This window comes from Neobacillus sp. NRS-1170 (assembly GCF_050468025.1).
Map to the genome: position 1 here is coordinate 1 of NZ_JBITPF010000102.1, position 55,867 is coordinate 55,867.

The following is a 55,867-nucleotide window of genomic DNA, read 5'->3' on the forward strand; positions in this document are numbered from 1 at the left end:
CTGCCAAGCGCACAAAAGAAAACCCTTTTAAAAAGAGTTTTCCATGAGAAGTATCACCTTCACCCTTTCAGGTGAAATGTTTAGTCTAGTTATCACTTATTAATGGGATTCATGTAATTTATTATCATATTTATTTTGAAGTAAAAGCATACAAATTTCCATCAAACGCACCCACTACGAGTGTATTACCCGAAATGGCCGGAGAGGAAGCTACCGGTGCTCCAATGTTGAATTTCCATGTCGGTTCTCCAGTATTCCGGTTCAATCCGTAAAGGAAACCGTCATTGGAACCGATAAATACCGTATTCCCGCTTACCGCCGCAGAAGATACAATTCCTCCTTGCGTTTCAAACTTCCACTTCTTTTCGCCCGTATTGGCGTCGAATGCAGCGACTTGTCCATCAGGGAATCCCATATACACCATTCCTTTTGAAATCGCTGGTGAAGAAGGGGTTATCTGGCGTGGAATATATTTTCCAACGCCTTCAAGTGAATCAGGGCTCTGGTAAGTCCAATTCGTCGTTCCATCCATTGCCTTAACAGAAGCTAGGATACCTGTTCTGAACCCTACATAAATATTACCATTGTCCAATGCTGCGGCAGAGTGAGACCAGCTGGACAGGCTCGGACGTTTCTTCCAGATGAGATTTCCTGTTTTCGCATCCATTGCATAGAGGTAACTACTGCCGGCAATCGTATAGAGTTTCCCGTTTTCCACTACCGGTGAGGCTGCAATGAATTGGTCGTTTTCCATCCGCTTATCCCATAACGTTTCCCCTGTTTCACCATTCAGGGCAATCATGAAACTGCCATTACGGGTGCTATACCCCTGGTAAACGATACCGTCAGCAACCGTTGGAGAAGAGTACATGCGGCCGCGCTGAATACCGTCCTGTTCCATCCCAATCTTTTTCTCCCATAATAATGTTCCGGATTCATTATTTACCGCATAAATGGTTCCCCTTACGGATGAAGCATAGACAATCCCATTAGAGACAGCAGGGGAAACCTGAACTTGAGCATTTGTTTTTAATTGCCAACGTTGCTTTCCCGTAGCCAGGTCAATTGACAAAATGCTGTTCTCATCTACATCGTTCTCATTCCTTGTTCCAATATATACAGAGCCATCCACGATAGATGGAGATGAAGTAATAATGGAACCAGAAGTTTGGTAGCTCCAGGCCAAATTTAAGTTTGTCGAAAGTACATCTGGGGATTCACCAGTATGTTTATCATTACCTTTAAACATCGACCAATCGGAACCGCCCTTAGGGATCACAGGAGTGTATTTCTCCGAAATTTGGAATGTAGACTTCTTCTCCCAGCTATGACCTTCCGTGTCTGTCGCACGAACTTCCAATTGATGCTCACCAGGTTGTTCTTTTGCAGCATCCCAAGCTGAGGACCATGTGAATTCACTGCTTTGTTTTGACTTTTTCCATGGACCATTATCAATACGGAATTCCACTTTTTCTATGGTACTTGTTGAATTAAAAACATTGAACTGCACTTTTGTTTTACTGTCAGAAATCTCGCTTCCTGGTGCCGGATGAATAACCGTCAGGCTGTCTTTGATCCCGAACATTTTAAATTCCGTTTCGATTTTGTCTTCCTTCATATGAATAAGACGATACCCCGATGGCGTAAAATCGTTTGTATTGGAATTGGTGGAACTGGTGACGATATGTTTCGCACCAGGGATTACTTCACCGGACACATCGTTGATATGAGTATGTCCACTCAACAACAGCTTCGTGTTGTACTTGGCGAGAACATCCAGGAAATCCTTCGTTCCATTAACAGGAGTATCAGGCGCATTTAGTTGGATATGCGCTACCGCTACTACTTGTTTATCTTTGGCATTCATCTCCAGATCCTGCTTTAGCCATTCCAACTGCTCAGGCTGGGTGAAGCCCAGATGGTTTTCTAGAATAACAAAATGCTTGTTGCCATAATCAAACGAATACCACTCAGGTCCAAAATATTCACGATACCGTTCAACGCGTGATTTGTAATCCGGGCCTGACGTAACGTCATGGTTCCCTGGAGCTGGATAGAACGGCAATTCAGAAGTGGCCGTAGCAGCGGTGTAGTCCTTAAATTCTTCATCGGTTGCATAGTAAGTCAAGTCACCATTAACCAGCACGAAATCAGCGGAGCCTTTCAGTTTGTTCAGCTGTGCCACTTCATTCATAAATTTTTCGCGATTGTTGATCGTGCTGTCTTTAACATGTACATCGGCCAAGTTGGCAAAGGTAAATTTCTCTTTACTCGTTTCCGGGGAAGCGAGCAAGTTGAAATCCTGAACCCTTTTTTCATCGGCTTTCAGGTCTTTCAAGTCCCTGTAAAACATAGGTGTCATGTTAGCGTCCGTTGGAGCCTTGTACCCGCTCGGGACAGTGATGAAAACGATATCGGACAACCTTCTTTCAGGATTGATATCCAAAGAATAATATCCGTTTTCATCTGTCTTGGTTATTTGAGTCCCGTCAGAAACACTGACATTCGGAATCCCATTTTCCCCCCCATCCTGGACTCCATTGCCATTCTTGTCCACATACACCGTTCCTGTAACGGTGGCATAGCCATTATCCGCGAGTGCGGGCTTGATGAAAACGGATAAAGCCAAACCAGCCATGCCAACAGCGACGAACGGCTGCATTTTCTTTCTTAATTTCGAAAACTTCTGTTGCATCCTTCATTTCTCCTTTACCTGTTTACTCCCCTAAGTGTCATCTATATATGGGTGGTTCCTGGATAATCTGTTTGGCCGTTATGCATTCCCCCTTTCAGTCATTCGTCCACAAAGTGCTCATCCAATGAAACGCTGTACGTACCAAACAAAGCCAAATAAACTGATTGCGGCTGAAGCCGTACCCTGTATCATGATGCCCCACCTGTTTCTGCGAACCAACAGAATGATAGGGAACATGATTAGAAGAATCATGGTTTGTCCCCCCTCTACTCCCAGGTTAAAACAGAGGATTGATAAGAGTGTTCGAAGTGAAAAATCTCCCGTTATTTCCAGTCCACCCGAAAACCCCAAACCATGTATGAGTCCGAAGCCAAATACAATCCACAGCCTGTAACGACCGGAAGGAAAAAATAGATATTCAAAGGCTACGAACACAATACTAAGAGCAATCAAAGGCTCCACGATGTCAGGTGAGACCGAAACCAAATGCAAGGCACTAAGTCCAAGGCTTACACTGTGTGACAAGGTAAAGACGGTAACCACTTTCATTACATCTTTTAACGTTTTGGAACATAAAAGCAAAGCAATCACAAACAAGATATGGTCTAAGCCGATAAGTATATGGTGGAAGCCCAGCTGTACAAAGCTTTTTACTTGTCCCCAAATAGTCCCCTTACCCAATTCGAATGTTCTTTCATTAGCGGTTAATATAAATTCGCCTGTTTCAGTTCCGAGCTTATAATGAGCAATGTTTCGGTGCAAGCGGTCATTGTCATCGAAGAAAATATTATAATGAATTTCAACTGTTTTCTTGGACACATCCTGAATAGGAAAATCGATTCCTATCCTTGCGTAGCTCAACTCTCCTTCTTGTCTAAGTCCAATATCAGAAATTTTTCCGTGTTTTTTAACTCCGTCTGCAAAAACCTCAAGATTTCGAGACAAATAGTCTTCAATTAACGATTTGTTCCTGCTTAGGGAATCCGACAGCTCATCCTCCTTCATTTCCGGAAGATTACCCAGTTCTACTACCCTCCCCAATTCAAAAATATCTACTGATAGTTCATAATGAAGGACACCAGCCCTCGTCGTAATGTTTGACTTACCCTGACTGTTATCTGTATGGGCATCAACAGAACTTGGAATCTGACTTAAGCTAAATAGGATGAAAAAGATTGCAGCAAACAAGGTTGTTACGGATGATCTCATGTTGTTACTCCTTTTCTAGATATTCAAATGCTGGTAGCAACTATTATTTTTTTATAGTTATCAAACGTGAATTCAATCACTGTGTATGCATCTATACAGTAGAAAAATAGTATTTTTTCTACTGTTGTTTCCTTTTGTTACCTATGTACATCGCTGACTACTGCTTGGATTGACGGTACTAAATTTACAGCTTGGATAACAGGCTACTCAAATAGTTTAAATATAGATTTTGATAAACCTCATTTCCGCTCCTTTCCATGTTTGTTCACATACACTTTAATGCATGAATGTAAAGAGGAAACTGAGAGATTGTAAAGTGTTTGTTAATGGGGATAAATTAGTAAATTTGATTTTATTCCTTTTGATTTTTCAATTGGTCATTTTCATAATATGAAACTAGCTAGTGCTTTTTAAGAGATTGTTTAGAGTGGTCAGCTGCATAAAAAAGGGATAAATCCATCACTTAGATTTATCCCTAAAAATATGTGCCCCACTATATTCTTTCATGCTCTACATCTTTCCCAGTTAACCAAGCCTAGAAAGAATGGTTACAATTACCTATTCCCTTTAAGTGTGATTTTATTTGCTTCTCTTAAAACTTCTTGTAAGCGATCAGGGAAGTTTGTGAACATACCTGTTACTCCCCAATCAAGTAGTTTACGCATATCTGATTTTTCATTGACAGTATATGGATGGATAAGTAATCCATGTTCACGTACTTTTTGAACGTATGCTTCATCAATCGTGTTGAAGTTCATGCCAAGTCCAATGCTATAAGTTTTATATACTTCCAACTCAGCGTCAGTAATGGTTGCTGGCCCATCGTACCATAATAATTGTACAAGAGGGATATAAGGGTTTAAACTATGAACCTTCTTTAAGCTTTCAGGACTGAAAGATTGAATGATTACTTTGTTGGAAGGAACATTTGGACCTGTTAACTTGTACTCGTCAAGGATTTCTAATAACTTTTCTTCCATGCCAGGATACACTTCAGGTGATTTTGTTTCAATATAGTAGCGGGCACCTTTACCGAATTTTTCAATCACTTCTTCAAGAGTAGGAACCTTCAGTCCGACATATTCATCTTTTGCGTACTGTGGATATGTTTCATTGAACCAGGAACCGGTATCAAGCTGCTTAATTTCTTTTAACGTATAGTTTTTGACAAGCCCTGTCCCATTTGTTGTACGATCTAAAGTTTCATCATGCATGGCAATCAGTTCGCCATCTTTTGTCATTTGAAGGTCGACTTCTATGTAATCGCCTTTCATTTGTTGTCCTAACTCATAGGATAGAAGAGTATGCTCTGGGGCATGACCGGATGCACCGCGGTGGGCAACATTTAAAATTTTGTTCGGTGTAAGAGATGGATTAATTTGTTCAGCCGCTTGCGCGTGACCAACAACTCCCGAACAAATTCCTACTAGTGCAGCTGACATCAATACATTGCGTAAAAGTCCTTTCATGAAACCATTTCCCCTTTCTCATTTGAAATCATAAATAGAATAATTGATAGATTTTAAGATTAGATAAATCATCAGTAAAAATATGGTTAATTTTCCGTAAAATGCTTGTTTACTAATATAATATGAAAAGTTTAGGAGTTCTAACTCGAATGTTAGTGGTTGTTAGTTGAAGCCCTTTCTCATCGAGAATTGAAGTTAACCCACTCAAGGAATAGATCCAGCTGCCATTTTTGGCGGCTTTCTTCTTGTGCTAACGGTAGCAGGTTGAAGTAGAAAAGTAACAAACTAACAGGTAGATAACTTCCTTAAAAGGAGTAAGAAAACCGTACGATTATGAAAATAGTGGCTATTGGGATTATATTGGTTGTTTGGGGTAGTATCATTTTAGGGTGGTTTATTAAAGAAGCTTATCAAAATTATAAAAATGAAAGTACAAAAACTAAAATTATCTATCTCTTATGGGTATTTTAGGTGTCGTATTAGATTTAAACAAAAGTTGTATAATAAAATAATACAATCCCTTCTTTTCTTCCACAATCTGTCCCTTTTATGGAATATTGCAAAAGAATCAGCCTCTCATAAAAGAATGAAAGGCTGATTGTATTTGACTTAACAGTCATTAACTTTTTATCGGCTTAGCTTCCCGGATCACCATATCTTTTTTTGCTGACTCCTCCATTCTTGCTGCAAGAGTTTGAATATAAGATTCTGTCAGTTTAGCAGGATAGTAGCCAAGCCGTTCCCGGACTAAGTTTTCAAGAACGAAGCATTTCCGAGTGAATTTTTCGTATTCACTAAAGGTGTATTCCTCTGCTTCTGTAAACTCACCTGCTCCTTCTTTCATCGCTCGAATAAAGATGTACCGTCGATGGTAAAGGTCCGATCGTTCCTTTCGAGCAAATTTTAAAAGGAACAGCAGTTCAACGGTTGAAAGACACATAAGCTCAGGGGTGCTCTTGTTCAAATCAGAAAGAGAAGGCTGCGAAGAAGGTAAAAGGTTTTTCCTCTTTCCATTTTCCTGTACATCCTCATATTTCAGCTTCATCGTACAAAAATAGCAATAGTAATTATACTTATCAAGAAATTTAACTGGGCTTCCACAGTAGGCGCATGTTTTCATCCAGTATCATCCTTTCCTCTTATGGTAAGTATAGCAGTACCATAAAAATAATCGGTCCTATTATTTCCAATTAATTTAAGACCCTCGAAAGGGGTTATGTCGCAAAGAATTTAGGTTGCATTAGCAACCATCAAGCAGGTTCGATACCTGCTTTCATCAAGAAAAAAATGAATGTTTTTTACCTCCATCCGTGAGCTTCACCGGCTAGAACATAGCCGTTGTTGTTTGACTAATAAAGATCAATTCCGTGTTTTATTTAGTTTATCAAACTATTTCTATTACTTCTGTACGAATAATGTTTTCAATTGCCAAGTCACATTCATTGACTCTATCTAATTTGTAGTGATCTTTACTATCAAGGTTTTTAGTAACCATTTTTTCTGCATGCTCTTCATTTTCAGCAACTACTATCGATACCCTTTGAAAGCCTTTTGCAAAATAAACAACTTGAAAAACTTTCATACTTTTTCCACTCCTTTTATTAGAAATCTTTGGTTTAAGTTTGACATGTTCGATGTATCCTTTCACCGGCTGACCTGTCAGCCGGTGAAATTGGTGCTTGTGAATGTATGAATTACAATTCTTTTAGTTTTCGTCTATAAATTTTTCCTTTGTTTCTCCTAAAATATAATCTGCAGCTTTCTGTGCTTGAGCAGCTGCTTGTAAGACTAAACGGCTTTCCTTTTTCAATGCTCTTAACCATGAATGGATATAGCTAGCGCTATTTTCTAAAGTGCTGTTATCAATTCCGGCTACTCCGCACAACATCGCCGCACCCATTTCAGCGACTAATTCCTCTTTGGAATACACTTCATCCCCAAACGAAACTCCTTCTGTCGTGATTCCCGGTCGAGCTAAACGGCTTTGATGTCCGGTGCTGTGCGTCATTTCGTGAAACAAAGTGCAATAATATTCCTTTGAAACCTTAAAATCTTTTATCGGAGGGCAATTGATTCGATCCCATGTTGGATAATAAACTGCCTTACCTGTATGAAACGTGTAATCTGGAGAATCGATATATCCTTTAACAATTTCCTCCGCCTTTTCTATCGGGTCATGTTCAAAGGCTTCAATCCTTCTTTTACTCTCTAAGCCGGTACACTGTTTGTTAATTTCCCAAACTCGATAATAAAAGGGTTTAGCAAAAGTCTTTTTCTCCTTTGTTTCATCGTCCTCCGTCTCTTTCCAAAGCCAATAGACAATGATATGAGAATTTTTTAGTTCTTCTTTTTTGATTCGTCCACCAGCTTCTAAAATCTGTTTTTTGGAAGCATATTCTCCAGGTTCTACTAGAAAAATATTGATTCCTCGATACGGCTTTTGTGTTTTCCAGTTAACCGCGTTTGAATTGGTCCACGGCTGGCGCCACGGTACAACACCTTTTTCTAATTTTTCGATGATTTTTTCAGTAATGATTTCATAAACACTTTTTGTCATTTGCTTTTCCTCCTTGGATTTTCTAATAATTTTTGATTTTTTAAGATTTTCTTTATCCTTTTGACTTGCGAAGCGAGTAAGTTCCCCAAAGGGGGATGATTTTTCCCCTTTTGCAAGTAGAACGAAAAACACTCATAGACAATGGGTCAAGGGCGCTCTTCGCACAAAAAGTTTTTTGCTGTTACAAAAAAGTTTTTTGCCCCTTGACCGATTGACTAGCTTTCTTAGCTTCTAGCCGGAAAGGTTCGGGTGTCCTGCCGGCTGGAAGGTTAGCAAGCTTGCGCTGTTTTACGATTCGGAAGGCAAAAGGGAAAAATCAACAATAAAAGCAGCCATTCTTTCGGCTGCTCTCCTTTTTGTCTATTATTCTTTTAATCTTTCCATCTTTTTGATTTTCTTATTTTTCGGCTCGTTCGGTATGGCGGCGTTAGCCGTAAATGGAACAGGAACCTACGGAATGTAGGAGATAGCCGTAAAGACCGTGGTTATCGGTCCATTTAATGCCGAAGCGACACGTACGGAATGACAGAAAGGTGTCTTTTCCTTTCTGATCAGTCTGTAGTGCTGCCGCCCAAAGTCTTTCTGTATGCTTTTAACCTTAAATTTTAACGTCATGATTTCTGAAGAAAAATCGCAGCCTTAAGGCTGCAAGACTGATAAAAAAACGAAAAAAGGATGTAGACATATCTAAAATTTTTATAACATACCCATTGAATAATAGGAACAAATGTTCCTATAATGAATAAAAAGGGGGATTTTTTAATGAATAAAGATCATAAAGATCGTGGAATAAAGAAGTGCATGGTTTTTTCATGCCGGAATCCATAAAATTGTTAAAGGATCTATGGAAGGATGATCAAAAAACTCCTACTGCCACTGCTAGATGAAATGAAAATAGAAGAGATGGAACAGCTATTATCTAATAGCATGGAAACCAAATTACTTTTAGAAATTACTACATGGAGAGACGGATTTTTTACTTCACGTGTTGGATTTGTAATGAAAATTGATTCTTTAAATAAAAGAATTCAAATCCAAGATGAATTTGAATCCATCATTAATCTTGATTTCTTTTCCATAACCAATGTAAAGGTCAAATAAATACTTACCTTAAAAAGGTCAAACCTATAATTATTGCACTTCAATAGGAGGATTTTTTACATACATAGAAATAATTAGAGACAAGTCATTAAATCGAGGGGGATTTGAATGGAGTTTTCAGTTCTCAATACTTGGTTGCAATTATTCTTGTTGATTATGGGTGGATGTCTAATTTTATTCATCGCAATGTTATTTATTTCCAACAAACACATAAAGAATAGATTAAAGCAAATGGAAGAAATCGATAAAAATGAAGTTAATATAACGAATTAAACGCTGAATTTTTTCATTGTTTATGTTAGTTATGAATTTAGCACTTCCAGCAAAATGTGGAGAATGTATGCTCAAGCTGAGAAGGGCTTTTAAATGGGAGGAATAGAAACAAAGAAGATATCATCTACAATGAGTGGTTAATTATTTCAACACTTTATCATTTCAAATCTTTAAACGGAATTTTAGAGAGTTAAGGCGTAATAAATGTCGTTCTAAAAATCTTAAATGATTAAACCTATTCCTAATAAAAACAGGATAGTCATTTATACTATCCAGCACATCTTAGTTGTCAGAAGTTTTTGTTAAAATTCTTCATCCTTTATTTTCCACATGAATTAACGAAAGATGTTAAGTCTATCACCACAAAGACATGTACTTCTGTCCCTGGTTTCAGCCCCACTTATGCCAAATATAAGGACGGCAACTCATGGATACCCTCCGCTATTTACTATTATAGAAAACGGTTACATTTTTTAGAGTTATTGCCAAAAAGTTCTTGAAAAATCAGGTATTTAGACTTCACTTTATACACAATCAATAACCTTGTAATTTTTGTGTGCTACAACAGGTCTGTTTCCTTCAAACTCCACTTCCGTTTTATTATTGGTTATATTTACAATGACCGAATTTTCATTGACATTCTCCACGATTCCTTTAATTCCATTCTTAAAAAGGATATAATCTCCCAATTTTGCTATCTTTTGTGCCTTGAATATCATCTTTTTTCCCTTCAATCTAAAACGTTTTTTTCTTAGATTTAATACTTTTGTTGTTGTTTAATTTTATCTTATGGAGATGGTTTAAAATATTGTATGCAAAAAATTATTGATGAGCTTTATTCGCTAATAAAATTAATTCATCGAGGCTTTTAATTATGATTTCTTTTTTAGAAGGAGGAAAATCCGAAATGTTTTCAATAATTTTCCTTCTTTTTAGTTCCATTTGCTTCAAATTGTCTGTATCAATTCCATTTAGATTACAATTACTTTCTTTCCTCATCTCTATACAAAACTCCTATTCTTTTAAAAATATATAATACTATCTTACAATTTTTAGATTATTATGTTATCTTTCCTTTATTTGGCCTAAATCATGGAAACTACTCTTAATTATTTAAATAAAAGCCAACCGTCTTCTTGAGAATTGATTGCCGGCTTTAACTAGAGGAATTTCTTGGTTTATATACCATATCATATCTTGTTTACACTTTAATTAATGAAAAATAAAAGATTGATAACAGAGACTTAAATTAAAAAAATCATCTATAACAAGGCCTCATGATATTCCTGCTGATGAGACTACCTTATTTCGTTGGTTTAAATAGTTTTATAGGTTTGTATATAAATGGATTGGTTTTCTAGTCCGTTATTTTATATTTATGGGTACATATCTTTGTAATTTAGATGGAAAGGTTAGTTTTCACTTTCTTTTCAAACTACATATCACCAATCACTAGCCCTAAAGCCTTGAGCCCGTAGGGCTCAGAATTATGAAATTTATTCAATTAAATATAAAAACTTCTAATCTGTGACCAAGTTGTGACCAAAAATGTAGATAGGATTTCACCATGTTTACCACCATTCCAATTATTTTATATTTTTTAATAAATTACAGAAAATGTAAAAAATAACTTAATGATTACGGTAATAACGAGATAACTCGACAATCATAGCGCCCATTCTCTCATGTTTAGGGACAAGCAACTCCTCAATACCTTCTTCACTTAATGCCTCTGCAGTTACTTTTCCAACAGCAACTGCTAGTATCTTCTTACTAAAAGCTACCAAAAGATCTTCCACGAACCCCTTCTCCCTAGCGAAGTCAAAAAGTGAACGGACTTGAATAGCAGTAGTAAAACAAACGGCATTGATCTTTTCTTCGAACAGCTCTTGACATAACTTTGAAACTGTTTCTGTTTCCGGGGGAATGTGCTGATATGGAAGAATCATTGAAACATTTGCGCCTCTTTCTTCAAGAAAGGCAATTAAAGCTGGTGCTTTTTCACCATGGAGTTGAACCATTACCCTTTTTCCAAAAAAATCAAAGCTATCCAAAGATTTTATTAAACTCTGGGTTGTCCCATTTTCATCCACTGCCGCTGGCATTAGCCCTAGTTTTTTTAATGTAGAAAGTGTTTTATATCCCCTTGAAGCAATCTGGGATTGTTGAAGCATATAAAAAAACGCTTGTTTCATCCCCCGTTTTTCGGCAATATCCAACAAAGTCTGTGTTCCAATTCCTGTTGTAAAAATAGCCCAATCTGTCCCCTTCTGTATAATTTTCTTAAGATCCTGTTCTACTACTTCTTCGGCTAATAATACAGTGCCTTGAAGTGAACGGACTATAGGAACTCCTCCCTGTTTTTCAATAAGTCTACTAATTTCTTCTGTATTACGCGATGCACCTAAAACAATCCGTTTCCCCATTAACCCTTTTACCATATTAAGACCCTCTTTCTATTTCATTTGTATGATTAAAAATATGATTAGACAACTAACAGAGTGTTTCTAATAGCATTATTGTTGGGCTTAAATTTAATAAGAAATAAGACTCTCTTAACCTCCTAAACGTGTCATTCCCTTGGATATATGCCTGCCCACCGGAATAAAGCATTTCTGCATGTACTACTTCAGGGGTTAACTTGGCTATATCAAGTCGGGTTAATAATATTTCCTTCCCTATAGTGTTTAAATCCACATAGCGAGCATATTCATATGTTCTGGTTCGTACAATCTGTAATTTTTTAATCAATTCTGTGTGCTGAGTTTTAAAATGCTGATTTACTTCTTTATTTTTCAGATGACTTTTTACAATTGATTCAATAGCAGCCTGTGAAACTCCTATTCCTAAAGGTATTTGGTAGAGTGCTAATATTGGACGGACTTTTGGTATAAATTCGTCTGCTTCTTCGGAGATAATCCATTTATCGGGGATAAACACATTATCAAAGAAACAGGCGTATGTTGCACTACCATTTAATCCTATATAATTTGTTTTACTTTCTAAAATTAATCCTTCTACATTCACTGGAAGCGAACAAATGATTCGTTGTTTTTCATTTAGAGATGCTAGGATAACAAACCAGTGATCATGATCCAAATTAGACACGTTAGGTAAGCTACCACTTATCATGTATCCCCCATCTGTCTTTTCCGCTTTGAGTCGGATCCTTTCCATTCCGGCGTAATATTTAATTGCGTTTGATAATCCAGTTCCAGTTAGGACGTCACCTGATTCAAAAAATGGTAGTAAGTGGTTGTTGATATATGGGTTGTTACTCAACCTGAAAGACGCCAAAGCAGCTAAATGACACCATAATGTAAATGCTGACGTCATGCAAAACTTTGCCGTTTCTTCTATTATATATAGCTCTCCACAGCGGACATCTTCCATCTGTAAAAAATTCGAACTAAAAAAACCCGCTTTACCCACTGCATTTAAAAATTCTTTCGGATAATAAGACTTCTCATCAATTTGTCTGATATTTGGTTTAAGATGGTCATTAATTATTTGATTAAATACAACATTTTCTATTTTTTTATCCATATTGCAACTCCTAAAAAATAGTTTATGGAAAGGTATCTTCTCCATATTATCGGATTTTAAATTTTTATGACCGTCCAATGAGCTGCTTTTTTCACCATCCATTTGTGAAAACTGGATAGCCTTTTAAGACTATCCAGCCCATCATTACCTTCCTGAATTTAAGAATTTTTTCTTACCCAGGATAACTTAATCCATTTTCAATCTTTCCTTCTCCTGTTTGCAAAACCCTTCGACTGTAGACTTACTCCAATAGGGTGTACCAGAAAGTTCAACATCTGCTTTCGGTATTTTTCCTCGACTGTAATACACATTTAATTTACGTTTATCATAATTCAAGCCATGTTCCGATAAGAAATCAGCAAACTGCTTTTGATTAAAACAATGATCCTGCGTTTCTCTAAGAATGGAATTGGTAGGATTTTGAATTAAATACGTGTCCTCTCTAAAGAACTGATTCATTAATTCTAACGCTAATTCAAGCCATTCATTATCTAAATGGCGATACAATAATCCGATATTAAAACTTTCCTGTTCAGGTGCTTCAAAAAACCAGGCTAATTTTAAAAAAACAGCTTCAACGTCTGTTAATCCTTTCATTGCTTCTTCCATTAATAAAATGTTCTTATAAGCCTTTAAGTTACCTTTAAATTTCGGGAACGTTTCAATGATTCGTTTAGTTGAGCGTTTTTCCCCTTTATACTAAGCGTGTAGTGTTAATTAATCCGCATTGGGGAGGAATTATAATGCTTAACTATCTTTTTATTGAATTAAGAAATTGTCTGACAACCAAGTCATCCGATAAAATCGCCGAATTCGTACGTATCGAATCCAAGTCTACTAAGATCCGCAGATAATATATATTCACAAAAAAAGCCCCTAAAAGGGCTTTTTATTATGGGTATTTCCAGCATCTTGAGACTGGGACGCGTCCGAATCCGTGCGTTACATCCCGATTTTTTCCGGTTGTAGCGAGTTATTTTTTTTGGCAAATTTACACCACAAGCAATAAAACTAGCAGAATCAACGGGTGTAAAGCTAATTAATTGTGATGGATTGATTGATTTTATTCAAAATGTAAACGGCGGTCCCTATTTAGTTTTTCCAAGTAAAGGAATACTTTCTTTTTTTCAAGGGGACTTGGAAGTATTTTTACGTTTACCATTTCCCCCTTTTCCTCCAAATTCCCTATTCCCTTTATAGTATCTCCTTTGTTTCTCTTGTACCTTTACTTTAGACTTATTGGAATATCTAAGCGCCTCGGATGTTAGCTCCACAGGAATATCCCTCTGTTCCTTCGACAACAATTTCAAGGCAATTGAAACTAACGCTATCGAATCGTATTGTTCGAGTAATTCGCTTGCTGCTTGTTTAAACTGTTTGTATTCCTCCTCTTCAACCAATTGAATCATCTTTTCTATTGTGGCTCTCTGTAAAGACTCCCTTGCCTCTGCTACAGTCGGAATTGATTTACGTTGGATCTTTCCTTTCGATGCTTTTTCAATACTATGAATCTGTCCGATTTCCCTCGGTGTAGCAAATGTAATAGCTAACCCCGTCTTACCTGCTCGCCCCGTTCTGCCGATTCGGTGAACATAACTTTCCGGGTCTTGAGGAATGTCAAAATTGTAGACATGGGTAACCCCCGATACATCAATTCCTCTCGCAGCCACATCGGTCGCAACTAAAATATCAATGTTTCCCTCACGAAATTTATTCATCACCATATCTCGTTGTCGTTGATTTAAATCTCCATGCAACCCATCAGCAAGATACCCTCTTTTATTCAATGCATCACTTAATTCATCCACGCGTCTTTTTGTTCTTCCAAAAATTACGGCTAATTCTGGGTTATCCACGTCTAGCAAACGGCAAAGAACTTCAAATTTATCTCGTTCAATAACCTCATAAAATATTTGCTTTACCGATGGAGAAGTAACTTCCTTCGCTTTTATCTTTACTAACTCCGGATCATTCATAAACCTTTCCGCAAGATTTTGAATCGGTTTGGGCATTGTTGCAGAGAACAGCAAAGTTTGTTTTTCTTCCGGAGTCTCTTTGAGGATTCGTTCGATATCCTCCAGAAAGCCCATATCTAACATTTCATCAGCTTCATCCAATACCACCACTAAGACGCTTTAGCGTTTTACGTTGAATGTGGTCCAAAAGTCTTCCAGGTGTTCCCGTAATAATATGAGGACCCTTTTTTAATGCCTTGATTTGGCGATTTATTGACTGTCCTCCATAAATAGGAAGAGAAGAAATGCCCATGTATTTCGCCAGCCGATTGATCTCTTCTGAAACCTGAATAGCTAATTCTCTTGTAGGCGCAATTGCAATCGTCTGAACATATTGTTTACTCGTATCCACTTTCTCCAAGATTGGTATGCCAAAGGCAGCCGTCTTTCCTGTACCTGTTTGTGCTTGACCAATAATGTCCTTTCCCGTCAAAGCTATGGGAATGGCTTTTTCTTGAATAGGAGATGCCTCTTCAAATCCCATATCCGTAATCGCTCTTTGAATAGGGGCACTAATACCCATTTCATGAAATGTTGTCATACTTCAAAAACCCCTTCTATGTGTTTACTATTTTTTATATTGAACTAAACTACTAGATGAAATGCACATATGTATTAATTTTTACATGCTAATTAGGAATGTAAAGGCATCCACCCTCGCTTACAAAGAATTTCTTCTTAATAGCATGTAGAGTTGCTCTAGTCATAACAAATGCCAAGTACTCTATGGTTTTTCTATTTCCAAACATTCCAAACAAACAGTGATCCCCATCCCTTTCGTAATAAAACAAAAACTCCTTCCTACAATAGGAATAAAGTTCAAAAAAACATTTATTTTATTACAGCTTAGATTTCTATCTTCTTAAGTAAGTTCGTTAGATGGGGTTTACTGCTTTACTGCTTGGGTAAACATTCAAACTATTTTTATCCAGTCGGGAGCTTCATTTTATCCATGATGGTTGAAATATAATGTCTTACCATTCCATAGATGATCCTAGTTTTGCATGGTAATAAATGGATGAAAAAAAAGAGCAGTTATCAACTACTAACTACTCTTCTATCAGGGTTCCTTATTCTTTATGCTAATGATCTAGTTAGATGTAGGTCTCTTCCTTGGGTTAAACCAATCCTTCAACTTGTTTTTCAAGTAATCCTTTAAAAAAATACGTTTTTTTCTCTTTTTATCACGATTTTTCATGGAAAATCATCACTCCAATTTACTGAATAGAGTGGTTCCCCTTATTATACCTCAGAAAAAGATTCAAAGGAATTTCCCTGTAGACAATACAGACGAACTTATTTAACTGCATCTTTTAATTCCTTGCCAGGTTTAAAAGCTGGAATCTTAGAAGCAGGAATCTGAATTTCTTCCCCTGTTTGTGGGTTACGGCCTGTTTGAGCTACGCGCTCACGTACTTCGAATGTCCCGAATCCAATTAACTGGATTTTCTCCTCCTTAGCAAGTGCACTAGAGATGGTTTCAATCAACGCACCCACAGCTTTTGTGGCATCATTCTTGGTTAGCTCCGCTTGAGTCGCAACAGTATTTACTAATTCTGTTTTATTCATATTCAAACACCTCGTCTTTTTATTAATCGCTGTTTATGTAGAGATTACAGCATATCATATATGTCATATATTTCCTAAAAATCTTTCTCATAATAAAATTAGATAAAGGGAAAAGAAATCCTTTTTTTTAAAGAGATTATTACATAGATTTAATTGGAAGATTGTGTTTAAGTGCCAAGTAAATATCTTTCTTTCGCGAAAAAAAGCTAGCTTCTTTTTTTCACTCTAGAGATTGGGTTTATTTCCAATTCCGACAGAAGGGTCCAGTTCATTGCAGTTTGCCACCTTTGGTACAAACCAGTATGACTTTTTTGCTTATTAAATTTTAAAGAATTGGTAAGAGAAAAAGAAAATCTTTCACATCTGGAGAAAATTTCTTGAAAGTATTAATACAGAAAATAAGATTCGTATGTTCTTTCCGAATATAAAAAGTTGGATGAAATTACAGGAAAATTTGGATACGTGTTGCTTTGGAATAAAGTTTGATCAAAAATATCTCACAAACCAGCATTTTACGATAATTAAAAAGAATCCATTTAGAAATAATATTAATCAAAATGGATTCTTTTTCAGCAGATCTAAGTTTCGATTTTATGAAAAAGTTTGATTATTTAGTATTGTATTGCTCAACAATCGCGCGATTATTTTCAATCAAATAATTAGTGAAAAGCCGGAACCGACGAAACGAAAGAAATTCTTAGGACTGTTTTAAATGTGAAAGGGAGATTCCTCTTGGGGAATCTCCTTTTTTTACAGTAATAAAGTAAATCATCATTCCATAATATCTATTGGGAGGTGGTGAATTTGAACGAGTATCAAAGACTTGAAAAAATCATTAAAATTGCAGATGGAATTTCATCTCAAGTTACGGACAAAGATTATGATAATGATATTTATAAACTAAAAAGGGCTTTAGATTTAACTTCCCGGGCATTAGGAATGTTTGCTAAAATGGAAAAGCAAAAACTCGATGGTGAGATTGTTATACCTAGTTTGACATATATTGAAGCAAGATTGTGTACCGCAATATATTATGTGATGAATCCTACAAAAGATGGTAAAGTGATTGATTCACCAAAACCATCGAAGAACAGCGAATAGCATCCTTCGGGATGTTTTTTATTTTGGTTTGAAATAAAAATATTAACTTCACCCGTTCCGTGCATGTCCCCAGTCGATGACAGGCTGGCTGCATTTCATAAGAATTTCCTTGTGAAAGGGATTAGGATAACGAACTCATACTCCGGCGAAGTCATCGAAAAAAAATTTAGATTCGTGTTTGCCAAATCAAAATAACTCGCTACAATGAAGGACTGTAAAGAAGAATTTTTTTGGGGGATATAGGGAGTAAGCTTCGAACTATTCAGTTTATTTAAGTAGGAGGTGAGAGTTGAAAATATTTCCAGATGGGTTTTTAAAAACGGTTGCCTTTTGGACAAAGAGTGGATATAATCTCTTTACCTCTATTAAATGGGCACATTTTCCAAAGAAAGGAGGCTGCAGTTATGATGGATTGGGCATTACTCATCGCATCAGTGGGTGGGACCACTTTTTCGGGAATGCTTTGGTACTACGCGTACCAGGAACGGCATAAACGAAACAATCCGCCAAGCCGAAAAGGCAAGTCGGACCGTCACTTAGGGTAAATCAAACTTTTTTCTTTTTTGGAGACCATAGTTGGGAAAATAATACCGTTCCTAAAAAAAGTCTATTAATAAGCGGCAGCAAGGAAAATCTGTTCTACCTTTGTCCTGTCAACGGTGGTAGTTTCACCATCGATTTTGTATTCTACGGAATCAATCGAAACGGTCCAACCTATATACTGATGCATCGATTTTTCGAATTCCCATAAACAAAGATGCTCCAAAGCAAAAAACACCAGGCCTTTTTCCGTTTTATCAGACGCCTGACAGAAATATTGCTGTACCTTCTTTTCTCCATTTTCTGTATAGTTGATGGTGATTTCAACTTCTTTAACGGCTGACTTTAAAGAATTCCTCCTGCAGATTCTAAATGGAATCCTCGATCGCGGCTAGGACTTCCTCGTTTGCTTAATAAGACTCATCCTTCCAATCGATTGAAATTCTTGGTTCATCGGAAACTATTGCTTCTGTCGCCCTGACACTTACAATCTTATACAATTCAACATCGCTGCTATAAATCTCCTGAAATTCTTCCACAATCCAAATGACAAGGTCAATATCGATTTCAGCAAATTCCACCGCATTTCCATGTTCAGCTTCATCATATCCATAACCGATTTCGTCGTTTTGAAAAAAACGTTTTTTTTATATGTTCCTCTTTTCTTTTTGGATTCCGAAGTGAATCCGTTCCCTAAAAGGGGATGAATTTTCCCCTTTTGCAAGTAGAACGAAAAATACGCATAGGCAATGGGTCAAGAGTGCTCTTCGCACAAAAACTTTTTTGCTGTTGCGCTAGTCGCCTTTAAGCAAAAAAGTTTTTTTACCCCTTGTCCGATTGACTAGCTTTCTTAGCTTCTAGCCGGAAAGGTCTGTTGCCCTACCGGCTGAATTAGATGAAGCTTTGAGTAAATTCACCCGAATGTCACGAATTTGTCACTTTTTTATAAAAGAGATGTAAAGAAATGATGGACATCAATAAATAAAAGGATGAATGCGTTTGCCAAGGGTTTTTGAATATACATTCATGTGATTTAAATCACAGTCTATGTATAATGTTTCCTATAATAAACCCTATGAAAACAGTAATAACTACAAAGGAGTGTTTCTTTTGTTAGACCAAAAAAGGATTGACCTTGTAAAATCAACTGTCCCGGTTTTGGAGCAACACGGAGAAAAAATTACGACCCGATTTTATCAATTAATGTTTGGGGCACATCCTGAATTACTTAATATATTCAATCATGCAAACCAAAAGCAAGGAAGACAGCAAAGAGCACTTGCAAGTGCTGTATATGCAGCAGCCATGTACATTGATAAACTTGAATCAATCCTTCCAGTAGTTAACCAGATTGCCCAAAAACAACGCAGTTTGGGGACCAAACCGGAACATTACCCGATCGTAGGGAAATATCTAATCCTGGCAATCAAGGATGTACTTGGTGATTCTGCAACGGACGAAATAATTGATGCTTGGACTCAAGCCTATGGAGTAATTGCGGATGCCTTTATAGGTGTTGAGACAGAAATGTACAACGAGGCAGCCAATCAGAAAGGAGGCTGGGATGGATTCCGTCACTTCATCGTCGACCGCAAAGTAGAAGAAAGTGACGTCATTACATCTTTTTACCTTATACCTGAAAATCACAAAGAAATCGCTGGCTTTCAACCTGGTCAATATATCAGCATTAAGCTGGAAATCCCTGGTGAGGAATTTACCCATATTCGTCAATACAGCCTTTCTGATGCACCGGGAAAGGGCTATTATCGAATTAGCGTAAAGCGGCGAAGTTGGCACTGATATTCCAGATGGCAAGGTGTCAAATTATCTCCATGACCATGTCAATGAGGGAGATGTGCTTAAGATAAGTGCCCCAGCTGGAGACTTTAACCTTGGTTTAAAAAAGAAATCACCTGTTTTGCTGTTGAGCGGCGGCGTTGGACTTACTCCGATGATGAGTATGTTAAAAACAGTAGTTGAGATTCAGCCGGAACGAGAGGTTACATTTATTCATGCCGCACAAAATAGCAGTGTTCACGCGTTAAGAGATGAAGTTGAGTTGATTGAAGAAAGGAAAAACGTAAAATTCTTTGTATTTTATGATTCACTAACAGAAGAAGACCGTAAAAATCATAACTTTGACTTTGAAGGATATGTATCTAAAAATTGGCTGAAGGACAATGTGGTCTTTCAAGATGCGGACTTCTATTTCTGTGGTCCCACTCCATTCATGAAAGCAATCTACCGTTCCTTAAAAGAATTGGGAGTAAAAGAAGAGAGAATCCATTTTGAATTCTTCTTGGAGCACTATGTTCGAAGGGTGGACCTAGTGGCAGACTCTTCTAGCGTATAAACCCAGGGTCTCAGTTTCATTCCCTTCTAACTTACATAATTCTTTTGCATTTATTTGAATAATAAAAAGGGAAACCAGTGATCATTAACATTGGCTTCCATGGTTTAATCAGTTTGGGATTAGCTAGAATCATAGGAAGTATGCGGGCGGCGTGACCAGTGAGTATCTAGGAATGCGGGAGGTCTTCATCTATACGGCCGGCGTGTCTTTTCTTACGTTTATTGTTTTTTGCTTTTATTTTTGCAAAGGAATTAAAGGTAATTCAGAAGGTATCGGTCTAAAAGATAAATGGAGGTCAGAAGGAATCGAATCCCCTTCCCCTCCAATTTAAAAAACTCGAAAAACGAACACCCTTTTGTGAATGTTCATTTTTCGAATTATCGTTTAAAAAGTGGCATTGTTTTTAAATTCATTAGATTTTAATGGTCACTTTAGCATTTTTCTTAAGCACATCTACTTGTTTAGCGAGCTGTTCTTGTCGTTTTTGTTGTTCAAGTTGTTGCTTGATTTGTGGTTTTACTTTTTCTAGCTTTGGAAGTTTTTGCTCACTGGCACTTCCTTGCTGGGCTAATTGGTCATAATAGGCTTGAATCTCTTTATCTGTTACTTTTTCTACTGGTATTTCTTTCTCCATGTACTTCATGATTTGAATATTCCTAGCTATTTTGGTTTTTAGCGTCGTCATACCCAAACCAGCTTGTTTCAAAGCCTCTTCAAATTTGTGTTCATCTTTATACGGCTTTTTTATTTCGGCAAGTTGTTTTCCAACATCGTCTTTTGATGCATGATACCCTTTTTTATCTGCTTCTTGAAGGATCAACGTTTGTCCCACTAAGGTATCGATGGTTTGTTCTTTTATTTGTTTTGCTTGTTTTTCAGAAGTAGGATCTTCTCCCATTTGTTGCATTTGCATTTGTTGAGAGGATAAGACCATATTATAGTCACTACCTGAAACCTTTTCACCATTGATAATTGCAACGGTTTTCTTATCCTCAATTTTTTGCTTATTTAGCTTCTGCTGTATTTCTTTCATCTGTTTCTCTTGATCTAGTTGCTTGGTTTGAGCAGTTTCAGTTTGTTGTCCACTTTTTTGGAGTTGTTTCCCTTCCTCATTTGAACCACAAGCTGTTAACGTGAAAGCCATGATCCCAATAATAAGAGGATAAATTATTTTCTTCATGATCCCTCTCCTTTCGTGACCTAGAATTACGATTCTCCATTCAAAAAGATCATCTTTTAAGCATTATAAAAGAGATTGATATAAAAAGAAACCGAAAAGGTCCACTCTTTAATCTAGTTAATTTATAAAAGAAAACACAAATAATCAAATGGGTACATCATGTGCGTCTTTTTATATTATCATGCAAACAAAAAGTGCAACCTGCGATCGGTACAATAGCCATAAGAACAATAAAACGATTCAGAAATCTAATTTTTGCAACTTAAATTACTTCTAATTCTCCTTTGCTCACCCAAATTTCGAGTTGAATTGACTCCGATAATCCCCACTCTATAACTTTTTCTTATGTTTATGATCCCCTGTTTTATGGATATCTTTGATTGTTTAAGACTTTTGATCTTTTTATTTTAGGGTTGTAGTTATTATTGCGGTTAAGAAAAAATCCTCTATTTGGATAAATAGAGGATCTTTTAAACTCTTTATTCTTTTCGGCCAAAAAGCGATTTAGCAGCATAAAGTAATTTGAAACTTTTTTAGATAGTTGGATTAGCAGCCAAAACAGGTTATACCAGTAACTGGTATAACCTGTTTTTCGTCAATATTGACCTTATTTGCAGCTCATGTCTTGAGAAGATTAAGTTGTGGTAGCGTCGTCAGTGAAAAAGCGACAGGTACGATCTGAAAGAAAGGGCTCTCGTTCTTTCTTTTAGCCCTTGGTTCGTCTATTTATATAATTTTTTGTAATGTTTTAGGGGGTTTTGTCAGATGTATTCCAATCACTTAAAATTTTTCGCATAATAATAATTGCGAGGAAACTACAATTTATCGAATTAAACAGTTAAAGAGAATCAGGGGAATGTATGATGGTTATCGAGATGAAGGAACTAGAGGACCGGATCAATCAGATGAGAAAGATGTTGATCCTAATTGCGGGGAACACTGGATTAAATAGCAATGACACCCTTTGTTACAGTCAGAAATTGGACGAGCTCATCACGATGTATCAAAAAAGTAAAAATCAGCAACATACAGAAGTTTGATTAAAAGTCCTGTATTTTCACAACTGAATACGGGAATTTTTTTTAATTTTCTTTTGATGGTTACATAGTAAAAGTTCCAAGATGGTACCAAACCATCCTTTATTACGTTACATGTTGCGTAAAATGAATAAAATCCTCCAGAGCCTTTTGATTGTCTATCTGTTCAAAGTCGTATGGTTGCTCTAATGTAATCCCCCTGTCACTTGCAACTGAAATCAGTAAACCTAATTCATAATACATATTTTTCGTTAATAATCCTTTTTCAATGTTTTTCATCATTTCTTCATAAAAAGCAATTAAAAAATCAGTAGGTAACTTTTCATAAAAATCCATATTTACATCTCCTATTATTAAAAAATGTAGGAAAACCTATTGGACAAACAAGAATCACCTTCCTCCATTATAAATGAGTGATTGTAAAATGTTTGTCGATTTAACCGAATATTTATAATAATTAAATAATTTTATCCTTTATTAGTGCGAGGAAATAGCATAGCGCACATTTTCGGATTTTTTCAATTAAACCTCATGCCAGTCGGCATTTTTAGGGGTTCAATGTCCCCAAAAGGCCGCCAGCACTCTTTCAATTATTAGGAGCAAAGCGAAGCATGCGACACGATTCATGGCATAGCCGGGAATTTTCCATGCTCTTCAGTACACTTTTTAAAACAAAGAAACAATTGAGGGAGTTACCCCTCTTTCCACTCTGCCACTCCTTCCATGATGGATTCGATCCACTCGATGGCTTCTTGTTTGCTTCTGAACTCATCGGTTAGTCGTACAAACTGTGAAGTGACTTCGTCTTCCTGAAAGTATCTACCTACATAAAACCCTGTGCTTGATTTTGCTACCTTCAATCCGTGAAAACTTGCTTTCTTTCACAATCACTCCTTTTTTGTTTGACCTCAACGAATCTTTGCGAAAAGGGCTGTCAATGGGCTTGAAGTTTGTGATGTTTTTTAAACGCTCTTCTTAAAAAAGTTCACAAAGTTTGCGAAGTGCTAGCGTAGCACCCTTGACTGCCCTTATGGGCATACGATTACAATAAGGAGAACAAAGAAGGAGATTAATAGAGTCCGAGCGTATATTGCGATCCAACGGGCTCCCGTTGGCTGGGTTTGGGCAAGGAGCCCAAGGTATTAAAGGTTTTCGGCTCGTTTGGTACGGGCGGCCTGCCGTAAATGGAACAGGAACCTACAAAATGTAGGCGTTAGCCGTACAGACAGAGGTTATCGGGCCATTTAGTGCCAAAGCGACACATATAGAATGACAGAATGTGTACTTTGCATTCTGATCATTCTGTAGTGCTGCCGCCCGAAACAGGTTCTGTAAATTTTTGAACGAATTCTTTAAAGTCATGATTTCTAAAGAAAAAACACAGCCTTAAGGCTGTACGGATAACAAAAAAGAGAGTAAGGATTATAAGAATATGTAAAATTCTATTTATACACATGCCACCTATAGTAAGATCGAAATGTTTTTTTCATCCTCGAGTAATCTTTCTAAGGGTTGCGTCAGCATGCGTCAAGCAGGCTCGATGCCTGCGTCATATAATCAAGAAAAAACGGATGTTTTTTATCCATCCGTTAAGTTTCATCAGCTGGCCATCCAGCACGTATTCTTATAATCTAGCTCACATTGATTCTTCCTTTTAAAGCAAGGGGGCAAAGCCCCTTTGCTTACAATTTTGGTATTTTTATAGATAGCCTTTCTCTTTTAAACTGACATGCCTCCCGGTGTGGGTGACAATCACGGTCAAGAACTTCGATGCCTAAAATTCTCCCTGCTTCTGCAAGCCGCTTGGTGATGTCGATATCTTCCCGGCTTGGTGTGGGGTCTCCGCTCGGGTGCTGGTGGCTGACAATAATGGAGGCTGCATTATTGAGAATAGCGCACTTCATTACCTCTCTTGGATGAACGATACTAGCATTCAAGCTTCCAACATGAGCTCTATGTAACCCAACCACCTGATTCTTGGTATTGAGCATCATCACAAGAAGTACTTCACGGTCTTCATCCGCAATGTAAGAGGCCGCTAATTTCTGGGCATCTTCTGGTGAACGAACAGCATACTGTACAAACGGTTCAGAATATTCCTTAATTTCTTGTTTGATTCGAACGACTTCGAAGATTGACATGAATTCCATTTTTCAAAACTCCCTTTCATTTTTGGTTTTTTCTTTCATTTTTTCTTTTTGGATTCCGGAGCGAATCCGTTCCCCAAAAGGGGGATGATTTTTCCCCTTTTGCAAGTAGAACGAAAAACACGCATAGGCAATGGGTCAAGGGCGCTCTTCGCACAAAAAGTTTTTTGCTGTTGCGCTAGTCGCCTTTAAGCAAAAAAGTTTTTTGCCCCTTGACCGATTGACTAGTTTTTTTAGCTTCTAGCCGGAAAGGTTCGGGTGTCCTACCGGCTGGAAGGTTAGAAAGCTTGTGCTGTTTTACGCATCGGAAGGCAAAAGGGAAAAATCAAATCGAGTAGAGGGAAAATAAATGTATTATTTTCGCCCCTCTCACAACACCGTACGTACGGTTCGCGTATACGGCGTTTCAATTTATATCACAGTGTGTACTTTTAGATAATGTTCTAAAGCAGAGGGGACTCCCCTCTGCTTTAGTCTTTTGTTTGAAATTGCTTTTTTGGACGACTTTTGATAATCCTATGTATCGGTAGCCTTTTCGACAGTAGGTTAATCCTTTCGCTTCTTCCTCTGGAATCCCTAGCTGAATAAGAGATTTGATTTGTTTCTTCGCTACTTTCCATTGTTTCCAGATGATGACCCTAATTCTGGAGCGAAGCTTAGTGTCTATTCGTTCAGTCACCTTTTTCATGTTTGCCACTCTGAAGTAATTTACCCATCCAAATATAACTTGTTTCAGTTTCAATATTCGGTAGTCTAGTGGAACACTCCAGTTTCGTTTTGTCAGTTGTCGAAGCTTCCTTTGAAACTTCTGTACCGAACTTTGATGAGGTTTCACTTGGTATCTCTTGTTATTAACGTCGTAATAATACCCAAATCCTAAGAATTTTAATTCTTTTGGACGTGAGATTCTACTCTTTTCTACGTTGACTATCAGACCTAATTTTTCTTCTATAAATCTCACGATTGAATTCATTACTCGGTTGGCTGCTTTTTCACTTTTCACAAAGATAAGGGCATCATCAGCTTACCTCACAAACCTTAGTCCTCTTTTCTTTAGTTCCTTATCAAGTTCGTTTAACATAATATTACTCAATAGTGGACTAAGGTTTCCTCCTTGCGGAGTACCGACAGGTGTGTCTTCATATTTTCCATTCACCATGACTCCGCTAACTAAGTATTTTCTGATTAACGAGATGACATCTCCGTCTTTTATTGTGTTGGATATAATTCGCATGAGTTTATCGTGATGGACGGTATCGAAGAATCTTTCAAGGTCAATGTCGACTACCCAATAATGACCCTCATTCAGAAATTCCAGGCTTTTTATAATCGCCAGCTCACAACTTCTTTTTGGTCTGAAACCGTAACTGTATTCGCTGAACTGTTCTTCAAATATCGGACTGAGAGCCTGATGAATAGCTTGTTGAACGACTCTATCCACTACTGTTGGTATTCCCAATTTGCGCATCTTTCCGTTTTCTTTTGGGATTTCCACTCTTAAGGCAGCTTGTGGTTGGTATTTTCTTGTTCTGATGCGCTGGCGCAACTCATCTTTGTTCTCTTTCAGGTATTGCTTTAGTTCGTCGACTGTTACTCCATCCACACCACTGGCACCTTTGTTTCTATAGACACGTAGGTAGGCTTCATTCATATTTTGATTACTTAGAATTTGTTCTAAAAGTTTCACACTCGTTTCTCCTTTCCTCTCACGTAGTAAGTGATAGCCCCCTTTTGGTTATCCTTTGAGATACGCTCATACTTTTACCATTAACACATTCGGAGTTTTCGTCACTCACGCATTCGTGGTGTTGAAACACTATAAATTGTTCAGCCCTTCATGAATATATCATTACTATGGCTTCTGCTGACTTCTTGCGACTAACCTTTTTCGACTGTACTTCTGTACATCCGCAAGACCTCCCAGGGTAAGACAACTATCTTTCCTCTTTTACTCGCCTGATTTACTCTACAAAGTTACGCACATCTTTTGGACTTTAACTTGCTTAGGAGTCTAATCCCTTTGCAGAGCCTTAGTATCAGATTTCTGTTCGTCGAGCCAAGATTTTATTCCACGCTTCCTCCAGCCCTTACCTCACGATAAGTACCTTGCGCTTCCTTAGTGGTTGGCTGATGTGTACCCCCACAGTGGACTTTCACCACCTAGATAGTTGCCATGCCTGGCACACTAAGAAAAGCAGCCGTTTTGCTCTCCTTTTGTCTTTTATTCTTTTGAACTTTCATCTTTTGATTTTCCGGTTTTCGGTTCGTTCTGTATGGCGGTGTTAGCCGCAAATGGAACAGGAACCTACGGAATGTAGGCGTAAGCCCCACATTCCGGGGTTATCGGACCATTTAATGCCGAAGCGACACGTACGGAATGACAGAAAGTATGTTTTTCCTTTCTGATCAGTCCGTCGTGCAACCGCCCAAAGTCTTTCTGTATGGTTTTAATCAGATTTTAAAGTCCTTATTTCTGATGAAAAAGTCGCAGCCTATGGATGTAGGATCAGCAAAAACTGTAGGGGATGAATAGAATTAAAAATTTTAGTACCATCCTCCTTGAACAATTAGAACATTCGATCCCAAAAGAGATAGAAGAGTATTTTGTTTTGAATTTACTGTCTATTTTATTATTAACATCACCAGCTTGTAGTTTTGAAAAGACTCATACTGAACTTCTATTCTACTTAGTATAAAAGTTAGTGAACTTACTAAATCTGAGTTTAAGGAAGTTGGAATAGGTGGAAACGACAGTATGAAAAAAGGAGACTTTAAGAAATTTACTCTTCATTTTCAAATCTTCCTTTGAGATCTAGGGGTTGAATTTTAAATGTTCCTTACCATTATAAAACCATATTTCATCAAGGTTGCGATCAGTGCCCCTGTCCAAAGAGCAGTCAAGTGCCCTGAAACAGTTGCGTAACCAGGCTCCTCTTCGATTTGTGGTGCAATATCTCCAATGATGGCATAAATTTAAAGGGATAATCGAAGCAACAGATAAACCGGCAAAATATGGCTGACTATAAACATATAAAAGATGATGAGAAAGAAGGACGGTTACCATCCATACCACCATTGCCGCAGTAGTTTTATAAGAGTCTGAAAACATCTCTAAACCTCCCTAACTTTACAGCTAAAAAATAGAAGCGCCCGGGTGACCCAGGCGCTCTTTGTTTAATGTGCCAATATGATAATTATTATGAAAAAAGTACAAACACCCAAGGATTTTTCTTGAACTCTTCTTTGAAAATCCCATATACGGTTGTCTTGTTTCGGAAAAAAGCAACCATGATTGTAACTAATCCAACGAATACACCAAAGACACCATAATGTTGCACAAACTCCAACATTTGTTGAAAAAGATGAAAGATTTTTTTGCCTCCTAATTCGGAGGACAAAATGTTGAGAGAATTTCGCACTAGCCCCGACTTTCCTCCCTGCTAAACTTTAGGTCTCGCAGTGTCAAGCTCCTTTGTGACATCTTCGATTGATTTCCAACCATTCTGATGGAACCTTTGGGCAAATCAGTTCATTATCACGTTCCAATCTTTTTTAAAATATCATTGAGAATTTAGCTAGCCATATTATTAGCTAAGGATGCGTTATATATAGAGTAATGATCAAGATACATTGTTTGAGCTCCTGTAGGAAAAACAAACTTTAATGTATTGGTTCCAATTGTATAGCTGATAATTTCTTCCTTGTTACTTGTTTTAACATCTGTTTTCGGAGAACCAAAATAATTCTTGACATCCGCTATGGTTAAGGCTTTTAAACTAGGATCAAATGATCGAATCTCAAACAGTTGCTGCCCTTTATTATAAGCCACAACTACATGGTACTTACTATAAGTACTATACGTCCCTTTCGCTGCAGCAATATATTCTCTTTTATCTTCATTTCCCCAGATCTTTCTTACAATATTAATCGTGGTGCTTTTTAAATGAAAATCAGCGTTTATGATGGAACCTTCTTTTGCTTTAGTTGCGATATTTAAAAGTAATTTACTATTTGTAATATTCGTCGTCGTAGTATTTGAAATAGCTTTTGTTATTTGATTATTTAGATTACTGACATTTACAGGTGAAACTTTATTATTATTAACATTATATTTATGTTTCAAAGTTAAAATCCTGTATACACTCTTATTTATAGTATCTAGAGAAATACTATGATTTGTTACTGCTGAATAAATACTGTTGTAGACAGTGGCCACATTATCCATTCCATGACCAACTAAAATAATGTCGGCCCCAGCATTTACGGCCCTTACAGCTGCGTTTTTCAACGTATAGTGCTTTGCAATAGCACCCATTGTCATATCATCTGTAATGACCACACCTCCAAATCCATATTGTTTACGCAAAAGATCTGTAATAATGGTTTTTGACATAGATGCAGGATAATTAGGATCAATTTTTTGAACTAATATGTGCGCAACCATCACCATATCAGCATGATTTTTGAAAGCATTATTAAAAGGAACTAATTCAACATTTTTTAGTCTTGTTAGATCATTCCTCACTAATGGAAGTTCCAAATGAGAATCAACAGAAGTGTCTCCGTGTCCAGGGAAATGTTTCACAACCGGAATGATATTCCCAGAACTAATACCTTTCATCATACTAACTCCTAATTTTGAAACAATACTGGAATTTGATCCAAATGAACGGTCCCCGATAACAGTATTATTAGGATTAGTTTGGATGTCTAGAACAGGAGCGATATCTGTGTTAAATCCAAAGGATTGCAATTCTTTTGCGATTACATTACCGATATTATATGCGTAATTTGCATCATTTTTATTACCAATGATTCTTGCACTTGGTGTGTTTTGGATTGATGTTGGCATTCGGTGTACCCTGCCGCCTTCCTGGTCGACGGATATAAATAACGGTACTTTATTCTTGCTATTTGTAGTCTTAATGGCATTTGTTAAGTTTACTAATTGACCAGCATCCTTAACATTAGGTTGATAGAGGATTACCCCACCTACCTTGTATTTATTAATAAGGGTTTGTGTACTTGAATTAATGGTTACACCATCAAATCCTGCTATTATCATTTGTCCAATTTTATCATTTAAAGTCATTTTATTTAGTTGCTCTTGAATTGGATCTTTCCTTGGTGTTAAAGTCATCTTTTTGGTATCTTCCGTTTGACTAGTATTTTTCATCTTTTGTTTGTCAGTATTATTTGTATTTATATTGTTTTGTTTGTCAGTATTATTTGCATTTACATTGTTTTGTTTGTCAGTATTATTTGTATTTATATTCTTTGTATTATTTGAACAACCATTAATAAGTAATAATGAAATCACAATGAGCATCATTTTGAAAATCAACTTTTTCATAGTGTTTCTCCTTCAATTGTAATCTAACTAGAGAACTTCCCATTCAACTTTAATAGGCCCTAACATTGTCTCCACTAAAGTCGGTGAATGCTTTATCATACCTCGGTTAACGAGAACTGTAATGCTTCCAATATCGCATGGATGCATCACCACTGTCTTCCCGGATCGCCTACCATACTATTAACGGTACCCCTAGGGTAAAGTACTGAGTAGTGGTCCATTACCGGGTCCTGATTGTTATTTGAAGGCTGAGGAAATACTAACAAAATCTTGTATTCCGAACTTACAACATACCCTATAATTTCCTCACCATTACTTTTTACATCATATGCCGGAGTTCCATATGCTTTCTTGACCATAGATAGGGTTATTCTTTAGCTAATTACGACTTTAGTGTTGTATCTTATATTATCATAAATCCACTTTGCATCAGGAACAGCCAGCCGTACACAACCATGTGATGCCTTATGCCCTAACTTCATTGCTTCACTTTGTATCACATTTCCGTTCTTGTCCGTTGCAACTGAATGAAATAAAAACTCACCATGATTTTTCCATGAAACCCAGTATTTTGCTCCTTCTTTTTCTTGTGCATTATAAAAGCTTAGCCCTCTCTCCTTTTGAATATAAAAGGTTCCCTCGGGTGTAAAGGTATCTGAATTTTTGTCTAAACCGGTAGAGCATATCATGGTATAAATAATTTTATTTTCTTTCATAATGTATACTCGTTGTTTCTCTTTAGAAACTTTTATCCAAATTGGATCATTGGACCCTATTAAAGGATAAGCGCCTCCAGTAGGCATTAACCAGTTTACAGGTTCCGCCTTGTTATCATTTTTTAAATGTTGATTGATTTGTGCAGCTGATTTTTTATCTGACGGCAAATTAAGAATACTGCATCCATATAGCAAAATAAAAGTACCTAATAAAAGCACTAAACCTTTTAGGAATAAACGGGATAATACATTCATCTAATTCTCTTCTTTCTCAATTAAATAATAATTCTTTAAATATTAAAATATATCATTAACAAATAAAAGAGTCTTTTTTCGATTTCTTTTAATATTAGCCTTTTATACTTTGGGTGTTGCCTTTTCCTATTCCAACTTTCCCATATCCCATCAATGTCAGCATTACTATAACCATAAATAAAAAGAATACTGTTTTTTTAACAATTTGATCACCCTCACTTAAATTCTTGCATCACCACTGTCTTCCCGGATCGCCTGCCATAGTATTAACGGTACCCCTAGGGTAAAGTACGGAGTAGTGGTCCATTACCGGGTCCTGATTGTTATTTGAAGGCTGAGGAAATACTAACAAAATCTTGTATTCCGAACTTACAACATACCCTATAATTTCCTCACCATTACTTTTTGCATCATATGCCGGAGTTCCATATGCTTTCTTCACCATAGAAAGTGATAATTCATTTAATTCCTTATCAAAGGATCTCGCCTCGAAGATCTGCTCCCCTTTGTTGAAGCCAAATACCACATTGTATTTCGAAAATACAGCATAATTCCCTTTAGCTCTAGGTACCCAATCGACCTTATCCGGATTTCCAATCTTTTTCTCTGCTTCATCTATAACTGTAGTTTTAACAGGAAACTCAGAATTTACGATTTTACCCTGCTTTGCCAATTGCATAATACTTGCAAGAAGCTTTCTCTGAATGCTCTCATGAGATGATGAAGCAGCAGAATTGTTATTCGATGCTGACGCTTGGCTTGTATTGTCTTGTGTTGCAGTGTCTTGTGTTGCATTGTCTTGTGTTGTATTATCTTGTGTTGTATTATCTTGTGTTGCATTGCTTTGTGTTGCTTGATCTTGCGATGTTTTATCCACTGACGGAGTAGAATTAACATTAGAACTATTTGTACCGCTGTTGTTATTTGGGATAACCCCTGCACTGACTGATTTAATGGTGCTTGAGCAGCCTACCATAATTGTAAGAAATACAGCTAAAACAGCACATATTGCCGAACTTTTTTTGAATCGTGTAATCATAATAATTCTTCTTTTATTGGATTTACTTGCAAATCCTAATGCCCCGGTAATGCCCCTTTTTTCTGAGTATAATCTAAGCATATTGATCATAGTCTGACCGTATTTTTTGACTTCTTCTGTCTTTAAGGTGTTGAGGACAGCCGCATCACAAGCCAGCTCACAGTCTTGTTTTATCTGATTAAGTGAATACCAGATTAAGGGATTGAACCAATATATTGCTTTTACAAACATAAGCAAGGTGTTTACCGCTAAATCCTTGTTCCTAATATGAGCTAATTCATGGCTGAGAATAAACCTAAGCTCTTCCGGGTTTAATTTGTCTATAAGCTCCTCAGGAATTAAAATTTTAGGACGTATCACCCCGTATACTGCAGGAGATTTCGAGTAATTATTATAAATAATTTCCACCTTCGAATTTACTTTTAGCCTTGATTTTTCTGCTTCAAGAATTTCGATTAAGTCTTCTCTTTCACATCTTGAGCACTTTTTCAATTTAGCCATCATCAAGATATTTACGCACAGAATAAACAGTAAAGCTGATGAAACACCTATTATCCACAGCACAGCCGCAGTATCATAATTAAATATAGCCCCTTTAATACTAGGATCAGCTAATGCCTTACTATCTTCTTTAGGCGGTGTATTTCCGGTTTTAATAGTATTGTTTGATATTATGTTAGGAACATATTGCTCTGCTATAATATCAAGTTTCTTCTGCTCATTTGGAATAAAATTCAGCAAGCTTATATGACTTTGAATGCCTATTGGCAGAATTAGCCTAAGTACAAGCATAAACCAGATATAATAATGAAGCCTTGCGCTAAGCTTTTGTCTAAAAATTGCCTTAATGGCAAGTATCCCTAAGGCTAAAATACTGCCCATAAGTGACAGTAACAAGACTTCTTTAAATACTGCAGATAAAACCATGCTTCAACACCTGCCTTTTACTCATTCATTTTTTTATCAAGCAATCTTTGAAGTTCTTCTATTTCTTTTTCAGAAATCTTCTCATCTTTTATAAAATTGGCGAGCATAAGGTGGAGAGAACCATCAAATACCTTTTGGATAAACGACCTTGTTTCTTCTAGTATAACGTCTCTTTTATCTACCAAAGGATAGAACTCATACTGAGGCATCTCCTTATTCACACCTAAAGCTCCCTTTTTTACCAGTCTGCTTATTAATGAATGAATTGTTTTCGGACTCCATTCCGTATTAGAACTTAATGCCTCTATTATCTTCGCAGCAGTTAATGGAGCTTCTTCCCATAACACCTTCATTACTATCCACTCTGCATCAGATATTTTGCAATCTATTTTCTTCATCTTTCTTCCTCCATCCTACAAGCGTAATCCACATTTACAGATTACGCTTGTAGGATGGTATTGTCAATAGCTTTTTTGCCTACAAAAATACAAAAAGTATTCAGACAAAGCCTGCTGGGACGCGGGTTTATAGCGTGCTTAGCCGGAAAGGTCCGGGTGTCCTACCGGCTGGAAGCTTAGAAGGCTTGCGCTGTTTTACGATTCGGAAGGCAAAAAGGAAAAATCAACAATAAAAGCAGCCGTTTAGCTGCTCTCCTTTTGTCTTTTATTCATTTAATCTTTTAATTTTCCAGTTTCCTGCTCGTTTGGTACGGCGGTATGCCGTAAATGGAACAGGAACCTAGGGATGTAGGAGAAAGCCGTACAGACCGTGGTTATCGGTCCAATTAATGCCGATGCGACACGTACAGATGACAGAAAGGGTGTTCTTTACTTTCTGATCAGTCCGTAGTGCTGCCGTCCTAAATGAGTTATTTATGCTCTAGCTCTAGATCTTTAAGTTCTTATTTATGAAGAAAATCCGCGGCCTTAAGGCTGCCAGATTGATAAGCATTGAACTGACTTTAAAAATCTAAAAATTCACCATGCACATACCTTGAAAAGAACGAATGTTTTCCATAAGGGAATCAATTATTTATCCAATTCTAATAAAAAATACTGGAAAGTCTTTTAAGACTATCCAGCACATCCTATTTCTTTTGATACCTTGGAATTAAGTTAAAAGAGAAGTATATTTTACTGATCTTCTCCCCGATGCTTATTAAAAGACTGTTTGATCAGGTACATAACATCATCTATCTCCTTGAATGTGGAAATACATATCTCCACATCACCATTCCCCCATCTTCCTAAATTAGTAACATCTTTACATATTCCCTTTGGATCATGTATCTCATTAAAAGCCATATTTAAACTTAATCGTAATCTGCTTTTTTGTGGTACTACATCAACAAAATTTGTTGTTGTTTTATAAGCAATATACAGTTTTTTAAATTCTTCCCTTACTGAACTATCAAGGTTGCAAATCCTTTTTCTAAGCTCCTCAAACAGTTCTAACATATTCCCAGTTAAATCCGGAAAATCATTAATTGTATAAATTACATTCTCACTCTCATTAGGCCTTTTCTTATATTTTGCTACCACATCTTCAGACAGTTCTGGATAACTCCAAACTAAAATGGCCTGTTCAGCAAGTCTCTTACCTCTATTAATAATTTCTTGTTCATTCCAAACTTCAAGCTGACCTAACCCTTTATTTAATCGTAACGGGCTATCAGCAAAACCACCATCCATATCCCTTTTTGCTTTAAATGGTTTATCACTCAATTCGGAATTATATCTTGTCAACGTCAAATTCCCTAAAGTATGGATATGAATCCTTTGAACTTCTTCCCAATTTTCGCCGAGGTCTTTTCGCCACTCGGTAGATAAGTTTTTATTTTGTGGCATTATGTGTTCGATTGTATAGCTTTCTATATCAACAATTTCTTTCCGATTGTAATTTTCTAACTTTCTTAATAAGTAGTTTCGGTTCCTAAAGTTATAAACATCTTTCACCGTAAGCTCTCTAACAAATTCCTCGTTGTTTGGAAACCGCTTGTAAGAATCTTTTAAGCTCAAAACAACTTGGACACTTTCGAGATAATTTTCTTTGTTTACTTCTTTGCTTAATGTGGCAAATGTTTTATTTAGTGAGTTAGTTGGTACTCCACATATAGCTCTACGGAACACATAGGACTCAACCAATTTTAAAATGGCAGTAAACTCATTTTTAGTTATCTTTTGATTGGAATAATCATCATAGACTTCAAGAAGAAAAGGATAGGATACATCTACCTTTAACGTATTAACATCTTCTAAAATTTGATTAATTTCCTTATCCTTATCAGTTTGAAACATTAAATTTACAAAGTATTTAGAATACTTATATATGTCTTTCAATATCTCCTCAATGGATACTTCTTTCTGTTGAAGAACATATTCCTTAAAGTCAGAATAAACATTTCTTATATTTGGAATACGCCCTGTCTTTACCGTTAAATAATCACGCATAAATTTATCAAATAAGGAAGGATCGTTTATATGACCAAATCCCTTTTCCATTGGATACCAATAATTTTTATATAGGATTTCTTGTTCCTTTGGCTCCAGTTTCATTAAAACAAAATTACGGATTAAATCAGCTTGGGACAAATCAAGACCTGTAGAATTCAAACTTTCAAAAATGAGTTGTGGGTTATCATGATCTCTATCAAGAGATATATCTACAACGATTAGTTTTGATATACCCCGATAAAGCAAATTGAGATCAATACCACTTTTTTTAATACTGTCCAAAAAGAATTGGTAATTTTCATAAACTCTTTGGGAATATTCCTCTGGAACTTCTTTCTCATTTATTAGGTCGATAAGTGTTTCTTTATCTACTTGTGTCAATAAGAGCTTATAATAAAGCTCGTCTTCCTCATCATTATTAACTAAATAGTAATTCATAATTTTCCGTCTTGTTATATCAAAAGTTTGTCCACTGTCATTAATAGCTTTTCCTAAAGCAAGCAACAACAAAGTAAGAGTGGTCATACGTTGTTGCCCGTCAATGACAAGTAATTGCGGTACAGCAGAGATTTGATATAAGCTTTTTTCAATATAAACAATGGAACCAACAAAATGCCCTTTGTTATTTTCATCATTGGATGCTCTTACAATATCGTTCCAAAGTTGTTTGCATTGCTCAATGGTCCAGCTATATTTTCGTTGATAAATTGGGATAATAAATTGTTTCGTACCTTGGAGAAATTTTAAAAAATTCGTTTCAGATGCTTTCACTACTGTATCACCCTTCTATATCTAAAACTAACTACTAAGCCTATTGTAACAAACCTTTGGGATTATTTGGTGCTTATCTTCAAATGAATTAACCAAGTAATTCTTTTGCCTAGACAAAGGCAATGGCCCTGCCCTTCTACCCATTACCGTTCAAAAATCGAATACCTCCAGTTTATATTTTTTCCTTCAATAGTTTGTTATAATAAAGTGTTTTTAACATTATTGAGGGGGAACATTATTTTTATGTCAGTTGAAGTAGGCAGCAAGTTACAAGGTAAAGTAACAGGCATCACTAATTTTGGAGCATTCGTAGAATTACCGGATGGCTCAACAGGTCTTGTGCATATCAGTGAAGTCGCGGATAGCTATGTAAAAGATGTGAATGACCATCTCAAAGTAGGAGACCAGGTTGAAGTAAAAGTGATTAGTATGAAAGACGGAAAAACTTCCTTGTCCATCAAAAAAGCTATTGATAGACCCGAAGGACAAAACTCTTCTTATTCACAACGCCCACCACGCTCAGGAAGATTTGATAACCGTTCCAAAGACTTTCGTCCAAAGGGAAATTTCAAACCAAAGGAAAGTTTTGAAGATAAAATGGCTCGTTTTTTAAAGACTAGTGAAGAAAATTTGTCTACCATCAATCGTAACGTAGGAGCAAAACAGGGTGGTAGAGGCGGAAGACGTGGATAACTTGTTGCGTTTTTTAATGCTTCATTATATAGATAAAGGCAAGCCTGTAATTGGCTTGCCTTCTTTAATGTAACTCAAACCAATTTATCACAAAGCATTCAAAGTTATTAGGTGGTTATAGTTGTAACGTAAAATTTTCCAATTAAACTATCTGTATTTATAATTCCTAGAATTGATATTATACGAATTCTTTAAAACAACTGTCTTTCTTAAATGTGTCTTACATAGCGCACCCTTTTCATATTCTTTAACTAACTTATAAATGGAGTCCTTTTAATTTGCAAAAGAAATGTTATCAGCAATGAATGAAATCCATTACTTGGCCGATTTAAAGTGTATTTGGCATTTAATAAATGGTTCTTACGCAAATCTGGTGAATAAGTAAAAGTGTTTTTTTGAAGTCGATACTATTTTTCTAAAATAATTTTTTACCAGCGATATAATACTCGGTTCTTCAATAATGGGAAACTTGCACGGCCGTAGAGCATTCTTTTTATTGTCTTTAATCTGTAGCCCTTCTATCACACCATTGCTGTATTTGTAATGAATCGATAATAGGATTGCTTGCAGTTCTTTTTGTAAATAATATAGGAAACTTTTGATTTCAGGAATGGTATCCTTTTTTATGGATGAAATTAGCTTCTGAATACCCAAGGAGTCATAATTGTTTATACATTCACGAAAATATTGTACAAATGCATATATTTTTTGAGTATCAGGAAATCTAGTTAATGTATAATTAAGATCTTGTCGTCCTTCTTCAGTTAGCTTTTGATTCAATTTCCAATAAAGCGATATAGTCGATTGCCGATCATAGGATTTTTCTGGTGGCTTTTCTTTAATAGTTCTTTTCGAATAGCTGCTACTTTTACATGACAGTAGGTAATGCCTTCAACCTTTTACCAATTACTGTTTATTGGACGGTTGCTGTTGATACTGAGCCCCTTCTGTGAGGCACATATGGTGGCATCACCCACATTATCACGAATATGGCAACAGTTGTTTCTCCTACATTAACTGGGTATTTATTTGTTGCTATTCAGTGATATTCTGCGATGTTCGTTGGAGCAGCTATTGTTGTTGTTATGGGATGATTGCCATGCTGTTTGTTAAACCGGGTGTTAAAAAAGTAGCAGTTAAATCAAAGAGGGGGTAAGTCAGATAAGTCCAAAAACTGCATGGCAAATGTAAAAAGATGTGAATTTATGCATTTAGAAATATACAACTTACAGAACACCCTGAATCAATATAGTATGGATGCCAGACCGTTTGGTACTTTAACTTTTTCTCAGTTATGTCTAAAGTACTAATGGGCTTAAGAAGGGAACTGAGAAATATGGAGTATATAGAGAAAAAAGATAAAGCTTACCGGCGCGTGTTAATATCTATGCTGCTTGGTAGCATTGTTACCTTTGCCGTTTTGTATGCACCGCAGCCGTTAATTAATGTTTTTTCGAAGCAATACGGAGTATCTCCTGCAACCGCAAGCGCATCCATTTCGCTGCCTACGCTTGCCCTTGCAGCAAGCTTATTGTTCATTCCATTTTTATCAAGGCGAATCGGCCGGAAGCGAATCATGGCCATTTCTTTGTTTGTAACATCAGTCCTTTCGATTATTTCAGCTTTCAGTTACAGCTTTGGGTTTTTTCTATTTATTCGACTGTTGGAAGGGATTAGTGTATCAGGTTTTCCCGCCATTGCAATTGCATATTTAAATGAAGAAATTTCTCCGTTAAGCATTGGTGGTACGATGGGAGCGTATGTTGCGGGAACAGCTGTGGGCGGATTTGTCGGGCGTGTAGCGATTGGTCCATTGACTGATTTATTTTCATGGCAAATCGCCTTTTTTGTCTTAGGCTTCGCTTGTTTTCTATGCAGTTTATATTTTTGGTTTTATTTACCAAGTTCGCGGAATTTCAAAACGGAAAAAACGCCTTTCACTAAGTATCTGACAGCATTAGCTGCGGTACTTGGCAGTAAACGGCTGTTTCCCATTTACACAATGGGGTTTTTGGTTATGGGTTCGTATATCATGTTGTTTAACTATATTGGTTATCCGTTAACCAAAGCACCCTACAATTTAAGCCAAACCGCTCTTGGGTTTTTATTTATTGTGAACTTGGACGGCATGTGGAGTTCGACCATGTTTGGAAACTTGGCTGACCATCATTCACGTAAAAAATTGATGGGACTGGCTTGTCTAATTTTTGTAGTTGGCGCATCGCTGACTCTTATTTCGAATTTGTGGCTGAAAATCCTGGGAATCGCCGTGTTTGCTTTTGGTTTTTTCGCCGGGCACACGACTGCAAGTGGATGGGTAGGAGTGGCAGCTCCAGCGAATCGGAAGGCCACCGCTTCCTCCCTTTATTTATTATTCTATTATCTGGGTTCCAGTATCATTGGCTGGGCCGGCGGATTTATCTGGATCAGCCTTCATTGGATTGGACTGGTATCTGGAATCTATTTACTCATGCTTCTTTGTTATGGATTAACATTTTTAACGAATGAAACAGGAACTGGCTGATTGCTTAAAGAAGAATAATCATCATAGACTTCAAGAAGAAATGGGTATGATACATCTACCTTTAATGTATTAACATCTTCTAAAATTTGATTAATTTCCTTATCCTTATCAGTTTGAAACTTTAAATTGACAAAGTATTTAGAATACTTATATATGTCTTTCAATATTTCCTCAATTGAGACTTCTTTCTGTTGAAGGACATATTCCTTAAAGTCAGAATAAACATTTCTTATATTTGGAATACGCCCTGTCTTGACCTTAAATAATCACGCATAAATTTATCAAATAAGGAAGGATCGTTTATATGACCAAATCCCTTTTCCATTGGATACCAATAATTTTTATATAGGATTTCTTGTTCCTTTGGTTCCAGTTTCATTAAAACAAAATTACGGATTAAATCAGCTTGGGACAAATCAAAGATTTTCCCCTTTGCTTGAAAGGAGAATTACACCCATTTAGCATTTCTGCAACCGGCACCTCATCATTGATAAGAAGCCTATCCAAATTGACATTTCCTATCTCGTTCATAATTACTGCTGGTCGTTTTCCATTCAGCATAAGATACTTCAACATATTCGACAGTAAAGTCGTTTTTCCACTGCCTAAAAATCCCGAAAGGACATATACAGGTATCACTTTCTCTTCATCTCCCCACTCTAATTCCTTAAATTAGTATTAGGCTAGCATAGCTATCGTTATCTATATGGATATTATTTAATTTATGTAATGTTTGAGTTTAAATCGGTGATTCAATTTCTTCATTAGATTTACAAAAACGCTTTTCTCCCACTCTAATAAGTTAAAATTATTAATTAGTTGTTTTATCGAATGTTACAGAGGCATAAGCATCATGAAGATGGATAGATTCTTCATTACGACATTCTACTTTAAATGATTGAATTGATGGTACTTCATATAGGTCGGAAGCTACAAGGCGAACCATGTCCTCTACAAAGCGAGGATTTTCATAAGCTTTTTCAGTTACAATTTTTTCATCGGGACGTTTTAAAATTGGGTGAATTACAGCACTGGCGTTGGATAAAGCAGCATTTAACAGAATAACTTTCCAATCAATTGATTCATCATAATCATCCGTTAACAACACATTCATATTAATGAACCCCCGTTGATTATGAGCACTGTACTCACTAATTTCCTTCGAACAAGGGCATAAGGTGGTTACCGCACAGGTTAATTCAACCTTTCTTTCTACAATCTTTCCATTTCGATAAGAAAACAAGATTCTTGCATCAGCACAGTTCAATCCTGTAAGAAGAGATGCAGGGGCTGTTTGTTCATAAAACCAAGGGAAACTTACTTCTAATTGTGCATCCTTTTGGCCCAAACGTTCTGATAATTCTTTAATAAAATCGGATAGTTGCGAAAAGGTTAAGGTAAATCCTTGTCTTCGATACAGCTCCAATTGTTCGGTAAAACGACTCATATTTGTTCCCTTTACATTATGAGGAATAGTGGATGTCAGCGTAAAGGTAGCAATAGTAGTTTGCGTTAGCGGCTCTATCGTTGAGATTACAGTAACAGGAGTTTTAACGTTTGTAATACCAACAGCATCTAGTTCAAACAAGAAATTTTTCTTCATATTTTGTAAATCTGACATCTTTTCTTTTTCGCTTGGCTTCATTTTTAATCCTGGTTCTATGGAGCCAAACAGCTTTAATCGCTCACTCTTTGGGGGAAGTTTAAAATCTTTCATACATTCTCCTTTATAATTCATTAAGCATTATTACCATTTTAATAACTCTCCATTTTGGAGTCTTTACGTATTTCTCTGACTACATGGGATATCTCTGGTATAATGAGTTTTTCCATAGCTAATTTGACTGCCCCGCTAGATCCTGGCATGGAAAAAATAGCAGTATTATAAGCTACACCGGCAATGGCTCTGCTTAAAATCGCTGCAGAACCAATATCCTCTAAGTAACTAAGCATTCGGAATATCTCCCCAAATCCTGTCAGTTCCTTTTCTAATAAACTTTGAACAACCTCCATTGTAACATCACGACTTGCAATACCTGTTCCACCATTTATTAAGACAACATCAATCTCTTTATCAAGATATCCCTTTTTAATTGCTTCTTCAATTACCTCAAAATCATCTGTAACGATTTCATAATCATGTATTATATGAGAATTTTCTTCTAACAACCTGATAATTAAGTTTCCACTTTTATCTGTATCGTTCGTCGGTGTGTCACTGACTGTGATGACTTGGCAATTTACTTTTTTAGGCGATTCTTTCTTATGCTGCTCAACACCCATTATCTTTCCCTCCTTTTGATTACTTTTATCTACATTATTTCTTTTCATATTAGAGAACTAATCTCGCATTAAATCCAAAAATAGAGAGAAGAAGTTAATCAAATTCTTTAAACTTGTAGTTGTACCTCGAATTTAATTCTACAGATTCTTCATCTAAATAGACTCTGCTTTCAGTGGTCCTGTTTTGACAACAGTATTTTCCCATATAGGGAGTCGTTTCTTGATCTAAAGTAGCTAGGACCAACTGACAGATACGCATTCCTGCTTTTAATTCGATTGGAACACGGTTAGCATTATAAAGTTCTAAAGTGATATGCCCTTCAAAACCTGGGTCCACCCATCCGGCATTTTGAATAAACAGGCCTAATCTTCCAATGGAGCTTCTTCCTTCTACAAAAGCGGTCATATTATTAGGTAAGCGGATCCACTCATGGGCAGATCCTAATACGAAGGATTGAGGTGGTATAATAATCGTATCTCTACAAAATTCTTTATAGTAGGCGGGTTTGTCAATTTTAATAAGTGGAACAACCTTTTCATCCACTGTTAAAAAATGATTGGATAACCTTAAATCAACAGAAGCTGGCTGTAGTTGCAACTGTGATAAAGGATCAATTATTAGCTCCTTCTCTTTTAACTTCTTCAAAATGGTCTTATCAGATAGAATCACACTCTAACCTCCTATCATATTCTATTTGCTTTTGACCAAAATGCTTAGGTTAGTAGACTTCTATAATTCTATGAAGAAGTACTATCAGTGTATTGTTCCCATTAAGGTGATTGTAAAAAGTATGCGCCTTTGTCGAATAAAGGCGCACAAGGGATAAAATATTTTATCCTAATTACGTAATTCTTTTTTATTTTGTTTCGCGATGCAATGTATGTCTTTTTAAACGCGGGGAATATTTTTTTAATTCCAATCGATCTGGATGTGTTCGTTTATTTTTTGTTGTAATATAATTTCGATCCCCTGTTTCTGTACACGCTAACGTAATTTTTACTCTCATATTAAATTCCTCCTAATTTTGTTTTATACTTCAAGTGGCGGTAGTGGATCTTTAAATGTAGACCACTCTATCATTAGTTCCTCTTCGGTTAACAAACAGTCATCAAGAGTTTTTTCAATCTCTTCCTGATTCATGTCGATTCCAATCATAACAAGCTCTGTTAATCGATCACCATAAACTTCATCCCATCTATCCAATAATTCAGGGTCTTCCTGAAAAATCTCTTGTTGTTCCTCTTTAGGATAGGCTGCAATCCACTCTCCAGCCCCTTGAAATGTGATGGACGGGCCAGCTTGTGACAGCAATGCTACTGTTTTATTGCGGGATGCCAGCCATATGAAGCCTTTTGCCCGAACAACTTCCACTGGCCACTCTTCTAACCAGTTCATTAATCTTTCCGGATGAAAAGGAAGGCGTCTGCGATAAACGAAAGATGTGATTCCATACTCCTCTGTTTCCGGTATATGTTCATTATTTAATTCTTTTATCCAGCCGGCACCTTGGCTTGCTTTTTCAAAATCAAATCGTTCTGTATCTAACACTTGTTTCAGTGGAACTCTGGAATGATCTGTTTCAATAATGCAAGCATCCGGATTTAGTTTTTGAAGGACTGACTTTAATTCACGTCTATCTTCTTTTTCTATTAAGTCCACTTTATTTAATAAAATAACGTTGGCAAACTCGATTTGGTCAATTAACAAATCGACTACTTCCCTTTTATCGCTTTCATCATTCCCTTGTTTCCGATCAAGCAGGCTTTCACCGGAGGAAAAATCATGCCAGAAACGATTCGCGTCAACCACAGTCACCATCGTATCCAGTCTGCAAAAAGCTGATAAATCAATTCCTAAATTTTCATCAACGTAGGTAAACGTCTGGGCAACGGGGATTGGCTCACTAATGCCGGTTGATTCAATCACAATGTAATCAATGTCTCCTAGAGAAGCAAGCTTCTCCACTTCTTTGATTAAATCTTCCCTCAGCGTGCAGCAAATACATCCATTCTGCATTTCTACCAATTTCTCATCTGTACGCGAAAAGCCTCCCTGCTTTACTAAAGACGCATCAATATTGACTTCACTCATATCATTAACAATCACAGCAACCTTTTTATTTTCCCGATTAGCTAAAATGTGATTTAATAATGTTGTTTTTCCCGCTCCTAAATATCCACTTAATACGGTTACTGGTATTTTCTTCACTTTTATTTCTCCTCTTTAAACCTGAATGATTACGATTTAGATGATATACCTTTACACCTAATCATTTGATTTTTTCTTTCCATACGAAATTAAGATAACGAAAATTGGGATGTATAGGAGTCTTGAATAGTCATAATGTCTATATCTTTCCCAATTAACACCATACAAGGATTTAATGTAATTTTTAGTGGAAAATCCCCTATGTGAACTTGATTCGAACTGTATTGAAATGGATACAATCCCGGTTTATCTTGCAAGTATATGTATCCTTTTCCACGCATAATCCCTTCTGGCAATGATTTTAACCATTTCTTTAGTTGTCTTTTTGTTACAGAAGGCACATCTTGAAATGTTATGGTTTTAATGCTGGTGTGCTGTACATGATCATGATGGTGTTTATGGTGATTACAAGAAGAATGCAGGGAATCCCCACAACAATTTGTTTGATGTTGATGTGAAAAGACAGTCGTGTTCGATCGTTTTTGTAATAATTGTCTTAGATCAACATTTCCATATGAAGTTTTAATTACCGGTGTATTGGTATCTAGCAACTTACTTATTTTCACTTCAATTTTTTGTAATTGTTTTTCTTTCACAAGATCAACTTTATTAAGAACAACCACTGTTGCCCCCTTAATTTGGTTTTTAAGCAAATCACGAATGGTTTTCGAAGTAAATATATCTTGATTATCTAAGTATGCATTTGCATCAATCATACTAATGACGGATTGTATGTCAAACGAATTCACAAAAGGGGGACTGGCGATTACTTCTACGATCTCTAACGGATTGGCAACACCTGTTCCTTCAACAAATAATACATCTATCGGTTTTTCCATGTGTGACTCTACCAGAGTTATTAGGGTAGCTTTTAAATCGTCTTGAATGGAACAACAGATACATCCATCCAATAACTCAAATACATTTTCGTCTTGAAACAAGTGATTTTCAACATTCACACTTCCTAGCTCATTTAAGAGAATGGCAGCCTTCTTTTTTTGTGATTTACAATATTTTAATAAATGTAGCAGTAATGTTGTTTTTCCGCTCCCCAAAAATCCTGAAATAATATAAGTCGGTATTTTTTTCAAAATAATCCTCCTCGAATATTAATGGGATAATAAAACCTAAAATTTAGTCTTATATTCCTACTTATATGACCAACATCACCCATAAATAATTGATAAACACCCCATTCTCCCAACGAAATTGAAATCGTAATCATTACGATTTATATGATAGCAATTGTTAATTTACCACTTTTTTATTTTTTGAGCAAGTTCTTTGTTAAAAATATTATAATTATTTGTACCTTTTGTGTAATAACGTAAGTTCTGTAATTTGGGCTCCCATGATATGTACTACTTAAACCTGAATAAGACAGCACGTCCCCTACTTACTAATTGAACCCATGTTTATCCAATTTATGTTGCATATGGATTAAACATAGGTTAAAATAGCGTTTAAATCGTAATGATTTCGTTTTATCCCTAATAAGTTGTAAATAAAAGGAAAGGATGTAATAAGTATAGTAAAAAAATCGAGTAAGGAAAGTTATCATTTGTAAATCGTAATGATTTCGATTAAGTGAAAGGAATGAAAAATATGGCTACTTGGGATTTAAGTACGACTAAAAATCATGTCCTAATATGTAATGGGAGCAGCTGCAGCAGGGTGGGTGCAGAGGAACTAACACAAGCAATTCGTAAAGAAATCTCAGACCGAGATGCAGACGACGCAATCCATACAACCCGAACTCGTTGCAATGGAAGATGCCAAGATAAATGTGTTGTCATCTCCTATCCTAATGGGACTTGGTATAAAGATTTAAAACCTGAGGATGCCTCCATCTTCATTGATTCCCTTCTTGCCGGTAAGGATTATAAAGAAAAGATAAGCCATTTATTTAATGGTGAAGGTTTTGAACATGTAAACGGAGTAGTCACCGGGATACAGAAAGACAAAGAAAAAGTAAGCAAAGTTTCGAAAATACTTTAAAAGGAGTAGAAAATAATGACATTTGTAAGATCAAAGAAAATCCCAGTCACCATTCTGACTGGATATTTAGGTGCAGGAAAAACAACACTTTTAAATCGAATATTAACGGAAAAACATAACCAAAAGATTGCGGTTATTGTCAATGAATATGGAGAAGTTGGAATCGACAATCAGCTAGTGGTTGGTGCAGATGAAGAGATTTTAGAAATGAACAATGGCTGCATCTGTTGTACAGTACGTGGGGATTTAATTCGCATTTTACGCACACTCGTTTTTTCAATGGAACAAGGAAAAACGAACTTTAGTCGAGTTTTGATTGAAACAACGGGTTTAGCGGATCCTGCTCCAGTTGCCCAGACATTCTTTATGGATGAATTACTTTCCGAAAAATTTGAAGTGGACAGCATTATTACCGTTGTCGATAGCAAACATATTACAAAACATTTGGATAGCCATGATGAAGCGCAGGAACAAATTGCTTTCGCAGATGTCATCATTTTAAATAAAACAGATTTAGTTTCGGAAGATGATTTAACTAAGTTGGAACGAAGGATTAGTCAAATGAATCCAACAGCAAAAAGATTGTATGCAGAAAATTGCAATATAAAGCTAGAAAATATTTTAGGTATTCACACATTTGATGTGAACCGAAAGCTTGAAATTGATCCCCATTTCTTAGAGGATCATCATCATCACGACCATGATGATAAGGTGTCATCAGTTGCTTTTAAAGAAGAAAAGCCCCTTGATCTTGACAAGGTAGATAAATGGATGAGTTCCCTTATTCAAGAGAAAGGGGAAGACTTATTACGCTATAAAGGTATACTTTATGTTAAGGGTATACAAGAACGAATTGTTTTTCAGGGACTTCATATGCTGTTTTCAGGACGACCTGACAGGCAATGGAAAGAGAATGAAAAAAGAATCAGTGAACTCGTTTTTATTGGTAAGGATTTAAATAAAGAAGAATTAGAACAGCAATTTAAAAATTGCATTGCATAGCAAATTGACAAATCTCTTTATGATACTAACCATCAACTATTGGAAATTTAGAAAGAAAAGTTATGTAAAGTTACGATAAAAGGGGGAAACATCTATACCATGCTTGATAACCTGTACCGACAAGTTATCATGGACCATTATAGTCACAAAAGAAATTTTAAGGAACTTTACGGTAGTACAATCAGAAAAGTGCATTATAAAAACCCTACTTGTGGGGATGTAATGACTTTATTTATTGAACTTGACCAAAATCAGATACGGAACGCAGCGTTTATAGGGGAAGGCTGCAGCATTAGTATGGCATCTGCCTCGATGATGACGGAACTCATTAAACATAAACCAGTTAAAGAACTTTCATGCTTACGAACTGCTTTTGAACAGTTAATCCGATATGGAAATATAACTGAAGGGATTGACCTTGGTGACAGCCTATCACTTCAAGGGGTACATCAGTTAAAAGCTAGACACAATTGTGCATTAATGACTTGGCAAGCTTTAGATAAGATTTTAAAAAATGAAAAGGAATATTGTACTCCTTTAAGTAGGTACTAGTACTTGAACTGATTGCTATCTCAAAGAAGAACAAAAAAAACTAATTCCAACGGATTAGTTTTTTTGTTCATTTATTATGCTATTTCTAGCCTATTATAAGTACTTTCAAATTAATAACCGTTAATAGACAAATATTCTTTTATAAATGCTTTACGATCCGTTCGGCTGCTTGTCTAGCTCCAGAAATATTACGAGCAATCGGGCCCATTTCAAGCTCTGCTAATGCACCGGTAACATATAAATCCTCACCCCATTGTAAGGTTTTTGTTACGATAGGATACCCGCATTCCGCACATGGTAAATCCAAAGTCTCTATGATTGGCAATATCCATTCACTTCCAGGGAGGCATGGTAAATATCCAGTTGCAAGAAGTACAGCCCCTGTTTTTGTAATAAATTTTCCATCCTTGTCGAAAAGATGAATGCTAGCATTCTTGATTTGACCTTGAACGATCTCCCCTTCTTCAACAACAAGGGATTCATTTTTGATCCGATTTAATAGCTTTATATATAAGTCATGGGGAATGGAACCCCTATGTCTGGCACTTAAAATCTCCTCCCTCCTTTTTACATAACTTTCTTTATTTCGAAATGCATTCTGCAGTTTTGGACCTAACCATCCTGGATCGCTATCAAAATCATGGATCCTGAATGGATGCCGTTTCAACAATTTGACTTGATTTGGGTACAGTTCACTCAACTTCAGTGCCAAATGAATAGACGTAATTCCTCCCCCTACAATTGTAATGGGAAGCTTCATCCCTTCAAATTCAGGTATCGTTTCATCAAAAATATGATAAACACTTCCAGGAGATTGTTTATCAAGATCCATTGCCCAATCCGGTATATTGGGCTGTTCACTTATTCCTATAGCCAATACAAGCTTTTTCCCCTTTATTTCACGGCCGTTTTTCAACTGTACCTGCCAGCCTTCACTTGTTTTATATACCTCCTGTACCTCTCCTTGAACCCATGTCTCTCTTATCATTAGGTCATTTATAAGATGATCACAGTGATCGTTAAACATTTCTAGTGATGGACGTTTATATTGACCATAAAAGGCAGTACTTTGTTGATAGGAGCCCTTCTTTACAAATGATTGAAGACTAAATGGATCAACGTCCAAATGATGAACGGATGGGGAACGCAAATATGGCATCGAGATCACCTTCGTATTTCGCTTCCAATTCGCTAATGGTTCTTTATTACGGTCAATGATCGCAAGTTTATCCACCTTTGTTTTTCTCGTTTTCAGCATAAAGACTGCTAGCGTTACTCCTTGAATTCCACCGCCAATAATTACCCACTCATACATAAAAACACCGCCTATAACTCACTAAGAAACAAATATAAAAGCCCACTGGTTATCCTTTCTTCCTTTCGCATATCTCATCATCTCGGTACAATCAATCCACTTCATGCGATTACACCTTTCCTCTATCACCTGATCAATTTCTGCCTGAGCCTCATCCATTAAACCTTTTATGTATGAAATATGGAGTGAAAAATGGTCTGCTGCTTCTTTAAATGGTGACTTTTCACAAAGTAGCTGAATAAACTGCTCCTCATTTATTGCGATTTCCTCCAATTGATTTTCTTTACTCTCTATAAACTGATAGATTGCCCGCTTACGATCCGGTAATTTTAAAACAGCACTACGATGTAAAAATCCCCATAAAATTGGATTCATTCTGTACACCTCCATATTTCCAGATAAGTTCAGCCATCAAATTTCTCAATATGACGGCTGAACGAGTATAACATCTACCAACTTGATTTCTTCACTCCCGGAATTTGCCCTTTATGAGAGTACTCCCTAAAAGCAATCCGAGACATTTTAAACTTTCTTAAATACCCTCTTGGTCTTCCAGTTACCTCACATCTATTCTTTAAACGTGTCGGTGATGAATCTCTAGGAAGTTTCCTTAGTGCCTCAAAGTCCCCTTTTTCTTTTAGCTCCATACGAAGTTCCGCGTACTTCTTCACCATTTCCTGACGTTTCTTTTCCTTTACTATTTTCGATTTTTTTGCCATTACTAGTACCTCCTATTATTATCATCCATCCTTATTTAAAACGTAATAATTACGATTTATACATTAAAAAAATAGATCAATTTTGAAGTATTTTTTGATTAAAAACAGGTTTATCATTCTCCTTTCCTTTGTTTTGATAATCGCATATTATTATAAATCGTAATCATTACTATTTTCAAGTTTTTCTTCAGGAAAACCGATATTACTTTGACTAACCAGACGGAAATTGGTCCAATCATGTTGTTCACATCTTTCTCATAGAAAAACATTACTCTTTGAAAGGGACTTGAACGGTATTAATAAAATCATTTAAAACCAGAGACAATATAATCACAAAGATGAATAAAGAAGATTTCATGAAGATACTGAACAGTGAAGAAGATGGATCACAAACTTCACAATCGCAATCTGCCCCATTTAAATCGCTGTTCAAAAGACGGCAAAAACCGATGATAAAAAGGCTTATCATTGCAAACAACAAAAAAGGAATCATCTTGGGTTCCAGTATAATCAAGATTTTGTTTGATACATAAAGCTTAAAAATTACTAAACTAAAACCAATTAAAAGGATTCCTTGTAATTCATTGTTAAATTGCCAAATAGGAACTTGCTTTTCTTTCATTCTTTAAAAACCTCCATTTATTAGGTGGGCTGCCAGCAAGGATAGAATAAGTACTGTTATCGTAACAACAAGAAAATAAAATATGACAAATTTAATTTTGAATGAAGATAACATCACAAATACATTCTTTAAATCCAAAATGGGACCATAAACTAAAAAAGCTAATATCGCACCTGGATGAAATACATGTCCTAGAGAAGCCGCAACAAATGCATCTGCTTCTGAACAAAGTGAAAGAATAAAGGCAAACGCCATCATCATGATTGTTGAGTTTACAGGGTCTTTTGCCGGTACAATTAGCGTAGATTGATGAACATAAACTTGAGCAATACTTGCAAGAAATGCTCCAATCATAAACACCTTTCCTACAGCAAAAAATTCCTGGCAAGTATGATGCAATACCCCCTTCAGCTTTGAAGATCCTCGGTTTTGATTTAATGACCTGTAAAGAGTCAAATCCTCCATATTATTCTTCAGAATGTTCACTTTGTTAAAACTAATATATATTACTGTTCCCGCAATAACTGCTGTAAATATACACAAAATAAATCGTCCGTATAAAATTTCAGGCTGATGTTCAAAGGCATAATAGGTAGAACCAAATACAACAAAATTCAATATTGGTGCTCCAATCAAAAGTATGGTCCCGGCATGCACTGGCATCCCCTTTTGAATCAATCTTCTGACTACCGGGATAATTGCACATTCACACACAGGAATGATGACAGATGCAAGTAATGCTGTAATCATTGCAGGGATTGGCCTTTTGGGGATCAATCTCTGTATGATATCTTCGGATACAAATATTTGAATCACCGATGCCATAAATGCACCAATGACGATAAAAGGAAGTGCTTCGAGTAAAATCCCAAGAAAAACAACAAATACAGTCTTCCATTCATCTTGAAAAACAACTCCTATGATTTGAGGGATTTCATCATTTCCAAAGAAAAAAAGATACACAATAATCAAAAATAAACCAAATAGGAATATGTCCTTTAAAGAAGATGAAATTGTCATAATATAGCCCCTTTTAAAACGAAATAATTACGATTTATTATTACGCTTGTCTCCTTTAAGACATTCCTGTTTTTTGTGAACCAAAAAAAGGATATCATCTGAGTTGAATTTTTTCAGAAAATGTTGACAATGTAATTCGTAATCATTACTATTATTAAAGTATAAATCGTAATCGTTACGAATAACTTTTATTGTAATCTTTGAATCTAGTGTTTGAAAGGAATGGATTAAGTGAAAAATGCAATTACACTTAATAACGTGAATGTCCACCTTGGAGGAGAATGGATTCTTCGAAATTTGTCATTCAATGTAGCCTTTGGAGAATTTATGGGAATTATCGGACCAAATGGAGTAGGTAAGACAACCTTACTGCGGGTGTTATTAGGAATGATTCAACCACAGGATGGAACGGTGAAAGTAGGTGGGAAAAATATTAAATCTGCGGGATCTTCTTTGATTGGGTACGTTCCTCAATCGCGTCAGATTGATCCGGAAACTCCTATTCAGGGGAGAGATTTTGTAAGCTTTGGATTGCCGCATAAATATAGGCCTTGGTTAACAAAGCAAGACCGTATACTGGTAGAAGAAGTTTTACGTTTGACAGATTCAGAAAAATATGCAGATAAACCACTAGGTAAACTTTCAGGTGGGGAAAGACAACGACTGTTTTTAGCACAAGCACTACTTCGAGACCCCAGGGTGTTATTACTCGATGAACCGACCTCTAACCTTGATCCTGGTGCTCAAGAAAACCTTGCAGCTGTAGTTCAACGAGTCAACCAGGAACGTGGAATCAGTGTAGTATTTGTAAGTCATGATGTGAATTTAATCTCTAAATATGCGCATCAGATCTTGTACTTAACACGTGAAAAATATGTAAAAGGAACAGTTGAAGATGTGATGCAACCTGAAGTATTAACAAAGTTATATGGTGTACCGGTTGAAGTGATGAGGTCGGGTGCAAAGTTTCTGATGTCCTCTCCAAATTTAATGGAACCTGTAACACCTATCTGCGTTCATCCACATCCTGAAGTTTCATAGGAGGTAAATGATGTTTCAATATGATTTTATGCAACATGCTTTTGTAGCGGGAACGTTAGTTGCAATTATGTGTGGTGTAATTGGGGTCTATGTCATTGCAAGAGGTGTATCTTTCATTGCCCACATGTTCTCAGAAATCGGATTTGCTGGAGCTTCGTTCGCTATGTATATGGGTTGGAACCCAATAAACGGATTACTGCTTTTTACCACCACTAGTGCATTGGCGATTGGTCAATTGGGTACTAAAGTGTTTCGAAGGGATCTGTCCATCAATGTGATCATAAGTATTTTTCTTGGATTTGGACTGCTTTTCTTATCCTTATCGACTAAGAATGCGTCAAATGCATTTTCTATCCTCTTTGGCAGTGTGTTAAGTATCAGTACACAGCAAGTATGGGAGGTTTTAGGTTTATCTATTGGGGTTTTGATTTTGCTTTTAATAGGGTTTAAGATGTTAACCTTTGATTCCTTTGATCCTGTAGGTGCTGAGGCTGCAGGTTTGCCCGTTCGTGTTATCTCAATTTCCTTTTTACTTATTCTCTCGATTGCAGTGGTTGGCGCTATACAAATTGTAGGTGCCCTTCTTGTATTCACCCTGATGACCACACCTGCTGCAGCAGCTCATCACTTAAGTCAAAAAGTGTCACGAATGATTCTATTTTCTGTTCTTCTTGCTGTTATCGGGTTATGGTTGGGACTAGTGATTGGATATTATACGAATCTACCAGTTAGTTTCTTTATTACCGCTATACAGGGAATCTTTTATTTCGCTGCACTAGGTTGGAGGAACTATCATGAACGGATACGGATAAAAGAGTCTTTAGATGAAACCAGTACAAAGACAGCAGCATCTTAATCAAGCTATTTAAAGGAATAAATATTTAAAATAAAGGAGAAATATTAAAATGGAAAACAAAATCATGCGAAAAAAATGGTATTTACTTTTAGCTGTAGGATGTTCTGCTTCCCTTCTACTTCTGTCAGGTTGTGCTGATTCATCAAAAACAACAACTTCAGCACCAGATGGTTCTGATTCTAAAATTAAAATCGTTGCTGCTGAGAATTTTTACGGTGAAGTAGCAAAAGCTGTAGGAGGAAATCGTGTAGAAGTTACGTCGATTTTAGATAATCCTAACGTTGATCCACATGATTATGAACCTACTGCTGAAACCTCGAAATTAGTCAATGATGCGCAAATTATCGTGTATAATGGCGCTGGATACGATGCGTGGATGGATAAGGTAATCAAATCTTCATCTTCTGCCAGTTCAAAATCTGCAATTCAAGTAGCTGAGGACATCATAGGCGTAAAGGAAGGAGAGAATGAACATGTTTGGTATGACCCAACAACCATGCCTAAATTAGCTATCAAATTGGCGGATGATTTATCCAAACTAGATCCGACCCAGAAGGAAGCTTTTGATAAAAGAGCCCAAACTTATATAAAATCGCTTGATCCATTGAAAGAGAAAGTTCAAAAACTAAAGCAAGAATCTGCAACTAATATAAGTGTTTCTGAACCAATCTTTGACTACATGGCTCAAGCTTTAAATTTAAAGATTAATGATTCTCAGTTTGCTAGAGCAATAGACGAGGGTACTGATCCTGCACCAGCAGATATCGCAGCTTTGCAAAATGATTTAAATGGAAAGAAAGTTAAATTACTTGTCCATAATACTCAAAATTCAACTCCAGTGGTAGATAATATCGTTAAACTTGCAAATTCCAACAGTATACCAATTGTAAAGGTAACCGAGACTGAGCCAAAAGGGAAAAATTATCTCCAATGGATGGTAGATCAACTGGACGATGTTGCAAAGGCAATAGATAGTAAGTAACTTGGAGATGTTAATTAGATGAATGCGAATAGCGCTTTACAGTTGTTAAAGGTAAAGGGTTATAAATACACTGGTAAAAGAGAATTAATAATGCATCGTATTTATAATGAAAATCGATATTTGTCTGCAAAAGAAGTGTTTGGATTTATGCAAAAAGATTATCCAAACCTAAGCATTGACACCATTTACCGAAATCTATCCTTGTTTGAGGAGCTTAGTATATTAGAATCGACAGAATTTGAAGGAGAAAGGCTTTTTCGTTTTGCTGGTTCAAATGATCACCATCAGCATCATATAATTTGCATCAAATGCCGGAAAACGATACCTTTTGAGGGATGTCCTATGAATAACATATCTAATGTACCAGATGGGTTTGAGATTACTGGACATAAATTTGAAATTTATGGTTATTGTAAGGATTGTGATTAGTAGATAAAACCTTTTGGGTAAAATAGGCGTGGATGCCCCCCCTCGACGTCACACACGTTCTTAATCGGCAGTGCCATTAAATTAAGTTAGAATTTCATAACATAAAGACTTTCAGCCTGGCACGCAGGTCACAAGCAGTTTTGAAGTTTGCTTGCACCTGTTTTTCTAGTATCTTGATGTACCCTTAAGTCTTGATAAATCAAGCTTTCTTGCTTCCTAGGGTTTTCTTGTAATTTGTAATTTGAAAAATTTGGGCACCAAGCATGGCACCAAAGCACCTAAACATATTTTTCTAAAACGTAAGCATAGTGTATTTGGCAACATATCAAATATAGTTGCAGGAACTTCTTTATTATACAAAATCTCTATTTTTTAAAAAAACACGACAGGAGAACTCCATCTCCTGTCTATATTTATGGCACTTTTCATAAATTTTGTTGGATTTGGAACGTAATAAGGTTCATTTACTAATTTCTAGGTATACGGGTGATAAACTTATTCGAAAACAACAATCTATGCGAAAATAGCTATATTTATTTAAGATTGTCTACAGCTGCCCTTTCAATCATAAGGCCTTTCCTATAACGGTCCATAAATTGCTCAAACCCTTTTACATCTTTAGCATCTGGATCCACAGTCTTTATCGCTTGGTCAACGAATACCTTCTCATTTAAATATTCTTCCAATGTTTCATTTTTCTTTTTATTTAACATATATCCTCCAAGCAAGGCGATTCCCCATGCGCCACCTTCTCCTGCAGTATCCATAACAGAAACAGGAACATTAAGGGGTGCAGCCAAAATAGCTTGTGCTACACCTTCTGTATTAAACATTCCACCATGAGCTAAAATTTCATCAAGCTTGACTTTTTCTTCATTTAGTAGAATGTCCATACCTATCTTCATTGCGCTAAATGCTGAAAACAAATGAACTCGCATGAAATTAGCTAGATTGAAATTACTACCCAAAGAACGAACAAACAACGGGCGACCTTCTTCAAAATGAGTCATGTGCTCACCGGAAAGATAGCCATAGGATAGTAGGCCACCGCCATCCAATTCTCCTTGTAGGGCCAACTTAAATAAAGTCTCATATAACTTATTTTTATCCACATTAAGACCCATCACTTTGGAAAATTCTTCGAATAATCCAACCCATGCATTTATATCTGTAGAACAATTATTAGAGTGAGCCATTGCTACTAAATTTCCTGCAGGTGTAGTTACAAGATCAACTTCAGGATGTACTTTGGACAAATCTTTTTCCAGTACAACCATAGCAAATGCAGAAGTTCCAGCAGAAACATTACCAGTACG

The 55,867-nt window shown here is 36.4% G+C and carries 53 protein-coding genes and 3 pseudogenes; 15 read left to right on the forward strand and 41 right to left on the reverse strand.

What is annotated here, in order from left to right; translation table 11 throughout:
* Window positions 1-130: 130 nt before the first annotated feature.
* The 6 genes from ACIFOT_RS31265 to ACIFOT_RS31290 all read right to left on the reverse strand — a co-directional run bounded on the left by ACIFOT_RS31265 (window position 131) and on the right by ACIFOT_RS31290 (window position 7,930).
* Window positions 131-2,695, reverse strand: coding sequence for a PQQ-binding-like beta-propeller repeat protein (locus ACIFOT_RS31265; protein WP_430072617.1), 2,565 nt, complete (start codon window positions 2,693-2,695; stop codon window positions 131-133).
* 117 nt (window positions 2,696-2,812) lie between these two features.
* Window positions 2,813-3,904 carry a HupE/UreJ family protein gene (locus ACIFOT_RS31270; RefSeq protein WP_430072620.1) on the reverse strand — a complete coding sequence of 364 codons (1,092 nt, stop codon included), beginning with the start codon at window positions 3,902-3,904 and terminating at the stop codon, window positions 2,813-2,815.
* A 554-nt stretch (window positions 3,905-4,458) separates the two neighbouring features.
* Window positions 4,459-5,373, reverse strand: coding sequence for a glycerophosphodiester phosphodiesterase (locus tag ACIFOT_RS31275; RefSeq protein ID WP_430072623.1), 915 nt, complete (start codon window positions 5,371-5,373; stop codon window positions 4,459-4,461).
* Window positions 5,374-5,992: 619 nt separating this feature from the next.
* Window positions 5,993-6,493 (reverse strand): hypothetical protein, encoded by a 501-nt coding sequence (locus ACIFOT_RS31280; RefSeq protein ID WP_430072626.1) that lies wholly within the window; start codon window positions 6,491-6,493, stop codon window positions 5,993-5,995.
* Window positions 6,494-6,757: 264 nt separating this feature from the next.
* Complete coding sequence (locus tag ACIFOT_RS31285) at window positions 6,758-6,955, reverse strand: hypothetical protein (protein ID WP_430072629.1); 198 nt, start codon at window positions 6,953-6,955, stop codon at window positions 6,758-6,760.
* Between the two features lie 123 nt (window positions 6,956-7,078).
* Window positions 7,079-7,930: an ArdC family protein gene (locus ACIFOT_RS31290; protein ID WP_430072632.1), complete on the reverse strand. Its 852-nt coding sequence runs from the start codon at window positions 7,928-7,930 to the stop codon at window positions 7,079-7,081.
* A gap of 852 nt (window positions 7,931-8,782) precedes the next feature.
* Between ACIFOT_RS31290 and ACIFOT_RS31295 the strand changes: the two genes are divergently transcribed.
* Both ACIFOT_RS31295 and ACIFOT_RS31300 read left to right on the forward strand, forming a co-directional pair.
* Window positions 8,783-9,031: a YolD-like family protein gene (locus ACIFOT_RS31295; protein WP_430072635.1), complete on the forward strand. Its 249-nt coding sequence runs from the start codon at window positions 8,783-8,785 to the stop codon at window positions 9,029-9,031.
* 108 nt (window positions 9,032-9,139) lie between these two features.
* Complete coding sequence (locus ACIFOT_RS31300) at window positions 9,140-9,304, forward strand: hypothetical protein (protein ID WP_430072638.1); 165 nt, start codon at window positions 9,140-9,142, stop codon at window positions 9,302-9,304.
* A gap of 524 nt (window positions 9,305-9,828) precedes the next feature.
* Here ACIFOT_RS31300 and ACIFOT_RS31305 read toward each other — a convergent pair.
* The 7 genes and pseudogenes from ACIFOT_RS31305 to ACIFOT_RS31335 form a co-directional block, all read right to left on the reverse strand.
* Window positions 9,829-10,023: a DUF2187 family protein gene (locus tag ACIFOT_RS31305; protein ID WP_430072641.1), complete on the reverse strand. Its 195-nt coding sequence runs from the start codon at window positions 10,021-10,023 to the stop codon at window positions 9,829-9,831.
* Window positions 10,024-10,126: 103 nt separating this feature from the next.
* Window positions 10,127-10,303 carry a hypothetical protein gene (locus ACIFOT_RS31310; RefSeq protein WP_430072644.1) on the reverse strand — a complete coding sequence of 59 codons (177 nt, stop codon included), beginning with the start codon at window positions 10,301-10,303 and terminating at the stop codon, window positions 10,127-10,129.
* A 632-nt stretch (window positions 10,304-10,935) separates the two neighbouring features.
* Window positions 10,936-11,745: a uroporphyrinogen-III synthase gene (locus ACIFOT_RS31315; RefSeq protein WP_430072647.1), complete on the reverse strand. Its 810-nt coding sequence runs from the start codon at window positions 11,743-11,745 to the stop codon at window positions 10,936-10,938.
* A 52-nt stretch (window positions 11,746-11,797) separates the two neighbouring features.
* Window positions 11,798-12,850: an acyl-CoA dehydrogenase gene (locus tag ACIFOT_RS31320; protein ID WP_430072650.1), complete on the reverse strand. Its 1,053-nt coding sequence runs from the start codon at window positions 12,848-12,850 to the stop codon at window positions 11,798-11,800.
* A gap of 186 nt (window positions 12,851-13,036) precedes the next feature.
* Window positions 13,037-13,447, reverse strand: a complete 411-nt coding sequence (locus ACIFOT_RS31325; RefSeq protein WP_430072652.1) for a hypothetical protein — start codon at window positions 13,445-13,447, stop codon at window positions 13,037-13,039.
* A gap of 530 nt (window positions 13,448-13,977) precedes the next feature.
* Window positions 13,978-15,406, reverse strand: a pseudogene (locus tag ACIFOT_RS31330) (DEAD/DEAH box helicase).
* A 755-nt stretch (window positions 15,407-16,161) separates the two neighbouring features.
* A complete protein-coding gene (locus ACIFOT_RS31335; protein ID WP_430072654.1) occupies window positions 16,162-16,434 on the reverse strand; it encodes an HU family DNA-binding protein in 273 nt (90 codons plus the stop codon).
* Between the two features lie 804 nt (window positions 16,435-17,238).
* Here ACIFOT_RS31335 and ACIFOT_RS31340 point away from each other — a divergent pair.
* Both ACIFOT_RS31340 and ACIFOT_RS31345 read left to right on the forward strand, forming a co-directional pair.
* Window positions 17,239-17,535, forward strand: a complete 297-nt coding sequence (locus ACIFOT_RS31340) for a hypothetical protein (protein ID WP_430072657.1) — start codon at window positions 17,239-17,241, stop codon at window positions 17,533-17,535.
* 404 nt (window positions 17,536-17,939) lie between these two features.
* Window positions 17,940-18,080: a hypothetical protein gene (locus tag ACIFOT_RS31345; protein ID WP_430072660.1), complete on the forward strand. Its 141-nt coding sequence runs from the start codon at window positions 17,940-17,942 to the stop codon at window positions 18,078-18,080.
* Between the two features lie 65 nt (window positions 18,081-18,145).
* Here the strand turns inward: ACIFOT_RS31345 and ACIFOT_RS31350 are convergent, their stop codons facing one another.
* Together ACIFOT_RS31350 and ACIFOT_RS31355 are read right to left on the reverse strand one after the other, a co-directional pair.
* Window positions 18,146-18,301 (reverse strand): hypothetical protein, encoded by a 156-nt coding sequence (locus ACIFOT_RS31350; RefSeq protein WP_430072662.1) that lies wholly within the window; start codon window positions 18,299-18,301, stop codon window positions 18,146-18,148.
* 184 nt (window positions 18,302-18,485) lie between these two features.
* Entirely contained in the window at window positions 18,486-18,656 is a 171-nt protein-coding gene (locus ACIFOT_RS31355) for a hypothetical protein (protein WP_430072664.1), read from the reverse strand.
* Between the two features lie 529 nt (window positions 18,657-19,185).
* Here ACIFOT_RS31355 and hmpA point away from each other — a divergent pair.
* Window positions 19,186-20,428: pseudogene (gene hmpA / locus ACIFOT_RS31360) on the forward strand (NO-inducible flavohemoprotein).
* A gap of 412 nt (window positions 20,429-20,840) precedes the next feature.
* Here hmpA and ACIFOT_RS31365 read toward each other — a convergent pair.
* Window positions 20,841-21,608, reverse strand: a complete 768-nt coding sequence (locus ACIFOT_RS31365) for a SurA N-terminal domain-containing protein (protein WP_430072667.1) — start codon at window positions 21,606-21,608, stop codon at window positions 20,841-20,843.
* A gap of 860 nt (window positions 21,609-22,468) precedes the next feature.
* Between ACIFOT_RS31365 and ACIFOT_RS31370 the strand changes: the two genes are divergently transcribed.
* On the forward strand, window positions 22,469-22,648 hold the full coding sequence (locus tag ACIFOT_RS31370; RefSeq protein WP_430072670.1) for a Spo0E family sporulation regulatory protein-aspartic acid phosphatase: 180 nt from the start codon (window positions 22,469-22,471) through the stop codon (window positions 22,646-22,648).
* Between the two features lie 102 nt (window positions 22,649-22,750).
* On the opposite strand, the gene ACIFOT_RS31375 is transcribed toward ACIFOT_RS31370, so the two are convergent.
* The 10 genes and pseudogenes from ACIFOT_RS31375 to ACIFOT_RS31420 all read right to left on the reverse strand — a co-directional run bounded on the left by ACIFOT_RS31375 (window position 22,751) and on the right by ACIFOT_RS31420 (window position 36,306).
* Complete coding sequence (locus tag ACIFOT_RS31375) at window positions 22,751-22,981, reverse strand: hypothetical protein (protein WP_430072673.1); 231 nt, start codon at window positions 22,979-22,981, stop codon at window positions 22,751-22,753.
* 1,346 nt (window positions 22,982-24,327) lie between these two features.
* Window positions 24,328-24,795: a JAB domain-containing protein gene (locus ACIFOT_RS31380; protein ID WP_430072676.1), complete on the reverse strand. Its 468-nt coding sequence runs from the start codon at window positions 24,793-24,795 to the stop codon at window positions 24,328-24,330.
* 408 nt (window positions 24,796-25,203) lie between these two features.
* Window positions 25,204-26,479, reverse strand: a pseudogene (gene ltrA / locus ACIFOT_RS31385) (group II intron reverse transcriptase/maturase).
* 1,125 nt (window positions 26,480-27,604) lie between these two features.
* Window positions 27,605-27,901 (reverse strand): hypothetical protein, encoded by a 297-nt coding sequence (locus ACIFOT_RS31390; protein ID WP_430072678.1) that lies wholly within the window; start codon window positions 27,899-27,901, stop codon window positions 27,605-27,607.
* A gap of 462 nt (window positions 27,902-28,363) precedes the next feature.
* Entirely contained in the window at window positions 28,364-30,145 is a 1,782-nt protein-coding gene (gene nagZ, locus ACIFOT_RS31395) for a beta-N-acetylhexosaminidase (protein ID WP_430072681.1), read from the reverse strand.
* A gap of 146 nt (window positions 30,146-30,291) precedes the next feature.
* Window positions 30,292-30,504, reverse strand: coding sequence for a DUF4309 domain-containing protein (locus tag ACIFOT_RS31400; RefSeq protein WP_430072684.1), 213 nt, complete (start codon window positions 30,502-30,504; stop codon window positions 30,292-30,294).
* Window positions 30,505-30,519: 15 nt separating this feature from the next.
* A complete protein-coding gene (locus ACIFOT_RS31405) occupies window positions 30,520-31,116 on the reverse strand; it encodes a L,D-transpeptidase (RefSeq protein WP_430072687.1) in 597 nt (198 codons plus the stop codon).
* Between the two features lie 232 nt (window positions 31,117-31,348).
* Window positions 31,349-33,082 carry a M56 family metallopeptidase gene (locus tag ACIFOT_RS31410; RefSeq protein WP_430072690.1) on the reverse strand — a complete coding sequence of 578 codons (1,734 nt, stop codon included), beginning with the start codon at window positions 33,080-33,082 and terminating at the stop codon, window positions 31,349-31,351.
* A gap of 17 nt (window positions 33,083-33,099) precedes the next feature.
* On the reverse strand, window positions 33,100-33,480 hold the full coding sequence (locus tag ACIFOT_RS31415) for a BlaI/MecI/CopY family transcriptional regulator (protein ID WP_430072693.1): 381 nt from the start codon (window positions 33,478-33,480) through the stop codon (window positions 33,100-33,102).
* 735 nt (window positions 33,481-34,215) lie between these two features.
* Window positions 34,216-36,306, reverse strand: coding sequence for a GmrSD restriction endonuclease domain-containing protein (locus ACIFOT_RS31420; protein ID WP_430072696.1), 2,091 nt, complete (start codon window positions 36,304-36,306; stop codon window positions 34,216-34,218).
* 243 nt (window positions 36,307-36,549) lie between these two features.
* Here ACIFOT_RS31420 and ACIFOT_RS31425 point away from each other — a divergent pair, with 243 nt between their 5' ends.
* Window positions 36,550-36,999: a S1 domain-containing RNA-binding protein gene (locus tag ACIFOT_RS31425; protein WP_430072699.1), complete on the forward strand. Its 450-nt coding sequence runs from the start codon at window positions 36,550-36,552 to the stop codon at window positions 36,997-36,999.
* 360 nt (window positions 37,000-37,359) lie between these two features.
* Here ACIFOT_RS31425 and ACIFOT_RS31430 read toward each other — a convergent pair whose 3' ends face one another.
* Window positions 37,360-37,878, reverse strand: a complete 519-nt coding sequence (locus ACIFOT_RS31430) for a transposase (protein ID WP_430072758.1) — start codon at window positions 37,876-37,878, stop codon at window positions 37,360-37,362.
* 457 nt (window positions 37,879-38,335) lie between these two features.
* On the opposite strand from ACIFOT_RS31430, the gene ACIFOT_RS31435 reads away from it, so the two are divergent.
* Window positions 38,336-39,523, forward strand: coding sequence for an MFS transporter (locus ACIFOT_RS31435; RefSeq protein ID WP_430072702.1), 1,188 nt, complete (start codon window positions 38,336-38,338; stop codon window positions 39,521-39,523).
* Window positions 39,524-39,752: 229 nt separating this feature from the next.
* On the opposite strand, the gene ACIFOT_RS31440 is transcribed toward ACIFOT_RS31435, so the two are convergent.
* The 8 genes from ACIFOT_RS31440 to ACIFOT_RS31475 form a co-directional block, all read right to left on the reverse strand.
* The gene (locus ACIFOT_RS31440; protein WP_430072760.1) at window positions 39,753-39,938 is read right to left on the reverse strand and encodes a hypothetical protein; all 186 of its coding nucleotides are present in this window, start codon (window positions 39,936-39,938) and stop codon (window positions 39,753-39,755) included.
* The gene (locus ACIFOT_RS31445) at window positions 39,920-40,162 is read right to left on the reverse strand and encodes a GTP-binding protein (protein WP_430072704.1); all 243 of its coding nucleotides are present in this window, start codon (window positions 40,160-40,162) and stop codon (window positions 39,920-39,922) included. The genes ACIFOT_RS31440 and ACIFOT_RS31445 overlap by 19 nt, the downstream gene beginning before the upstream one ends.
* Before the next feature lie 172 nt (window positions 40,163-40,334).
* The gene (gene folE2 / locus ACIFOT_RS31450) at window positions 40,335-41,240 is read right to left on the reverse strand and encodes a GTP cyclohydrolase FolE2 (protein ID WP_430072707.1); all 906 of its coding nucleotides are present in this window, start codon (window positions 41,238-41,240) and stop codon (window positions 40,335-40,337) included.
* Between the two features lie 38 nt (window positions 41,241-41,278).
* The gene (locus tag ACIFOT_RS31455) at window positions 41,279-41,806 is read right to left on the reverse strand and encodes a MogA/MoaB family molybdenum cofactor biosynthesis protein (RefSeq protein ID WP_430072710.1); all 528 of its coding nucleotides are present in this window, start codon (window positions 41,804-41,806) and stop codon (window positions 41,279-41,281) included.
* A gap of 94 nt (window positions 41,807-41,900) precedes the next feature.
* Window positions 41,901-42,476 (reverse strand): dCTP deaminase, encoded by a 576-nt coding sequence (dcd, locus tag ACIFOT_RS31460; RefSeq protein WP_430072713.1) that lies wholly within the window; start codon window positions 42,474-42,476, stop codon window positions 41,901-41,903.
* Between the two features lie 187 nt (window positions 42,477-42,663).
* Window positions 42,664-42,813, reverse strand: coding sequence for a 50S ribosomal protein L33 (gene rpmG / locus ACIFOT_RS31465; protein ID WP_430072716.1), 150 nt, complete (start codon window positions 42,811-42,813; stop codon window positions 42,664-42,666).
* A 23-nt stretch (window positions 42,814-42,836) separates the two neighbouring features.
* On the reverse strand, window positions 42,837-44,015 hold the full coding sequence (locus tag ACIFOT_RS31470) for a GTP-binding protein (protein WP_430072719.1): 1,179 nt from the start codon (window positions 44,013-44,015) through the stop codon (window positions 42,837-42,839).
* An 89-nt stretch (window positions 44,016-44,104) separates the two neighbouring features.
* A complete protein-coding gene (locus tag ACIFOT_RS31475) occupies window positions 44,105-45,106 on the reverse strand; it encodes a CobW family GTP-binding protein (RefSeq protein WP_430072722.1) in 1,002 nt (333 codons plus the stop codon).
* Between the two features lie 514 nt (window positions 45,107-45,620).
* Here ACIFOT_RS31475 and ACIFOT_RS31480 point away from each other — a divergent pair.
* The 3 genes from ACIFOT_RS31480 (at window position 45,621) to sufU (ending at window position 47,567) form a co-directional block, all read left to right on the forward strand.
* The gene (locus tag ACIFOT_RS31480) at window positions 45,621-46,013 is read left to right on the forward strand and encodes a (2Fe-2S) ferredoxin domain-containing protein (RefSeq protein WP_430072726.1); all 393 of its coding nucleotides are present in this window, start codon (window positions 45,621-45,623) and stop codon (window positions 46,011-46,013) included.
* Between the two features lie 15 nt (window positions 46,014-46,028).
* On the forward strand, window positions 46,029-47,015 hold the full coding sequence (locus ACIFOT_RS31485; RefSeq protein ID WP_430072729.1) for a CobW family GTP-binding protein: 987 nt from the start codon (window positions 46,029-46,031) through the stop codon (window positions 47,013-47,015).
* A gap of 99 nt (window positions 47,016-47,114) precedes the next feature.
* The gene (sufU, locus tag ACIFOT_RS31490) at window positions 47,115-47,567 is read left to right on the forward strand and encodes a Fe-S cluster assembly sulfur transfer protein SufU (protein WP_430072732.1); all 453 of its coding nucleotides are present in this window, start codon (window positions 47,115-47,117) and stop codon (window positions 47,565-47,567) included.
* A 139-nt stretch (window positions 47,568-47,706) separates the two neighbouring features.
* Here the strand turns inward: sufU and ACIFOT_RS31495 are convergent, their stop codons facing one another.
* The 5 genes from ACIFOT_RS31495 to ACIFOT_RS31515 all read right to left on the reverse strand — a co-directional run bounded on the left by ACIFOT_RS31495 (window position 47,707) and on the right by ACIFOT_RS31515 (window position 51,243).
* The gene (locus ACIFOT_RS31495; RefSeq protein ID WP_430072735.1) at window positions 47,707-48,882 is read right to left on the reverse strand and encodes an NAD(P)-binding domain-containing protein; all 1,176 of its coding nucleotides are present in this window, start codon (window positions 48,880-48,882) and stop codon (window positions 47,707-47,709) included.
* Between the two features lie 21 nt (window positions 48,883-48,903).
* The gene (locus ACIFOT_RS31500; protein WP_430072738.1) at window positions 48,904-49,257 is read right to left on the reverse strand and encodes a hypothetical protein; all 354 of its coding nucleotides are present in this window, start codon (window positions 49,255-49,257) and stop codon (window positions 48,904-48,906) included.
* A 74-nt stretch (window positions 49,258-49,331) separates the two neighbouring features.
* Complete coding sequence (gene rpsN / locus ACIFOT_RS31505; protein ID WP_144548416.1) at window positions 49,332-49,601, reverse strand: 30S ribosomal protein S14; 270 nt, start codon at window positions 49,599-49,601, stop codon at window positions 49,332-49,334.
* A gap of 268 nt (window positions 49,602-49,869) precedes the next feature.
* Window positions 49,870-50,223, reverse strand: coding sequence for a DUF1980 domain-containing protein (locus tag ACIFOT_RS31510; RefSeq protein ID WP_430072741.1), 354 nt, complete (start codon window positions 50,221-50,223; stop codon window positions 49,870-49,872).
* 3 nt (window positions 50,224-50,226) lie between these two features.
* The gene (locus tag ACIFOT_RS31515; RefSeq protein WP_430072744.1) at window positions 50,227-51,243 is read right to left on the reverse strand and encodes a permease; all 1,017 of its coding nucleotides are present in this window, start codon (window positions 51,241-51,243) and stop codon (window positions 50,227-50,229) included.
* A gap of 297 nt (window positions 51,244-51,540) precedes the next feature.
* Between ACIFOT_RS31515 and ACIFOT_RS31520 the strand changes: the two genes are divergently transcribed.
* From ACIFOT_RS31520 to ACIFOT_RS31535, 4 genes are read left to right on the forward strand one after another with little or no spacing between them, the layout of a single operon-like run.
* Entirely contained in the window at window positions 51,541-52,284 is a 744-nt protein-coding gene (locus tag ACIFOT_RS31520) for a metal ABC transporter ATP-binding protein (protein ID WP_430072747.1), read from the forward strand.
* 7 nt (window positions 52,285-52,291) lie between these two features.
* Window positions 52,292-53,140, forward strand: a complete 849-nt coding sequence (locus ACIFOT_RS31525) for a metal ABC transporter permease (RefSeq protein WP_430072750.1) — start codon at window positions 52,292-52,294, stop codon at window positions 53,138-53,140.
* Between the two features lie 49 nt (window positions 53,141-53,189).
* Entirely contained in the window at window positions 53,190-54,122 is a 933-nt protein-coding gene (locus ACIFOT_RS31530; RefSeq protein WP_430072753.1) for a metal ABC transporter solute-binding protein, Zn/Mn family, read from the forward strand.
* Window positions 54,123-54,140: 18 nt separating this feature from the next.
* Window positions 54,141-54,551: a Fur family transcriptional regulator gene (locus tag ACIFOT_RS31535; protein ID WP_310169612.1), complete on the forward strand. Its 411-nt coding sequence runs from the start codon at window positions 54,141-54,143 to the stop codon at window positions 54,549-54,551.
* Between the two features lie 533 nt (window positions 54,552-55,084).
* On the opposite strand, the gene ACIFOT_RS31540 is transcribed toward ACIFOT_RS31535, so the two are convergent.
* Window positions 55,085-55,867: FGGY-family carbohydrate kinase (locus ACIFOT_RS31540; protein ID WP_430072756.1), on the reverse strand; the 783-nt coding region annotated here is incomplete at its 5' end.

What these genes read in the sequence shown, in the direction of transcription:
- ACIFOT_RS31515 (WP_430072744.1), bottom strand. Translation starts at nt 51,243, where the DNA reads ATGACAATTTCATCTTCTTTAAAGGACATATTCCTATTTGGTTTATTT.
- sufU (WP_430072732.1), top strand. Translation starts at nt 47,115, where the DNA reads ATGCTTGATAACCTGTACCGACAAGTTATCATGGACCATTATAGTCAC.
- ACIFOT_RS31285 (WP_430072629.1), bottom strand. Translation starts at nt 6,955, where the DNA reads ATGAAAGTTTTTCAAGTTGTTTATTTTGCAAAAGGCTTTCAAAGGGTA.
- ACIFOT_RS31485 (WP_430072729.1), top strand. Translation starts at nt 46,029, where the DNA reads ATGACATTTGTAAGATCAAAGAAAATCCCAGTCACCATTCTGACTGGA.
- ACIFOT_RS31500 (WP_430072738.1), bottom strand. Translation starts at nt 49,257, where the DNA reads ATGAATCCAATTTTATGGGGATTTTTACATCGTAGTGCTGTTTTAAAA.
- ACIFOT_RS31375 (WP_430072673.1), bottom strand. Translation starts at nt 22,981, where the DNA reads ATGGATTTTTATGAAAAGTTACCTACTGATTTTTTAATTGCTTTTTAT.
- ACIFOT_RS31495 (WP_430072735.1), bottom strand. Translation starts at nt 48,882, where the DNA reads ATGTATGAGTGGGTAATTATTGGCGGTGGAATTCAAGGAGTAACGCTA.
- nagZ (WP_430072681.1), bottom strand. Translation starts at nt 30,145, where the DNA reads ATGAAAAAGTTGATTTTCAAAATGATGCTCATTGTGATTTCATTATTA.
- ACIFOT_RS31270 (WP_430072620.1), bottom strand. Translation starts at nt 3,904, where the DNA reads ATGAGATCATCCGTAACAACCTTGTTTGCTGCAATCTTTTTCATCCTA.
- ACIFOT_RS31335 (WP_430072654.1), bottom strand. Translation starts at nt 16,434, where the DNA reads ATGAATAAAACAGAATTAGTAAATACTGTTGCGACTCAAGCGGAGCTA.
- ACIFOT_RS31525 (WP_430072750.1), top strand. Translation starts at nt 52,292, where the DNA reads ATGATGTTTCAATATGATTTTATGCAACATGCTTTTGTAGCGGGAACG.
- ACIFOT_RS31325 (WP_430072652.1), bottom strand. Translation starts at nt 13,447, where the DNA reads ATGAAAGGATTAACAGACGTTGAAGCTGTTTTTTTAAAATTAGCCTGG.
- ACIFOT_RS31365 (WP_430072667.1), bottom strand. Translation starts at nt 21,608, where the DNA reads ATGAAGAAAATAATTTATCCTCTTATTATTGGGATCATGGCTTTCACG.
- ACIFOT_RS31290 (WP_430072632.1), bottom strand. Translation starts at nt 7,930, where the DNA reads ATGACAAAAAGTGTTTATGAAATCATTACTGAAAAAATCATCGAAAAA.
- ACIFOT_RS31345 (WP_430072660.1), top strand. Translation starts at nt 17,940, where the DNA reads ATGATGGATTGGGCATTACTCATCGCATCAGTGGGTGGGACCACTTTT.
- ACIFOT_RS31400 (WP_430072684.1), bottom strand. Translation starts at nt 30,504, where the DNA reads ATGGTCAAGAAAGCATATGGAACTCCGGCATATGATGTAAAAAGTAAT.
- rpmG (WP_430072716.1), bottom strand. Translation starts at nt 42,813, where the DNA reads ATGAGAGTAAAAATTACGTTAGCGTGTACAGAAACAGGGGATCGAAAT.
- ACIFOT_RS31405 (WP_430072687.1), bottom strand. Translation starts at nt 31,116, where the DNA reads ATGAATGTATTATCCCGTTTATTCCTAAAAGGTTTAGTGCTTTTATTA.
- ACIFOT_RS31480 (WP_430072726.1), top strand. Translation starts at nt 45,621, where the DNA reads ATGGCTACTTGGGATTTAAGTACGACTAAAAATCATGTCCTAATATGT.
- ACIFOT_RS31370 (WP_430072670.1), top strand. Translation starts at nt 22,469, where the DNA reads ATGATGGTTATCGAGATGAAGGAACTAGAGGACCGGATCAATCAGATG.
- ACIFOT_RS31415 (WP_430072693.1), bottom strand. Translation starts at nt 33,480, where the DNA reads ATGAAGAAAATAGATTGCAAAATATCTGATGCAGAGTGGATAGTAATG.
- ACIFOT_RS31275 (WP_430072623.1), bottom strand. Translation starts at nt 5,373, where the DNA reads ATGAAAGGACTTTTACGCAATGTATTGATGTCAGCTGCACTAGTAGGA.
- ACIFOT_RS31510 (WP_430072741.1), bottom strand. Translation starts at nt 50,223, where the DNA reads ATGAAAGAAAAGCAAGTTCCTATTTGGCAATTTAACAATGAATTACAA.
- ACIFOT_RS31425 (WP_430072699.1), top strand. Translation starts at nt 36,550, where the DNA reads ATGTCAGTTGAAGTAGGCAGCAAGTTACAAGGTAAAGTAACAGGCATC.
- ACIFOT_RS31305 (WP_430072641.1), bottom strand. Translation starts at nt 10,023, where the DNA reads ATGATATTCAAGGCACAAAAGATAGCAAAATTGGGAGATTATATCCTT.
- ACIFOT_RS31265 (WP_430072617.1), bottom strand. Translation starts at nt 2,695, where the DNA reads ATGCAACAGAAGTTTTCGAAATTAAGAAAGAAAATGCAGCCGTTCGTC.
- ACIFOT_RS31390 (WP_430072678.1), bottom strand. Translation starts at nt 27,901, where the DNA reads ATGTTTTCAGACTCTTATAAAACTACTGCGGCAATGGTGGTATGGATG.
- ACIFOT_RS31280 (WP_430072626.1), bottom strand. Translation starts at nt 6,493, where the DNA reads ATGAAAACATGCGCCTACTGTGGAAGCCCAGTTAAATTTCTTGATAAG.
- ACIFOT_RS31410 (WP_430072690.1), bottom strand. Translation starts at nt 33,082, where the DNA reads ATGGTTTTATCTGCAGTATTTAAAGAAGTCTTGTTACTGTCACTTATG.
- ACIFOT_RS31530 (WP_430072753.1), top strand. Translation starts at nt 53,190, where the DNA reads ATGGAAAACAAAATCATGCGAAAAAAATGGTATTTACTTTTAGCTGTA.
- ACIFOT_RS31380 (WP_430072676.1), bottom strand. Translation starts at nt 24,795, where the DNA reads ATGGAATTCATGTCAATCTTCGAAGTCGTTCGAATCAAACAAGAAATT.
- ACIFOT_RS31455 (WP_430072710.1), bottom strand. Translation starts at nt 41,806, where the DNA reads ATGGGTGTTGAGCAGCATAAGAAAGAATCGCCTAAAAAAGTAAATTGC.
- ACIFOT_RS31310 (WP_430072644.1), bottom strand. Translation starts at nt 10,303, where the DNA reads ATGAGGAAAGAAAGTAATTGTAATCTAAATGGAATTGATACAGACAAT.
- folE2 (WP_430072707.1), bottom strand. Translation starts at nt 41,240, where the DNA reads ATGAAAGATTTTAAACTTCCCCCAAAGAGTGAGCGATTAAAGCTGTTT.
- ACIFOT_RS31300 (WP_430072638.1), top strand. Translation starts at nt 9,140, where the DNA reads ATGGAGTTTTCAGTTCTCAATACTTGGTTGCAATTATTCTTGTTGATT.
- ACIFOT_RS31315 (WP_430072647.1), bottom strand. Translation starts at nt 11,745, where the DNA reads ATGGTAAAAGGGTTAATGGGGAAACGGATTGTTTTAGGTGCATCGCGT.
- ACIFOT_RS31435 (WP_430072702.1), top strand. Translation starts at nt 38,336, where the DNA reads ATGGAGTATATAGAGAAAAAAGATAAAGCTTACCGGCGCGTGTTAATA.
- ACIFOT_RS31295 (WP_430072635.1), top strand. Translation starts at nt 8,783, where the DNA reads ATGATCAAAAAACTCCTACTGCCACTGCTAGATGAAATGAAAATAGAA.
- rpsN (WP_144548416.1), bottom strand. Translation starts at nt 49,601, where the DNA reads ATGGCAAAAAAATCGAAAATAGTAAAGGAAAAGAAACGTCAGGAAATG.
- ACIFOT_RS31320 (WP_430072650.1), bottom strand. Translation starts at nt 12,850, where the DNA reads ATGGATAAAAAAATAGAAAATGTTGTATTTAATCAAATAATTAATGAC.
- ACIFOT_RS31535 (WP_310169612.1), top strand. Translation starts at nt 54,141, where the DNA reads ATGAATGCGAATAGCGCTTTACAGTTGTTAAAGGTAAAGGGTTATAAA.